This is a genomic window from Ruegeria sp. YKSE079, assembly GCF_059612845.1.
The window spans coordinates 1-57,671 of the sequence record NZ_JBXWRJ010000006.1; the positions used below are offsets into that span (position 1 = coordinate 1).

46 protein-coding genes and 4 pseudogenes (1 of these 50 running past the window's edge) are annotated in these 57,671 nt (G+C 55.0%); 31 read left to right on the forward strand and 19 right to left on the reverse strand.

Translation table 11 applies throughout. The annotated features are described in order from the left end of the window. Nucleotides 1-1,048: pseudogene (locus AC2FMY_RS06875) on the reverse strand (IS3 family transposase); the annotation flags it as partial. Nucleotides 1,049-1,451: 403 nt separating this feature from the next. Between AC2FMY_RS06875 and AC2FMY_RS06880 the strand changes: the two are divergent. The 9 genes from AC2FMY_RS06880 (at nucleotide 1,452) to AC2FMY_RS06920 (ending at nucleotide 10,886) form a co-directional block, all read left to right on the forward strand. Further along, entirely contained in the window at nucleotides 1,452-3,899 is a 2,448-nt protein-coding gene (locus AC2FMY_RS06880; protein WP_496745223.1) for a GcvT family protein, read from the forward strand. 511 nt (nucleotides 3,900-4,410) lie between these two features. Next, entirely contained in the window at nucleotides 4,411-4,824 is a 414-nt protein-coding gene (gene napF / locus AC2FMY_RS06885) for a ferredoxin-type protein NapF (protein ID WP_496745279.1), read from the forward strand. Beyond that, entirely contained in the window at nucleotides 4,821-5,084 is a 264-nt protein-coding gene (locus AC2FMY_RS06890) for a chaperone NapD (protein ID WP_480750833.1), read from the forward strand. The genes napF and AC2FMY_RS06890 overlap by 4 nt, the downstream gene beginning before the upstream one ends. 19 nt (nucleotides 5,085-5,103) lie before the next feature. After that, entirely contained in the window at nucleotides 5,104-7,605 is a 2,502-nt protein-coding gene (napA, locus tag AC2FMY_RS06895) for a nitrate reductase catalytic subunit NapA (protein WP_496745224.1), read from the forward strand. A gap of 37 nt (nucleotides 7,606-7,642) precedes the next feature. Then, the gene (gene napG, locus AC2FMY_RS06900) at nucleotides 7,643-8,509 is read left to right on the forward strand and encodes a ferredoxin-type protein NapG (protein WP_496745225.1); all 867 of its coding nucleotides are present in this window, start codon (nucleotides 7,643-7,645) and stop codon (nucleotides 8,507-8,509) included. Beyond that, complete coding sequence (gene napH / locus AC2FMY_RS06905; protein ID WP_496745226.1) at nucleotides 8,506-9,432, forward strand: quinol dehydrogenase ferredoxin subunit NapH; 927 nt, start codon at nucleotides 8,506-8,508, stop codon at nucleotides 9,430-9,432. Before napG ends, napH begins: the two co-directional genes overlap by 4 nt. Before the next feature lie 20 nt (nucleotides 9,433-9,452). Beyond that, complete coding sequence (locus AC2FMY_RS06910) at nucleotides 9,453-9,884, forward strand: nitrate reductase cytochrome c-type subunit (RefSeq protein ID WP_480750829.1); 432 nt, start codon at nucleotides 9,453-9,455, stop codon at nucleotides 9,882-9,884. Nucleotides 9,885-9,913: 29 nt separating this feature from the next. After that, nucleotides 9,914-10,615 (forward strand): NapC/NirT family cytochrome c, encoded by a 702-nt coding sequence (locus tag AC2FMY_RS06915; RefSeq protein WP_480750828.1) that lies wholly within the window; start codon nucleotides 9,914-9,916, stop codon nucleotides 10,613-10,615. A gap of 13 nt (nucleotides 10,616-10,628) precedes the next feature. Next, on the forward strand, nucleotides 10,629-10,886 hold the full coding sequence (locus AC2FMY_RS06920) for a hypothetical protein (protein WP_480750827.1): 258 nt from the start codon (nucleotides 10,629-10,631) through the stop codon (nucleotides 10,884-10,886). 57 nt (nucleotides 10,887-10,943) lie between these two features. Here AC2FMY_RS06920 and AC2FMY_RS06925 read toward each other — a convergent pair. The 10 genes and pseudogenes from AC2FMY_RS06925 to AC2FMY_RS06970 form a co-directional block, all read right to left on the reverse strand. After that, a pseudogene (locus AC2FMY_RS06925) lies at nucleotides 10,944-11,695 on the reverse strand (IS6 family transposase). Between the two features lie 74 nt (nucleotides 11,696-11,769). Continuing rightward, on the reverse strand, nucleotides 11,770-12,810 hold the full coding sequence (locus tag AC2FMY_RS06930) for an ABC transporter ATP-binding protein (RefSeq protein ID WP_496745229.1): 1,041 nt from the start codon (nucleotides 12,808-12,810) through the stop codon (nucleotides 11,770-11,772). Continuing rightward, nucleotides 12,810-13,595 (reverse strand): ABC transporter permease, encoded by a 786-nt coding sequence (locus tag AC2FMY_RS06935; RefSeq protein ID WP_480750825.1) that lies wholly within the window; start codon nucleotides 13,593-13,595, stop codon nucleotides 12,810-12,812. The genes AC2FMY_RS06930 and AC2FMY_RS06935 overlap by 1 nt, the downstream gene beginning before the upstream one ends. Next, the gene (locus AC2FMY_RS06940; RefSeq protein ID WP_496807167.1) at nucleotides 13,592-14,455 is read right to left on the reverse strand and encodes an ABC transporter permease; all 864 of its coding nucleotides are present in this window, start codon (nucleotides 14,453-14,455) and stop codon (nucleotides 13,592-13,594) included. The genes AC2FMY_RS06935 and AC2FMY_RS06940 overlap by 4 nt, the downstream gene beginning before the upstream one ends. Before the next feature lie 29 nt (nucleotides 14,456-14,484). Further along, on the reverse strand, nucleotides 14,485-15,519 hold the full coding sequence (locus AC2FMY_RS06945) for an ABC transporter substrate-binding protein (protein ID WP_496807168.1): 1,035 nt from the start codon (nucleotides 15,517-15,519) through the stop codon (nucleotides 14,485-14,487). Between the two features lie 39 nt (nucleotides 15,520-15,558). Then, a complete protein-coding gene (locus AC2FMY_RS06950) occupies nucleotides 15,559-16,491 on the reverse strand; it encodes a PfkB family carbohydrate kinase (RefSeq protein ID WP_496807169.1) in 933 nt (310 codons plus the stop codon). Next, nucleotides 16,488-17,528: an ADP-ribosylglycohydrolase family protein gene (locus AC2FMY_RS06955; protein WP_496745280.1), complete on the reverse strand. Its 1,041-nt coding sequence runs from the start codon at nucleotides 17,526-17,528 to the stop codon at nucleotides 16,488-16,490. The genes AC2FMY_RS06950 and AC2FMY_RS06955 overlap by 4 nt, the downstream gene beginning before the upstream one ends. 9 nt (nucleotides 17,529-17,537) lie before the next feature. Continuing rightward, on the reverse strand, nucleotides 17,538-18,275 hold the full coding sequence (locus tag AC2FMY_RS06960; protein ID WP_480750821.1) for a GntR family transcriptional regulator: 738 nt from the start codon (nucleotides 18,273-18,275) through the stop codon (nucleotides 17,538-17,540). Between the two features lie 114 nt (nucleotides 18,276-18,389). Further along, nucleotides 18,390-18,822 (reverse strand): annotated as a pseudogene (locus AC2FMY_RS06965) (transposase); the annotation flags it as partial. A gap of 77 nt (nucleotides 18,823-18,899) precedes the next feature. Then, nucleotides 18,900-19,712: a glycosyltransferase family 32 protein gene (locus AC2FMY_RS06970; protein ID WP_496745237.1), complete on the reverse strand. Its 813-nt coding sequence runs from the start codon at nucleotides 19,710-19,712 to the stop codon at nucleotides 18,900-18,902. Between the two features lie 253 nt (nucleotides 19,713-19,965). On the opposite strand from AC2FMY_RS06970, the gene AC2FMY_RS06975 reads away from it, so the two are divergent. Continuing rightward, nucleotides 19,966-21,717: a glycosyltransferase family 2 protein gene (locus tag AC2FMY_RS06975; RefSeq protein ID WP_496807170.1), complete on the forward strand. Its 1,752-nt coding sequence runs from the start codon at nucleotides 19,966-19,968 to the stop codon at nucleotides 21,715-21,717. Here the strand turns inward: AC2FMY_RS06975 and AC2FMY_RS06980 are convergent. Beyond that, nucleotides 21,708-23,243: an alkaline phosphatase family protein gene (locus AC2FMY_RS06980; RefSeq protein ID WP_496745241.1), complete on the reverse strand. Its 1,536-nt coding sequence runs from the start codon at nucleotides 23,241-23,243 to the stop codon at nucleotides 21,708-21,710. The two genes, AC2FMY_RS06975 and AC2FMY_RS06980, sit on opposite strands and share 10 nt — an antisense overlap. A gap of 194 nt (nucleotides 23,244-23,437) precedes the next feature. After that, nucleotides 23,438-25,609 (reverse strand): catalase/peroxidase HPI, encoded by a 2,172-nt coding sequence (katG, locus tag AC2FMY_RS06985; RefSeq protein ID WP_496745243.1) that lies wholly within the window; start codon nucleotides 25,607-25,609, stop codon nucleotides 23,438-23,440. A gap of 192 nt (nucleotides 25,610-25,801) precedes the next feature. On the opposite strand from katG, the gene AC2FMY_RS06990 reads away from it, so the two are divergent. Beyond that, nucleotides 25,802-26,764, forward strand: a complete 963-nt coding sequence (locus AC2FMY_RS06990) for a beta-keto acid cleavage family enzyme (protein WP_496745245.1) — start codon at nucleotides 25,802-25,804, stop codon at nucleotides 26,762-26,764. Here AC2FMY_RS06990 and AC2FMY_RS06995 read toward each other — a convergent pair whose 3' ends face one another. Genes AC2FMY_RS06995 through AC2FMY_RS07020 form a run of 6 tightly spaced genes read right to left on the reverse strand, consistent with a single transcriptional unit; the run spans nucleotide 26,765 to nucleotide 31,148 of the window. After that, the gene (locus tag AC2FMY_RS06995; protein ID WP_496745247.1) at nucleotides 26,765-28,147 is read right to left on the reverse strand and encodes a DUF4384 domain-containing protein; all 1,383 of its coding nucleotides are present in this window, start codon (nucleotides 28,145-28,147) and stop codon (nucleotides 26,765-26,767) included. Beyond that, nucleotides 28,144-28,554 (reverse strand): ExbD/TolR family protein, encoded by a 411-nt coding sequence (locus tag AC2FMY_RS07000; RefSeq protein ID WP_480750815.1) that lies wholly within the window; start codon nucleotides 28,552-28,554, stop codon nucleotides 28,144-28,146. The genes AC2FMY_RS06995 and AC2FMY_RS07000 overlap by 4 nt, the downstream gene beginning before the upstream one ends. Beyond that, complete coding sequence (locus AC2FMY_RS07005; RefSeq protein ID WP_480750814.1) at nucleotides 28,551-28,982, reverse strand: ExbD/TolR family protein; 432 nt, start codon at nucleotides 28,980-28,982, stop codon at nucleotides 28,551-28,553. Before AC2FMY_RS07005 ends, AC2FMY_RS07000 begins: the two co-directional genes overlap by 4 nt. 12 nt (nucleotides 28,983-28,994) lie before the next feature. Beyond that, a complete protein-coding gene (locus tag AC2FMY_RS07010) occupies nucleotides 28,995-29,615 on the reverse strand; it encodes a MotA/TolQ/ExbB proton channel family protein (protein ID WP_496745249.1) in 621 nt (206 codons plus the stop codon). 2 nt (nucleotides 29,616-29,617) lie between these two features. Further along, nucleotides 29,618-30,043, reverse strand: coding sequence for a hypothetical protein (locus AC2FMY_RS07015; protein WP_480750812.1), 426 nt, complete (start codon nucleotides 30,041-30,043; stop codon nucleotides 29,618-29,620). A gap of 22 nt (nucleotides 30,044-30,065) precedes the next feature. Next, nucleotides 30,066-31,148 carry a hypothetical protein gene (locus AC2FMY_RS07020; RefSeq protein WP_496745251.1) on the reverse strand — a complete coding sequence of 361 codons (1,083 nt, stop codon included), beginning with the start codon at nucleotides 31,146-31,148 and terminating at the stop codon, nucleotides 30,066-30,068. Between the two features lie 202 nt (nucleotides 31,149-31,350). On the opposite strand from AC2FMY_RS07020, the gene tssA reads away from it, so the two are divergent. From tssA to tssM, 20 genes and pseudogenes are all read left to right on the forward strand, one after another. Continuing rightward, nucleotides 31,351-32,394 (forward strand): type VI secretion system protein TssA, encoded by a 1,044-nt coding sequence (gene tssA, locus AC2FMY_RS07025; protein ID WP_496745253.1) that lies wholly within the window; start codon nucleotides 31,351-31,353, stop codon nucleotides 32,392-32,394. 61 nt (nucleotides 32,395-32,455) lie between these two features. Next, nucleotides 32,456-32,971 (forward strand): type VI secretion system contractile sheath small subunit, encoded by a 516-nt coding sequence (gene tssB, locus AC2FMY_RS07030; protein ID WP_480607686.1) that lies wholly within the window; start codon nucleotides 32,456-32,458, stop codon nucleotides 32,969-32,971. 2 nt (nucleotides 32,972-32,973) lie between these two features. Further along, nucleotides 32,974-34,470: a type VI secretion system contractile sheath large subunit gene (tssC, locus tag AC2FMY_RS07035; RefSeq protein ID WP_480750809.1), complete on the forward strand. Its 1,497-nt coding sequence runs from the start codon at nucleotides 32,974-32,976 to the stop codon at nucleotides 34,468-34,470. 73 nt (nucleotides 34,471-34,543) lie between these two features. Then, nucleotides 34,544-35,053, forward strand: a complete 510-nt coding sequence (locus AC2FMY_RS07040) for an Hcp family type VI secretion system effector (protein WP_480750808.1) — start codon at nucleotides 34,544-34,546, stop codon at nucleotides 35,051-35,053. A gap of 80 nt (nucleotides 35,054-35,133) precedes the next feature. Then, nucleotides 35,134-35,949, forward strand: coding sequence for a type VI secretion system accessory protein TagJ (locus tag AC2FMY_RS07045; RefSeq protein ID WP_496745255.1), 816 nt, complete (start codon nucleotides 35,134-35,136; stop codon nucleotides 35,947-35,949). Then, the gene (gene tssE / locus AC2FMY_RS07050; RefSeq protein ID WP_480750806.1) at nucleotides 35,942-36,436 is read left to right on the forward strand and encodes a type VI secretion system baseplate subunit TssE; all 495 of its coding nucleotides are present in this window, start codon (nucleotides 35,942-35,944) and stop codon (nucleotides 36,434-36,436) included. Before AC2FMY_RS07045 ends, tssE begins: the two co-directional genes overlap by 8 nt. A 3-nt stretch (nucleotides 36,437-36,439) precedes the next feature. Beyond that, nucleotides 36,440-38,314 carry a type VI secretion system baseplate subunit TssF gene (gene tssF / locus AC2FMY_RS07055; RefSeq protein WP_496745257.1) on the forward strand — a complete coding sequence of 625 codons (1,875 nt, stop codon included), beginning with the start codon at nucleotides 36,440-36,442 and terminating at the stop codon, nucleotides 38,312-38,314. Continuing rightward, complete coding sequence (gene tssG, locus AC2FMY_RS07060; protein WP_496745258.1) at nucleotides 38,278-39,300, forward strand: type VI secretion system baseplate subunit TssG; 1,023 nt, start codon at nucleotides 38,278-38,280, stop codon at nucleotides 39,298-39,300. The genes tssF and tssG overlap by 37 nt, the downstream gene beginning before the upstream one ends. Nucleotides 39,301-39,330: 30 nt before the next feature. Then, a complete protein-coding gene (tssH, locus tag AC2FMY_RS07065; RefSeq protein WP_480750803.1) occupies nucleotides 39,331-42,036 on the forward strand; it encodes a type VI secretion system ATPase TssH in 2,706 nt (901 codons plus the stop codon). A gap of 78 nt (nucleotides 42,037-42,114) precedes the next feature. Beyond that, complete coding sequence (locus tag AC2FMY_RS07070; RefSeq protein WP_480750802.1) at nucleotides 42,115-43,350, forward strand: hypothetical protein; 1,236 nt, start codon at nucleotides 42,115-42,117, stop codon at nucleotides 43,348-43,350. A 59-nt stretch (nucleotides 43,351-43,409) separates the two neighbouring features. After that, the gene (locus AC2FMY_RS07075) at nucleotides 43,410-44,264 is read left to right on the forward strand and encodes an ion transporter (protein ID WP_496745260.1); all 855 of its coding nucleotides are present in this window, start codon (nucleotides 43,410-43,412) and stop codon (nucleotides 44,262-44,264) included. Further along, nucleotides 44,257-44,733 (forward strand): annotated as a pseudogene (gene tssB / locus AC2FMY_RS07080) (type VI secretion system contractile sheath small subunit); the annotation flags it as partial. The gene AC2FMY_RS07075 and the pseudogene tssB (AC2FMY_RS07080), both read left to right, overlap by 8 nt. A gap of 846 nt (nucleotides 44,734-45,579) precedes the next feature. Further along, nucleotides 45,580-48,723: a type VI secretion system contractile sheath domain-containing protein gene (locus AC2FMY_RS07085; protein WP_496745282.1), complete on the forward strand. Its 3,144-nt coding sequence runs from the start codon at nucleotides 45,580-45,582 to the stop codon at nucleotides 48,721-48,723. Nucleotides 48,724-48,773: 50 nt separating this feature from the next. Then, a complete protein-coding gene (locus AC2FMY_RS07090; RefSeq protein WP_496807171.1) occupies nucleotides 48,774-50,876 on the forward strand; it encodes a type VI secretion system Vgr family protein in 2,103 nt (700 codons plus the stop codon). Nucleotides 50,877-50,908: 32 nt separating this feature from the next. Continuing rightward, nucleotides 50,909-51,481 (forward strand): DUF6931 family protein, encoded by a 573-nt coding sequence (locus tag AC2FMY_RS07095; RefSeq protein WP_496807172.1) that lies wholly within the window; start codon nucleotides 50,909-50,911, stop codon nucleotides 51,479-51,481. 92 nt (nucleotides 51,482-51,573) lie between these two features. Further along, the gene (locus AC2FMY_RS07100; protein WP_496807202.1) at nucleotides 51,574-51,789 is read left to right on the forward strand and encodes a PAAR domain-containing protein; all 216 of its coding nucleotides are present in this window, start codon (nucleotides 51,574-51,576) and stop codon (nucleotides 51,787-51,789) included. A gap of 9 nt (nucleotides 51,790-51,798) precedes the next feature. Further along, nucleotides 51,799-53,223: a type VI secretion system-associated FHA domain protein TagH gene (gene tagH, locus AC2FMY_RS07105; protein WP_496745265.1), complete on the forward strand. Its 1,425-nt coding sequence runs from the start codon at nucleotides 51,799-51,801 to the stop codon at nucleotides 53,221-53,223. Nucleotides 53,224-53,271: 48 nt separating this feature from the next. Beyond that, nucleotides 53,272-54,612 carry a type VI secretion system baseplate subunit TssK gene (gene tssK, locus AC2FMY_RS07110; RefSeq protein WP_496745267.1) on the forward strand — a complete coding sequence of 447 codons (1,341 nt, stop codon included), beginning with the start codon at nucleotides 53,272-53,274 and terminating at the stop codon, nucleotides 54,610-54,612. Between the two features lie 94 nt (nucleotides 54,613-54,706). Beyond that, nucleotides 54,707-56,146: a type VI secretion system protein TssL, long form gene (gene tssL / locus AC2FMY_RS07115; protein WP_496745269.1), complete on the forward strand. Its 1,440-nt coding sequence runs from the start codon at nucleotides 54,707-54,709 to the stop codon at nucleotides 56,144-56,146. Then, nucleotides 56,146-57,671, forward strand: partial view of a type VI secretion system membrane subunit TssM gene (tssM, locus tag AC2FMY_RS07120; RefSeq protein ID WP_496745270.1) — the start only. 2,044 nt of this gene lie beyond the right edge of the window; the window shows 1,526 of its 3,570 coding nt (coding positions 1-1,526); the start codon lies at nucleotides 56,146-56,148; the stop codon falls past the right edge of the window. Before tssL ends, tssM begins: the two co-directional genes overlap by 1 nt.

Genomic DNA, 57,671 nt, shown 5'->3' on the forward strand with positions numbered 1-57,671 from the left:
CGGTGCTCCAACCAGTCGGCCAGTTCGCCCGAGATGTAACTGGCGCCATTGTCCGATAGCAGCCGTGGCTTGTGCAGGACCGTTGCCCTATCGCAGCCGGAGGCTTGCAGCGCCATGTCCAGCGTGTCGGTCACGTCGCCGGCTTTCATCGTCGTGCAGAGTTTCCACGCGATGATGTAGCGGCTGTGGTCATCGAGGATCGTCGAGAGATAGAACCAGCCCCAGCCGATGACCTTCAGGTAGGTGAAGTCGGTTTGCCAAAGCTGGTTCGGTCTCGTGGTCTTGTCCTTGAACTCGTCGGCCGCCGACAGAACCACGTAAGCCGGACTGGTGATCAGGTCGTAGGACTTGAGGATGCGATACACGGAAGCTTCTGATACAAAATACTTTTCCGTGTCGGTGAACTGCACGGCCAACTCGCGCGGCGACAGATCGCTTTCCAGCAGGGCTAGGTTCTTGATCTTCTCGCGAACAGGCTCGGGAATGCGGTTCCAGACTCGTGACGGCCTGGGGCTGCGATCCTCAAGCGCCTCGGGGCCGCCAGCGAGATATCGATCATACCAGCGATAGAAGGTCGTTCTGGGGATGCCGAGCTTGTCCAGCGTGCGCTTGGTCGGCAGATGCGATCCTTCGACCAGGCGGATGATCTCCAGTTTCTCGGATGCGGGATACCTCATTCGTCGTCGCCCCCATCCGCGATCATGCTTTTTTTGAGCAGCCGCAATTCCAGCGCCTGTTCGGCCACGACTTCTTTCAGATCGCGGGCCTCACGGCGCAGATCCTTGACCTCGCTCGACGTTGCCGCACGCGCCGTGTCGCCCGCCAGGCGCTTCTTCCCAGCCTCGAGGAACTCCTTGGACCAGCTGTAATACAGGCTCTGGGCAATACCCTCTCGGCGACACAGTTCGGCAATGCTGTCCTCGCCCTTGAGGCCGTCCAGCACGATCCTGATCTTCTCTTCGGCCGAATACTGTTTGCGGGCCGCTCGACGGATGTCCTTGACGACCTTCTCGCCGTGGCTCTGCTTGGTTCCGGGTTTCTGTCTCATCTCCACTCCTTGATGGTTACGATGAGCCAGAAACCCTCCCTTATCAAATCAACCTAAACTGTCCCATTGGCGCTGACGTCAAACACACTGCTGAGATGGCAGCCTGATGGCTGCGAGACAACATTTTGCGCATCGCATCAAATAACTTGGCAATACCCCATCGACGATATCACGAGAGCCCACAAAACCTAACCCCGACCGATGTCTACTTCGGGCGCGACCAGACCCTCGCTTAGCTCAGGCCGCCATCTGTCCCAAAATCCCTGGCGACGGACAGTTTTGTCCAATCCATGCCGGCTCGTTACTCACTATTTTCGGCATACTTATTCCATAAATCCTGTTTTGTAGTCGAGAGTATTTGGCGGATATTTGTTAGTAAACTTAGAAGTACTGGAGATAACTTGTGCAAAGCCATGCTCGTGTGGTTGTTATTGGAGGAGGTGTCGGTGGACTGTCGGCGCTTTACCACCTTTGTCTGGAAGGTTGGACCGATACTGTCTTGCTGGAACGAAACGAGTTGACCAGCGGCACAACGTGGCATTCGGCGGCGCAATGTCCCAGCGTGGCGTTCAACCAGCTGCTGCTGCTCCTGCGAGACTACACAATCAAGCTTTATAAGGAACTGGCTGACGATCCGGCATATCCAATCAACTATCACCATGGAACAGGTGGTATGCGCCTCCTGACCAACCCAACTCATGTGGATGAAGTGCTTCACATCATGTCGGTGGCCAAGGGGCTGGGTATTGAATTTGATCTGCTGGATGCGGCTGAAGCAAAGCGGCGCAATCCTTTGCTGAACACTGATGGTGTCCTTGCTGCGATGTGGGATGAACGCGACGGCGACATCGACCCGGCGCAGCTGTGTCAAGCCATGGCGGCCCGGTCGCGAAAGGCGGGCGCAATGATTCACCGCAACGCCCCCGTAACTGCCTTGAAACAAAAGCCTAACGGTGAATGGTTAGTGACAACAGGCAAGGGCACGATCACCGCCGAGCATATCGTGGTTGCTGCGGGTTATCGCGCCAATGAGGTCGGTGCATTGATGGGGATCGCGTATCCAGTCATTGCGATGGAGCACATGTACTTCGTCACCGAAGACATCCCTGAACTGGTTGAGCGCGAGACGCGCGTCCCTATGGTGCGCTGTCCGCGTGACACTTTTTATATGCGACAAGAAAAGAATGGCCTTCTTGTCGGAATCTATGAACATGACTGTAAGACATTCGGGATGGACGGAATTGATCCTGATTTCGTCAATGCGCTTTGCCCGGATGATCTGGATCGTCTCTTGCCGAAGATGGAGCCGATTTTTGACCGCCTTCCGTGTTTGAAAGATGTTGGCATAAAGTCGGTGGTGAACGGGCCAATCACCTATGCCTCGGATGCAGGGCCACTGGTCGGAAAGCAACCAGGCCTCCGAAATTGCTGGTCGATGAACGGACTGCGCGTGGGCATTGGCGAAGGCGGTGGCTATGGCAAAATGCTCGCACAGATGATGGTGCACGGGGAAACGGAATGGGATACTTGGCAACTCGACCCGCGCCGTCTCACTAGTTTTGCCAACACTGAGTTTACTGCGCTGAAATCCATCGAGGATTACCAGCACGAATTCCGCTGGCATCTGCCGCACGAGCATCGCCCGGCCGGTCGCCCGGCCAAGGCGTCACCACTTTATCCGGTGCTGAAGGCCAAAGGTGCGGAATTTGGTGTCGTAAATGGCTGGGAGCGGGCAGAGTTCTATAAACAGGACCCAGCTTTCAAAACTTCATACGGTTATTCTTTTCAGAACTGGCACGATATTGTGGGGCGTGAAATCGAGGCGCTATGTACCAACGTCGGACTGGCAGAGCTTTCAGGTTTCAACCACTACCGCATCACTGGAGCCGGCGCGCTGGATTGGTTGAGTAGTCTGACCTGCTCCAGGGTTTCAGAAAAGATCGGAAAGGCCAGTTTGTGTTACTTCCTGACATCAAAGGGCAATATCGCAGGCGAGGCCACGATTGTACCTTTGTCAGATGGGAGCGTGTTTTATGGTTCTGCTGCCGCGGCTGAGTATCACGATATGGATTGGTTGACCGAACGTTTGCCCAAAGCATCAGATATTTGTATCGAGAGTCGCACCAACACGCACACAATGATTGTGATTGCTGGCCCAAAAGCCCGTGATTTGTTGGCTGTAGCGTCGCCGCGCACAAAATGGGGTCAAGCCGATTTTCCGTGGTTAAGCGCGCAGCGTGTCTTTATCGGATATATCGAGGCTTTGGCCATCGCGATCAGCTACTCGGGAGAGCAAGCGTTCGAATTGCATATCCCCAACACGCAACTCTACCCCGCGTATGATATTCTGACCAGAGTCGGTGCAGCATTCGGCCTGTCGCATTTCGGTATGTTTGCAATTGACTCGATGCGACTGGAAAAAGGTCATGGCCATTGGAAGGGTGACTTTATCACCGAATTCAATCCGATTGAGGCGGCGCTGCATCGTTTTGTCGACTTGTCCAAGGATTTCCCCGGAAAGTCCGGGCTTCTTGAGCAGATGAGTATCGGAAATCGCAAAGTACGGGTCATGCTTGAAATCCACGATGACAACGGACCAGCACAACCGGGTGAAGGCGTATTTGTGAATGGCGCGCCAATCGGGTCGATTACTTCATCCGCGTGGGGCTACCGCACTGGCAGAAACCTCGCCATGGCCTACGTTGACCCGGCATATGCAGGCGTGCTTACGGAAGTGGAAGTGTTGCTTTCGGGTGAAGTCACCAAGGCAATCGTAGGTCCGCTTTGCCAGTTTGATCCCGAAAACGCGCGGCCAAAAGGGAACAGTCAAATTGTCAATTTGCACTATTGACGGGGTACCGTAGACTAAATGCCCATTCCGAATTTGTGTGCCAACACGCGGCATCACCACATGTCGGACTGCGTCCCTCTGCAAGCGCAATCGATTCTTACCTGCCGCGCCGGGGAACGCTCCTCCTGATCGGCAGCGCTGAAAAGATAACTGTTCGCCGCGTCCATACCGCGCGTCATCATCGCCACTGTAACCGTGTCGAAAGGGAATTATGTTCTCAACACAACGTCGACACGGGACTATTTCAGTGGCCATTCACTTGCTGACTTGCCGGACGTTGATCGCCAAAGCCCCGTAGTAAATCCTCGTCGGCCTTCGTACAAAGATTGCGACACACCCCAATCAGTTGATCTCGGTCAAAGTTTGGCACATGCTGGCAGAGTAAGAGACGATTGCAGAGCCAATCTGGCGCGAGCCGAAGACAATGACCAGCCACGCGACGAGACGCAATTTTCTGCGCGGAAGTATGAACTCCGCGCCTGTTCCGCGCCCTTTTGGCGCTGGGGCCGATATGGCGTTTTTGGAGGCGTGCACGCGCTGCGGCAATTGCGCGGCGGTTTGTCCACAAGCGATTATCACAGCAGGTGAAAACGGGTTTCCCGTTGTTGACGTCAGCCGCAGGTCCTGCACGTTTTGCGGCGAGTGCGTCGATGCCTGCAAACCGGGTGCACTTAAACCGGATATGGAGTGGCCATGGCGGGTCGCGATATCCGACACCTGCTTGTCGCTTAACCGCGTGAATTGCCGTATATGCCAGGATCATTGCGAACTATCCGCGATCCGGTTCCAGCTACGTGTCGGCGGCAGCGCCGAGCCGTTGATCGACGATGCGTCCTGTACAGGATGCGGCGCTTGCGTCTCGGCGTGCCCGGCTGACGCAATTTCGCTTGTCCATTCTCAAACCGGCCAGGAGAACCGCCAATGACAAACATCTGCGGCTGCCTTGTGCATACCATGCCAGCCATGACCCGAAGCGTCATTGAAGCAATCGATGCGACTGAAGGGGGCGAGGTGCATGCGCATGAAGACGGACGTGTGGTGGTCACCATCGAGGATACCGAAACCCAACGGGCCTCGGATCAGATCATGGCCCTGCACCAAATTCCCGGCGTGTTGAATGTCACGCTGACTTATCACCATTTTGAAGAGCTTGAATCTGACAGCGCTTCACAGACCCAACACTGAACACTGGGAGACCATATCGATGACCGCTTCCGCATCCCGCCGTGCGTTTTTGAAAACAAGTGCTGCCCTTGCCACCGCTTCGGCGGCTGGCATTACCCTGCCGGAAAAGGCAGCGGCGCAACTTCCGAGCCCGGATATCCGCTGGGACAAGGCCGCTTGCCGTTTTTGTGGGACAGGTTGTTCCGTTCTGGTTGGCGTCAAAGATGGCCGCGTGGTCGCAACTCAAGGAGATCCCGAAGCACCGGTGAACCGCGGCCTCAACTGTATCAAGGGTTATTTCCTGTCCAAGATCATGTATGGGCAGGACCGCTTGACCACGCCGCTTTTGCGCAAATCTAACGGTGTGTTCGACAAGGAAGGCGAGTTTGAGCCTGTGAGCTGGGACGAAGCTTTCGACATTATGGCCGAGAAGTGGAAAGAGGCACTAGCCAAGAAAGGGCCGACCAGTGTCGGCATGTTCGGTTCCGGACAGTGGACGGTTTGGGAAGGATATGCCGCCGCCAAGTTCATGAAAGCCGGCCTGCGTTCGAACAACATTGACCCGAACGCGCGTCACTGCATGGCATCCGCAGTGGCAGGTTTCATGCGTACATTTGGCATTGACGAGCCGATGGGCTGTTATGACGATCTTGAGCACGCCGATACCTTCGTGCTTTGGGGATCGAACATGGCCGAGATGCACCCGATCCTGTGGTCGCGTTTGACCGACACCCGCCTTACCAAACCGGGCTGTCAGGTTCACGTCTTGTCGACATTCGAACACCGGTCGTTCGAGCTGGCCGACAACGGCATGATTTTTGCACCGCAAACCGACCTGGCGATCCTGAACTATATCGCCAACTACATCATCCAGAACGGCGCGGTGAACGAAGAATTCGTCAAGAACCACGTCAACATTACCAAAACAGCAACCGATATCGGTTATGGCCTGCGCCCAACACATGAACTGGAACAGGCCGCGGCGAACCCGTCACATGAAGGCAAGCACGGTGCGCTTACGCCAATCAGTTTCGAGGAATATGCCGAAGCCGTCAGCGAATACACCGTGGAAAGAGTTTCGGAATTGTCGGGAGTCCCAGCAGGAAAGCTGGAGCAATTGGCGCAACAATACGCTGATCCGAACCGCAAGGTGATGAGCTTGTGGACCATGGGCTTCAACCAGCACACTCGCGGGTCGTGGGTGAACTCCCTGATGTACAACGTGCACCTTCTGGTCGGAAAAATCTCCGAGCCAGGCAACTCCCCCTTCTCGTTGACCGGTCAACCTTCGGCTTGTGGCACAGCGCGTGAAGTCGGAACCTTTGCCCACCGCCTGCCCGCGGACATGGTGGTCATGAACGAAAAGCACCGCGACATCGCTGAGGCCAAGTGGGGCCTGCCCAAAGGCACTATTCCGGAAAAGCCGGGCTATCACGCCGTGTTGCAGCATCGCATGCTCAAGGACGGGGAACTGAACGCCTATTGGGTACAATGCACAAACAACATGCAGGCCGCCCCCAACATGCTGGAAGAAGGGCTGCCGGGCTACCGTAACCCGGACAACTTCATAGTCGTTTCCGATCCTTATCCGACCGTCACAGCGCTTGCCGCCGACCTGATCCTGCCGACTGCGATGTGGGTGGAAAAGGAAGGCGCCTATGGCAACGCTGAGCGCCGGACCCAGTTCTGGCGCCAGCAGGTGGATGCACCGGGTGAGGCACGTTCGGACGTCTGGCAGGTCATGGAATTCTCAAAACGCTTCAAGGTCGAAGAAGTGTGGCCGGAAGAGTTGGTGACGGCGAAGCCCGAGTATCGCGGCAAGACCTTGTATGAAATCCTGTACGAGAATGGCAAGGTCAACAAATATCCGCTGACAGAAACCGCCGAAGGTTTCAACAACGACGAGTCCAAGCATTTTGGTTTCTACGTGCAGAAAGGTCTGTTCGAAGAATACGCCGATTTCGGCCGCGGCAAGGCGCATGACCTCGCTGATTTTGACACATACCACCAGGCTCGCGGTCTGCGCTGGCCTGTGGTGGATGGAAAGGAAACACTCTATCGCTTCCGCGAGGGGTATGACCCCTATGTCGAAAAGGGCAAGGGCGTTCAATTCTACGGCAAGCCGGACGGCAAGGCGAACATCATCTTCGCGCCTTACGAGCCTGCAGCGGAAATGCCGGATGAAGAATTCGACCTATGGCTCGTGACCGGTCGCGTGCTGGAGCATTGGCACTCCGGTTCGATGACCCGCCGGGTGCCGGAACTGCACCGGTCGTTCCCATCGGCGGTGGTGTATATGCACCCTGACGATGCCAAGGATCGCGGCTTGCGGCGTGGGCAGGAGATCACCATCTCGTCCCGCCGTGGCGATATGCAAAGCCGGGTCGAAACCCGTGGTCGCAACAAGCCGCCGCGCGGGGTCGTGTTCGTTCCGTGGTTCGACGAAGGCCAGTTGATCAACAAGTTGACGCTGGACGCCACTTGCCCGATCTCGAAGGAGACCGATTTCAAAAAATGTGCCTGCAAGGTGGAGCGCGCATAAGCGCTCCGTCTAACGACCGAAAGCAAGGGACAGGGTCATGCCCGCCAATTCCAACCGTCAACTCAGGTCTGTGGACCGGCGCCGCTTTTTGCAGGATGCTGCCCGTGCGACTGCGGGTTGCGCGGTGTGTGGGCTTGGCCTGACCTATCTGGCTACGGACGCCGGCGCGCTTCCGGCACAGGCGCTGCGCCCGCCCGGCGCTTTGGCAGAGAAAGACTTCCTGGCCGCGTGTATCCGTTGTGGTTTATGTGTCCGGGACTGTCCCTATGACACGCTGAAACTAGCCGAACTTGGCGTCGACGGGGCCGCGACAGGTACTCCATTTTTTATTGCCCGCGATGTGCCCTGCGAGATGTGTGAAGACATTCCCTGTGTTGCCGCCTGCCCGACAGGTGCGCTCGACAAGGAACTCGCCGATATTGACGACGCGGATATGGGCCTTGCTGTTCTGATCGACACAGAACGGTGCCTGAATGCGTTGGGTCTGCGCTGTGATGTTTGCTATCGCGTCTGTCCCGTGATCGATAAGGCGATCACGCTGGAGGTTCGACACAACGAGCGATCCGGGCATCACGCCATTTTCATGCCGGTTGTCCACTCGGACGCGTGCACGGGCTGCGGAAAATGCGAAAAAGCCTGTGTGCTACCGGAAGAAGCGGCGATCAAGGTATTGCCGCGTCGGTTGGCAACCGCTGAATCTGCCGAACACTACAGACTGGGTTGGGAAGAACAAAATCCGCTGGTTGATGACCTGATCGACCTACCGGACCGCCTGCCGGGGCCAGGCACCGACAACCTTGTGGCGCCGGGCGGCTATCTGTCCGAACCGATCCCAGACCCCAGCATGGAAGGCGGGTTCAAACCCAGTTTTTCAATTCCGGGCGCCGAGGGGGCAGGGCAATGAGCGAAAGAACTCAAAGCCCCGTTGGCCACGAGGCCATAGCCGAAAAAGGCTGGTTGAACGCGCACAAATACCTTCTATTGCGGCGAACGGCACAGTTTTTCTTCCTGTATATCTTTTTGATGGGGCCATGGTTCGGCATCTGGTGGGTAAAGGGAAACCTCGCAAGTTCGCTGACCTTTGATGTGTTGCCGCTAACCGACCCGTTCGTGACCGTCCAGTCGATGCTCGCATTTCACTGGCCCGAGGCAACTGCACTGGTCGGCGCGCTAGTTGTCGGCACCGTTTATGCACTGATCGGTGGCCGCGTCTATTGCAGTTGGGTGTGCCCGATCAATCCTGTGACCGACGCCGCGCATTGGTTGCATGATCGCCTTGGGCTTCAAAAGGGCTGGCAGCCCAAGCGAAGCACGAAATACTATGTGCTCGCCATGGTGCTTGCGGTGTCGCTCGCCACCGGCACGATTGCATGGGAATTGGTAAATCCAGTCTCGATGCTGCATCGCGGTCTTATCTTTGGCATAGGATTTGCCTGGGCATTCGTCATTGCGGTTTTTGTCTTTGACCTGATCGTGTCCCGCCGCGGATGGTGTGGTCACCTTTGTCCCGTCGGTGCATTTTATGGGCTGCTGGGAGCGCAATCATTGTTGCGGGTATCAGCACTAAACCGTGCCGCATGCGACGATTGCATGGACTGTTTTGCCGTGTGTCCTGAAATGCAGGTTATCACGCCCGCTCTGAGAGGAGATGAAGATTCGACCCCTCTGATCCTCAGCCCGGATTGCACGAATTGCGGTCGCTGCATCGATGTCTGCGCGCCCGACGTCTTTCAATTCACCCATCGCTTCGACCCCAGGCCAAGCCCGGCCCGTCCAAAGCGGCGCAACCAGAAACACAACCCATCCGAGGCCGGTCGCGCGGCCTAAGCAAGAAACGGAGAAACTCAATGAAAACCTTAGCACTTACAAGCGCCCTCGCGGTCGCAGCCCTCGTTGGAAGTCTCGGATATGCTCTGGCACAGTCGGTCGACACATTGCGCGGCGCCGATGTCAACGAACCGGTTCCACTTGATCAGGTCCATCGCAATGTCGAAGGGCGCATTCAGCGCAACTATCGCCAGCAACCGCCGTTGATCCCGCACTCGGTTGAGCAATACCAGATCGACCTACGCACCAACCAATGTCTAGCCTGTCATGACTGGACCAAGGCTGGCGAACGAAACGCCCCAACCTTGTCGATGACCCATTATCTGGACCGCGAGGGCAACGAGTTGGATCGGATTGCAGGCACACGCTACTTCTGCAACCAGTGTCATGTGCCGCAAGCAGATGCTCCGGCGTTGGTTGACAATGTCTTTCAGCCGTCCTCAGACAACTAATCCAACGCAAGATTGAAAGGAGCACTGAAATGGCAGACTCCCCTGAAAAACGCGGTTGGATCCGCCGTCTATGGAACGGGTTCTGGACACCGGCCGTCATGTTCAGCTCGGGCTTTCTGATCCTTGCCGGCTTTTTGGCAGGTATCTTGTTCTGGGGCGGCTTTCACTGGACGCTGGAACTGACCAATACCGAGGAATTCTGTACGTCGTGTCACACGATGGAAACCAACCTGGGCGAATATCGCGAGACGGTCCACTACAACAACCACTCCGGTGTGCGCGCAATTTGCTCGGACTGCCATGTGCCGGACGAGTGGAGCCACAAGATCAAGGCTAAAGTCATGGCGGTCAAAGACGTCTATCACGAATTGGCCGGAACGATAAGCACGCCCGAAAAATACGAAGATCACCGTTTGAGCATGGCGTCTGCCGTGTGGAAGAAGATGAAGGCGTCGGACAGCCGGGAATGCCGGAACTGCCATGACTTCGACTATATGGATTTCACCATCCAGGAAACCCGCGCCGCCTCGGAACACCAACGCGCAATCGACAACAGCATGACTTGCATCGACTGCCACCAAGGCATCGCTCACAATCTTCCGCCCGGCTATCTTGAGGAGTACCAGAAGGTTACTGAAGTTTTGAACTCGGAAACTGGCGGATTGATCCATCAACAAGCTTCGGCGGAAAGCGACCAGATCAAGTCATATCTGGACACGCGGACAGACTGAGAAGGGGCGAGACATGTTAGAAATTTTGGGAGACATCGGTAGCAATATCCTCAGCTTGCCGGGCGTTCTGGGCCTGGCGCTGGGGATGATGACCCGACAACTTTGGTTAGGTGCTGTCATGGGTGGCGTTGTTGGTATTGCCGAGACGCTGGTTTTTGCAGGTTTCCAGTTTTCTCGTGTTGATACCGTCGATCTGGGGATCGCAATTGTCGTCGGTATTTGCGCCGGGAGCCTGGGCACAGTCATTCGCTTGAAAGGAGCTACCGCCTGATCGGATGGTATTGCCAAGTTATTGACCTAAGCATGTAAGGTATTGGCGAAGGCAGGTTCAGGCTGTCATTTCCGCAGTGCAATCGTTCCAGAGGTTGAAGGCGTCGGAACGAGCGTGGCGGTATGAGTTTGCGTTGAGTTGATATCGGCGGGGACGGAAGATCAGGTTGATTTGGTCATGCGCGGACAGAAATCTCTGAGCCTGCAGGTGAGACTTGAACTTGCCGAATAGCTTCTCTCTTTTGCGGGTTGGTCAGTGCGAGACTTCGATCGCGTTGTTGAGACCTTTGTGGGTACGATGGTCAGCGTCCGGCGCCAGTGTTTTCATCGGTTTGATATAGCTGCATAGTTTATCCATTGTCCGGCAGTGCATTGCGAATGCAATGTCACGAGAGGGGGGATGACGACTCTGGGTTCGCCGAATTTGGCAACCAGCCCTCTGAAGAAGCGCTTTGCAGCTTTGGCATTTCGGCGAGTTTGCACGAGAATGTCGAGCACGTCGCCATTGGCGGCGATCGCATGCCACAACCAGTGCTTCTTGCCACGGATCATGATCACGACTTCGTCCATGTGCCACTTGTCATTCGGCTGTGGACGATCCCGCTTGATGCAATCTGCAAAGTGTAGACCAAAGCGATTGACCCACAGCCGAACTGCTTCCCGGCTGACGATAACGCCCCGCGCAGCCAACAGACCCTCGACGTCAGCTGTGCTCAACGCAAAGCGATGGTAAGCCCAAGCCGCATAAGCAATGATCTCACGATGAAAACGAAAGCCTCTAAGGCATGGCATGATCGGTGGGATGTTCATTAGCGCGACATAGCTGGATCACTCAGCCTGTACAACTTGGCAATACCCTTAGTTTACATCAGTTCACTGAACCCCTAACCGGGAACGACAATTGTCTTCTCGGGGTCCCAGCTCAGCCAGACCTGAGCCTCCTCCTTGAGTTCGGGAATATCCTGATCGCGGGCGATTATTTTGAATACCTGCCCTCCGCATCGCGCAATGCAGGTTGCCATCGCCCCGGCAAAGATCCGACGTTCCAGAATTGCCGGTATCTTTGACAGGTTGTCCCCTTGTGGTTCGTCCACCAGAATGCTCATGTTTTCGGGACGAACGGCCAAAGTGGCATTTGCTGCAGTTCCGGGCGGCAATTTGATGTCCGCTCCTTCCACTCTAAAAATCCCCTTACCATCTTTCGAAAGAAAATTCGCCTCTCCCAAGAACTCAGCGGTGAACACATCCGTTGGATTGCTGTAAACCTCGCGCGGAGCGCCGGCCTGGATCATCTCTCCCTGCCGAAGGATGCCGATCTTGTCGGATAGGGTCAGCGCCTCTTCCTGATCATGGGTCACGAATATGGTGGTGATGCCGATTTCGCGCTGAATACGCTTCAGTTCGATCTGCATGTCGATGCGCAGCGACTTGTCCAGCGCCGATAAGGGTTCGTCGAGCAGTAGAACCTTGGGGTTTGTCACTATGGCACGGGCCAGTGCGACCCGCTGGCGCTGGCCACCGGACAGCTGATGCGGTTTGCGGTCTCCGTGCTGGCCCAGCTGAACCAAATCCAGCGCTTCGCCAACGCGCCGGCGTTCCTCGATCGCACCGACTTTGCGCACACGCAGCCCGAACCCGACATTGTCTGCGACGGTCATATTGGGAAACAGGGCATAATTCTGGAACATCATGCCGATATCGCGTTTTTCAACCGGAATATGTTCGACCGATGTATCGCCGATACGGATCGATCCGGCGTCAGTGAAGATGAAACCGGCAATGGCGCGCAGCAGCGTGGTCTTGCCGCTGCCCGATGGCCCGAGCAGTGCAAAAAAGCCGCCATTAGGGAAATCCATCGTTACATCGTTCAGCGCTTTGAGCGGTCCGAATGACTTGGTGACATTCTGGACAGAAACCTCGGCCATCAGCGTTCTCCTCCGAAGTTTGAGAACCGCGCGGCAAACAGCATCACGGCCATGGAAACAACAATAATGATTGTGGAAATCGCGTTGATCTCTGGTGTGAATCCCTTGCGGATCGACGTGTAGATCAGCACCGGTAGCGTGCTGTCACCCGGTTCTGACAGGAAATACGAGACGACAAACTGGTCAAAACTGACGGCAAAAGCGAACAACGCGCCTGCGATCACGCCGGAAGAAATCCATGGTAAAGTCACGCGGCGCGTCACCGTCCAGGCGTCGGCGCCCATCGACCGCGCAGCTTCCTCCAGCGTGGCATCAAATGTGGCCAATCGAGCACTGACGACAACAATGACGTAGGGCAGGGCAAGCGCTACATGGCCGATAATGACGGAAGGGGTGCCGCGTCCGAGACCAACGCCAAAAAAGAAGATCAGCATCGCCGTTCCGGTGATCAGCCACGGAATGGCGATGGGTGGAAACAGCATGACCTGCAAGAACCGCTTGCCCCGGAAGTCGAACCGGAACAGGGCAACAGATGCAGCGGTGCCCAGAATTGTCGCGACAACCGTGGTCACAAGCGCGATCAGCACTGACCGAGCTGCGGCATCGATAATCTGACCATTGCCAGACAAATCCTCGTACCACCTGAGCGAGAACTCGAACGGTAGTTGATAATAAGGTGAGGCATTGAAGGACATGATCGCCATAACGATGATTGGAGCATAGAGGAAAAACAGGATCAGCCCCAGCCAGACCTTCCCCAAAACTGTCAGAAATCGGCCACTCATGTTTGTGCCCTTTTCAGAACCGGGCTTGCCAAGGCAAGGATCAACAGCACCACGGCAAGCAGGATGAAGGAAAGAGCGGCCCCAAGCGGCCAGTTGAACACAGCCACGAATTGATCTTCAATCACCGTACCGAAATAGGTGCCAACCCGACCGCCCAGAATGCGGGGTTCCATGAACGAGCCAACCACCGGAACAAAGATCAGCACCGCTCCGGCCATCAACCCGGGAAGAGACAGTGGCAGAATGATGCGCCAAAGGATGGTCAGTTTGCCCGCGCCCATGGATCGGGCAGCGTCAATCAGAGTGTCGTCAATGGCCTGAAGCGCCAGATACGAAGTCAGAATAACATAGGGCAGATAGGAATGTACCAGCCCGATCACGATGGCCGGGGTCGAAAACATCAAGTTTACATCCACTTCGAAGGGAAAAACAGCATTCAGGCCCAGATCCAGCACACCGTTGCCGCGTAACACAATGGCCCAGGAAAAGATGCGCACGAGCGAGTTGGACCAGAACGGCAGAATGACCAGCAGAAACAGCGCCTCGCGCGACCGGCCCTTGATCGCCTTGGCTAAGACATAGGCGCAGGGAAACCCGACCAGCACAGAAATCGCGGTCACCGTCAGACCAAGCCTAAGCGACTTCCATAACAGCGTGGCATAAGTCGAAGTTTGAAAAAAGGCCTGGTAGTTTTCCGTCGTATGGAACCACTCTCCATCACCAAACGGTACATCGGATAGGAAACTGAAATAGAGCATGGCTGACAGTGGCAAGAAGATAGCCACCGTCAGCCAAAGATATGCAGGGGAGAGCAGGCTGAAGATCTTCAGTCGTTCCTGTTTGGCAAGAACATCGGACATCCAGAAACACTCCCCTGAGAGTTGGCAGTTTATTGGGCGGCCTTTAGACCTTGCCACAGTTCAAGGTATTTCTCGCGAGTCTCATCCGAGACCGGGCGCTGGAACTGAACGCGGGCAACAACTTCGGGGTCTCCGAGAACCTGTTTGTTGAAGGCGTCATCGGGCAGAGCCGCAGCCGCTTTGGCATTGGCCGATGCAGGAGCACCATCAGCGGCCCATTTCACGTAGAATTCTGGGTCGATCATCCAGTTGATAAAGGCATGCGCTGCCTCTTTCTTGTTGGACGAGTTGGGAACAGACAGTCCGTCCAGCCAGCCGATTGCCCCTTCTTTTGGCACGATGAACTGCACCGGCAGACCGGCAGCCATCGATCGGCTGGCCGATCCGGACCAGAAAGTCGCCACATCCAAATCACCGGCGGCCATGAACTGGTTCCAGTCGTTCTCGGATCCCCAATAGGTTTTTATCTGTGGCATCAACTCGGCAAGCTTGGCCTCGACGGCATCCAAATCGGCAATGTTGTTGATGTCCTGACCAGTGGCAATAGCGGCGAATTGCACCGCCTCCAGCGCATCGTCGCGGATCGAGACTTTGCCCTCATGCGCCTTGTCCCAGAATACTTCGATCGAGTCCGGCAACTCATCAAACTCGCCGGTATTGACAGCAAAGGATGTCAGACCCCAGGTCCATGGAACTCCATGCAGTGCCCCACCGGCATTCAGGTCCTGGTTGCCGCTCAGGTTTTCAGGTACGTCCGCAAGATTTTCGACCAGTGCAACATCGACAGGCCCGATCAGACCTTCTTCTTGCGCCTGCGGTGTAAATGCCGCGTTGATCAGCACGACATCATAAGCGCCGGGGTTGGTGCGCAGCTTGGTCAGCATTTCCTGTTCCGAGTTGAAGTACTCGTGCACAACTGTGTGACCGCTGGCATCGGTGAATGCCTCGACCGCCCAATCCAGATCGGTGCCATAGCCCTGCCAGTTCAGAACCCGAATTTCATCGGCGATGGCGGCAGTACCAACAAAGACGGCGGTTGTAGCCAATAAGATATGTTTGTTCATTTTGACCTCCCAGTCATTCGCAATTGAGAATTCTCTCGATCAACAGGCCTCTTTTTTATTAAGCGCCTCGGCAACCACCACACTGCTGGGTGTTGTTGCCGGGCCTTTTTGTGTCGCTGAAATAGCCGCCGCCACATTCGCATATCTGGCGGCTTGTGAGGGCGTGTCGCCAAGAGACAAGCGGGCGATGAAGCTGCCTATATGGGCGTCTCCAGCACCATTTGTGTCGACAACCCGGACGCGGTAGGGCGGGACATGTTCCACGGTGTCACCGGTGGCGATAAGGCACCCTTCGGATCCGTTTCGCACCACGCAACCGCCGTCTGCCGGGCGTGATTTCGCAATGGAAAGGGCGGCTTCGGTCGGATCACCCAAGCCGGTCAGAATCGCGGCCTCGCGGGCATTTGTGCTGACCCAATACGCCCGGTCCAAAGCCACGTCGCGAATTTCGCGTGGGATCGACGCCACGACCGGGGACGGATCAAACACCAGGTTTGGAATAATGGCTTCCGTCAGAAGCCAATGATGCAGGGCCGCACGCGAACCCGCATAATGAAGGGCGTAGCCCGATAGCAACGTCCACCCGTACTCGGCAAATCCAATCTGTTCCAGGTCCTCGGTGGTCACGTGCCCCTCGGCCCCATCGCTTGCGACAAAGGTGCGTTCGCCCTCACTGTCGATCAGGACGCTGCAACAGCCTTGATCCCTCGTCAGATCCTGGCTGCGCAAGAACGGAATGCCTTCGGCGTTCAGCCCTTCGCGGACTAACTGCGCAAAAGGTCCCGACCCGATGGTTCCGCCATAACACACCATCATACCCGTGCGCTTTGCGGCAACCATGGCATTGAAGCCACCGCCGGGTTTGATCGAAAAGCCGCGTACGATCGCCTCTTCGCCCGCGGCAGGGACATGATCGATCTCGTAGAGAAGATCGGCGACAACACCTGACATTTGCAATAGCCGGTTTGTCATTGGACCATCTCCGCATTTTCGAACGCCGAGCCATCGCAATTGGCACGCAGCGACAACAAATCTCGCGCAATTTGTTCCAGCGGCAACTCGTTTGCCGCAAATACCGTTTCGATGGCGAATTGCGTGATCCTGCTTTGCCCGACACAGGCACCTGCCATTGCCCCGGCAATCGCACCGATCGTATCGGTGTCATCTCCGATATTCGCGGCAATTTTCGCAGTTTCCCATGGGTCACAATTTGCCAGCAAAACCACACCGAATGCTGCCGCCACAGATTCGTGTGAGGCAACGGACGTTCCAATACGCTCGGCGAAGGCCTCGGACGAAAGTCCATCCTTTGCTGCTTCCAGTGCCAAAGCGATCTTTTCGGCCATGGCGTTTTCACCAACTGCATATCCGCGCCTTTGACCCGCTTCGGCGGCGCGTAACGCCGGCGCTATGGCCCGGTCAAATGACATCCCGTCGATGCCGCAACTGATGACTGTTGCAACGGCCGCAGCGGCGGCAATTGCTTCGCCAGTGTTATGGGTCATTCGGCAGGCAAGTTCGACACGATCCAGAAAGGTGGCTTCAGGTGCAATACGTGTTGCAATACCGACTGGTGCAATGCGCATCGACGCGCCATTGGTGGTCCCATTGCGCCCGGTCTCGTCAGCAGAGGCGCCTGAAATGATTGCGTCGAGTGCAGCCTTGGACGACGGCCCCAGCAAATCGCGCAACCCTCGTTTGCGAACATCGGCTTCCCATGCGAGGAGGTCGTTGGCCCAACGGTGTTCGTCTAGTTGACCACCATCCTCAATCAGTCTGAGTGCCAGCAACAACGCCTGTTCGGTGTCGTCTGTAACCTGCGCTGCTTTGAGCCCGTGCGAGACCGGGTGATCCGGGAACGGAGCAATAAAAGTTGAGATCACACCGTAGTGACGAAGAATATCCGCACGGCTCAGTGTCTGAGACGGCATGCCCATCGCGTCACCAATCGCCATCCCGGCCAAAGCCCCACAAGCGCGATCGTACTGAATGTCAGAGCTTACCGGCATTGTTGTCAACTAGAACTCCATGTGCAGACCGAACATCACTGGGTCCAATATGCTTTCGACAAATTCAATGATCGACCCGTCTGCGGCTCGTGTCAGTCGGCGTAAGTGCAGCATTGGCTCACCTGGATTACGCCCCATGACTCGGGCATCCATATCGGAAAGTGCGGGCAATACTCCGGCCCATTCGTCCCCGCCCGCAACCACTAGTCCTTTGGATCTAAGCAATTCAGTCAACGACCCCTTCTTAAGCCCGGTATCCAAAACATGCGAGAAACTGTCCCGCCATGGAATCCGGCTGCGCTCCAGCGACACGCCCTGTCTTGTATGGACCTGGTACCTCAATCGGTCGACGACCAGAAAATCCGAACCCGCTTCGACGGGCGCATCGGGGATGTCCATGGATCCACGGTCCAGTACCAGAACGCGAGTTTCCAGGTGAATATCTCCCGACGCAAGAGCAACGCTCCACCCGGAACGATCATCAATTGTCTTGCCGCCGAAGGTAACGAAGGACCCGATACCGCTCTTGGTGGTGATCAGGCCTTTATTGCTGAGAATTTCCAGGCTCTTGCGAATCGTATTCCGACTGACCGAAAATCTCTTCACAAGTGCGCTTTCGCTGGCCAGCGGATCACCCCGACTGAGCGCACCAGATCTGATATCCGTTTCCAGACGATGGGCAATCTTGACCGACTTGGATGCGCCGATCAGAGATATCCCTGTGTCATCATGTTCAAACCTGTTCATACCTGTACTCTAGCGTGGCTCTTTTGTGCTAGTCAACAAAAAGTCGTGCAGTCCTCTGACTGGCGTTGTTGCGTAACTCGCGTTTGAGGTGTGAAGACCCGTACCCCGCCGACGTCATGCCACGCGTTTGATCTCGGCGATTCTGAGGGCGTTGAAGCGGTTCATGAGGGCGATGAGGATGCGGATTTCTGCGGTCTGGCGGTTTGGGTCTCTTGCCGCGATGCGCTCGCCGAAGGCCTTCAGGCGGCGCATCCTCGCCTCGATCCTGCTGCGGACATGGTATCCGGTCCAGCGCTTCCAGAATGCCCGCCCGTAATGTAGCGTTGCGCGCAGGTTTTTTGTTTCTGGCAATTGCCGCAGGACAGTCTTCCTTAAGCAAGCGCCCGTTCTTGCGGATCGGAAAGATTCGAACAGCGTCGCGCTCGATGATGGCGTTGTGGCATCGGCGTGTGTCGCAGGCGCCATCAGCAGTCACTGTGCCGATCGGCTCATTCGGAGGGATCAGGCTGAGCAGATCAGGTAGTACTGGGTTGTCGCCGTCGCGGCTAGAGTTCACATGCTGAAACGGCGATGTCTGAGTTACTCCTAGATGATTGGACAATTTCTGGGGCTGACGTGACCTCCTCACCCACCTAGAGTTTGTTTCGGATCGATCCCGACCTCGCGGCACATGCGCCAAGCGTAAGAGTTCTTGAGTGGCGCGTGTTTGCGCCACCAGGGTTTGGTGCCATTTGTGTAAAGATGAACGGAAACGGTATCTTCCGTGAACCACCCTTCGACTCTACCATGCGGATCGTAGAAGATATCGTTCAGTTGAAACGGCACAGGATACAACACATCTGGCGTCATTGCCCGATCAAAGTCGCCGGTTTGTTTTGCGTAATGCGTAAATGCCTGTGGACCAAATGCCGTGCGTTCGGTTTTGTAAATGCGAACAGCCAAGGGATCTTGACCCTTTTGCCGGTCCATCTTCTTGCGCTGGCTCTGTCCCCACCAAGCAGGATAATCTGGCAAGTTCTCGTAATAGTCCAAAAGTTGGTCGATCAACTCGCACTCTTGCGGCAATCCGACAACCCCGCAGTTCAGCGCACCGCGCATCCCATGACCGGCAAAGATCCACTCCCATTCGTCCGGAAAAGGTTTGTGGCAGTAAGCGTCGCAGTCGATCCAGATGGCGCCTGTCTTTTTGATCATCTTGTAGCGGAAGACGTTCGAAAGAAATGACGCGGACGTCGCTTCGACCACCGACATATCGATATCCATAATCTCGGAAGCGGACCTGATCTCGACACCTTCGGGTGCATTGACTACGTCTTCGGTGCAATACAGAGTCACCGGATGGCCGTGACGCAAGTGTGATTTCAGGCATAACTGATTGAGATAGTGAAGGCTCTCTCCGATCCACAGAGAGGCAACGGGGCGGCGAGTTTCGGACAAGTCTGCTTCCTCGATAGAATTTGCCGGTATTTTATGTGTGTTGTCCTTTATTTGGCTTGAGGATGCAAAGGCGAATTGCATCTCAGCAGTCAAATCGTGTCCAACAATGGTAGTCTGTTCTTTCTGCACGTATATCGGGACCTGACGACCGACCACAGGCAACACAGGACGAAACATGCCCGCCCAACACGGCATTCTTGAAAAGCTGCGAAAACGCAAAAGCCCCAACGGCACCATCATGGCAGTATCTATGATGAAAGACGAAGCGCCGTATTTGTTGGAGTGGTATGCGCATCACCTGGCAGTCGGGTTCACTGATATTCTCGTCTATACCAATGATTGCTCTGACGGAACGGTGGAAATGCTTCAGCGTCTGGAGGAGCTTGGTCTGGGCTATCACCGGCACAACGTCATTCCTGATGGTGTCAAGCCGCAGCCATCTGCGCTGAAACATGCGCAGGCCGAGCCCTTGGTTCAGGCCGCAGATTGGTTGCTGGTTTTCGATGCTGATGAGTTCTTGTGCATCAACCATCCATCCGGAAATCTTGACGGATTGATTTCCGACGCCGTGGAAAAAGGAGCGAATGGCATTGTGATCACCTGGCGAATATTCGGCTCAGGTGGTGTGGTTGATTGGTCGCGCAAGCCGGTGACAGAACAATACCTGCGTGCGGCACCGCCCCTTTGGAATAAGGGTTGGGGGGTCAAAACCTTGTTCAAGTTCGATCCAGAGTATTGGAAACTTGGTATTCATCGACCTTCGATCAAGAACAAGCATCTTGAAACTGGTTTCCCAGAGTCGGTGAAGTGGCTGAACGGTTCTGGTCTTCCGATGGAAGACTATTTCAAATTTCGAGGTTGGCGCTCCATCCGACGCACGCTCGGCTATGAATGGGCACAAATGAACCACTACGCGGTCAAGTCTGTGGATGCATATGCCGTTCGAAAATTTCGAGGCAACGTCAACAACAAAAAAGACAAGTACAATTCCGACTATTGGGCCTTACAGGATCGCAATGAAGTCGAGGATCGCTCCATTCTGCGCCATGCACCTCTCGGGCGGGAGATCATGCAGGCTCTCCTCATGGATCCCGTGCTTCGAGCGTTGCACGAGGCGGCGTTGGATCGAATTGAGACGCGGCTCGATGCGTATAAACAGACGCCCGAATACCAAGGCCTGAAAAACGAATTGATTGAGGCGGGTAAGACACCGATTGCCAAGGTGGTGGCCAAACCGCCGCAGCCTCGCGACCCGGCCAAGATAGCGGCGATGATGAGCCGCGTGGAAAGAACGGCGACTGAAAAATTTGAAAAACCCAGAGAAGCAAATACAGATTTCCAAACGGTCGCATCGCCCTACGTGGGACAAGATGCGCGTCTTTCCACAGCTGCATCAACTCAGTGGTTTTTGAACCATGACATCGAATTGCCAGCCGATCCGGGGCTATTCTCATCCGAGGCTCTCAACTCCATTGTTGCGGGCAGGTTCGATCGGCGGAACGCCAGAAATATCGGGGGTTACCTCGATGGTTGCGCGCGGCTCCTCGAAATCGGGAGCGGTGTGGGTTTTGTTCCCCTAAAAGCCAGTCGTGATCTTCCGAAACTGGTTATAATGGCGCAGGACTGCCGGTCAGGCCTTGTCAGGGCGGCCAGAGAAATCGCGCGGCGCAACGGGTTGGAGAATTCGTCGCGCCTCAAATTCAGCGATGGGTTTTTGTCCTTTGAGGCTGACCGGCAAGGGCAGGCTTCGGGCCTTGCCGCATATCTTACAGATTTCAGGCCTGATGTTCTTCGCCTCGCGGCACCCGACCAGTTGCCGTCCGAACTTTTGCGTACGGCATCGCTAAGCTGTGTGGGCCGCGTGATCATTCCATATGCAGGTGAGCAAGCACGTGACCTATCACGACAAGAATACGGCCCTGTCTTGGCCGATCTTGGGCTAACGGAATCGATGGACAGGGCCGAAAGCGGTTCGCTACAATTCGACAGGGAACCTCAGATATAGCGGCGTCTCGATTGCGGTCCCATGGCCGAAATTGTGTTCAGTGATAATGTGTGATCCATGTTCTGCATCCTGTGCCGCAACATTTGCCGGGTCAGGCGGGAAAGGTCGTTCGCGTACTCGGGTTTGCCGGCCACATTCTCAAATTCGCCTTTTCCGCAGTGGTCAAACAAAATTGGCGGCAGGTCGGCGGCGAATTCCACAAGCGTGAATCTATTGTCTCGCAAGATACCAAGGCAGGAATTCGATGGATTGGTCCCCAGCGCTTTTTCCCATTCTGTCGGCTTTGAAGGTTGGGAAAAATCCAGTTCGCTGAACGTGTAGGTACGCCAGTCATCTGGCACATCGCCGTTCATCAGCGGAATTAGAGAGCGCCCATCCATCGAATTGGGAATGTCGCAACCGATCCAATCGAGAATGGTCGGCGTTATGTCGATGGTCTCGGTTGGTGCGGAAACAACCTTGCCAGCTCGGGCTTTGTTTCCCGGCATTCGGATGATGAGTGGTGTCTGATACGCAGCGTCATAAACAGTCATCTTTCCCCATGAATGGTGATCACCCAACATTTCGCCGTGGTCCGCCGTTACGACCAGAAGTGTGTTATCATACTGACCGCTATCCTTGAGATGCTGAATTGCCCGGCCGATATGGTGATCGACCTCGGTTGCCAGACCAAGATAGATCGACCTCAGCGTCTGGATATTTTCGTCCGTTGCTTCCAGCCCGGGGAACCCTTCGACAAATGTCTCGATAGAACTGGTTTTTATGAGCGGAGCAAAGAACGGGTGAACCGCGCATTCCTGTTCGACAGATGTCAACCTTTTAGGCAAAGGCAAAGACTGCGGATTGTACATACGGTTGTAGGGGCAGGGAGCGACTAGTGGTGGGTGAGGACGGATATAAGTTAGATGGGCGAACCAGCTTTTGCCGTGATGCGCTGTGATTTTGCCAAGGAAAGAATTCGTCAGGAACGCAGTATCACTATCTTCAGCTGAGTAGAGAGCGGGGTCATTCAGGCGTGGTTTGCCGCCATCTGGCGCAATCGGCTTGTATACATCCCAGTATTTTTCGAATTCGTACCCCTGCTGGATCAAATGCGATTGCCATGGATACGACATTTCAAGCCGCATCTCGGTCATCTCGTGAAAACCAGTCATTGGGTATTCATAGGTCTTCATCGCCGGGTCGTTGGGGTGGTGGACACGTGGATCTGAAGAGGTGTCGGTATACCCGAAAAGCATTGGCAGCAGTCCTGCCTTGCGCATCTCAGTTGCCAGATTGGGTATGTCATGGCGCAATGGCGTGCCGTTTCGCACTGATCGGTGGTTCATCGCGTATTGACCGGTCAGGATGGATGCGCGCGATGGCCCACAGGGGTTGGTGACCGAGAAATGTCGATCGAAACTCACCGCGTCCTGCATGAGCGCGCGAAGGTTCGGGAGATCGACGTGCTGGGCCAACTCTCCGCTCAAACAATCCGCTCGCAGTTGGTCAATGATGATGAACAGAACGTTACGCGTGGCGGACATCAGGCTTCTCCGAGGAAATAGCGAAATCAAGTGATAGGTAGGTCAGCGAAATGCGTCCAGATCAAAACGGACTAACAACGTCCGAACCTGGGGGCTCGAACCATTCGTTTATGCCGCATCCGCGGCGTCAGTAGTAATGGAAAAAGGGCGCGACGGTTGACCGCCGCGCCTTTTGGATCACGGGCTTGGAACTGTCATTTCATATCGAAGCGGTCCGCATCCATCACTTTGGTCCAGGCTGAGATGAAATCGGTCACAAGCCGGGCCTGACCATCGTCCTGCCCATAGATTTCGGCAATTGCCCGAAGTTGCGAGTTGGAACCGAAAACCAGATCGACCCGAGTCCCGGTCCACCTGACGGTCCCGGTTGCCCGGTCGCGACCCTCGAAAATGTTCGATGAACCCGACGCCGGTGTCCATTCGGTTCCCATGTCCAACAAATTGACGAAAAAGTCGTTGGTCAACTTGCCGGGACGCTCGGTCAGCATACCATGGGTCGCCCCGCCCTGGTTCGCGCCAAGCACCCGCAAGCCACCGATCAAAGCTGTCATCTCGGGCGCGGAGAGACCCAGCAACTGAGCCTTGTCGATCAACAACTCTTCGGGCGAGATCGAGTATTCGGCTTTCTGGTAGTTGCGGAAGCCATCGGCAATTGGCTCCAGAACAGCCATGCCTTCGGGGTCAGTCTGATCTTGCGTTGCATCGCCCCGGCCCAGTGTGACCGTAACGGTTGCATCGTGCCCCGCGTCTTTTGCTGCCTTTTCGATTGCAGCAGAACCGCCCAGTACAATCAGGTCCGCCATCGAGACGGGCCGCGGAAATTCATTGCGGATGCCCTCCAACACTTGCAACACACGCCCAAGCTGTTCCGGATCGTTGGCTTCCCAGCGGTTCATCGGTTCCAGCCGTATGCGTGCACCGTTGGCGCCGCCGCGGTGGTCTGAACCGCGATACGTCGAAGCCGAAGCCCAGGCGGTTTTGACCAGGTCGGACACGGACAGGCTGGATTCGAGGATTTTTGCCTTGAGCGAAACAACATCGGCATCAGACAGTTTGGTTTCCGATGGCGGGATCGGATCTTGCCAGATCAGATCTTCAGCAGGAACTTCTTCGCCCAAATAGCGCGATTTTGGCCCCATGTCGCGGTGAGTAAGCTTGAACCACGCGCGTGCGAACGCTTCGGCAAACTCTTCCGGGTTGGCGTGGAAGCGGCGCGAGATTGGGCCGTAGATCGGATCCATACGCATCGCCATGTCGGCCGTAGTCATCATGGTTTTGACTTTTTTCGACGGATCATGTGCCTGCGGGGCCATATCTTCGTCGGTCACGCCAACCGGTTCCCAAATCCATGCTCCTGCCGGTGATTTGGTCAGGTTCCAGTCATAGCCAAACAACAGATCGAAATAGCCGTTGTCCCACTTCGTCGGATTTGCCGTCCAGGCACCTTCGATGCCACTGGTAGTGGTGTCATCCCCTTTGCCGGTCCCATATGCATTGATCCAGCCCAGACCCATGGTTTCGATCGGCGCGCCTTCAGGCTCGGGGCCAACGAGCGCCGGATCTCCTGCACCATGGGCTTTCCCGAATGTATGGCCACCAGCCACCAGAGCCACGGTTTCTTCGTCATCCATCCCCATTCGACCGAATGTTTCGCGGATGTCGCGGCCGGAGGCCAGAATATTGGGCTCGCCATCGGGTCCTTCCGGATTCACATAGATCAGGCCCATCTGCACGGCAGCCAGCGGATTTTCCAGCTCCCGATCTCCGGAATAGCGCTTTTCACCCAGCCATTCGGATTCAGTGCCCCAATAGACGTCTTCTTCGGGTTCCCAGACATCCGGCCTGCCGCCGCCAAAGCCGAATGTTTTGCCGCCCATCGATTCAATGGCGCAGTTTCCGGCCAAGATCATCAGGTCTGCCCAAGAGATTTTGTTGCCGTACTTCCGCTTGATCGGCCACAGCAGCCGTCGCGCCTTATCGAGGTTTCCGTTGTCAGGCCAACTGTTCAGAGGAGCAAACCGTTGTTGACCTGTGCCGCCGCCGCCGCGTCCGTCGCCAGTGCGATAGGTCCCGGCACTGTGCCAGGCCATCCGAATGAAAAGCCCGCCATAGTGACCATAGTCCGCTGGCCACCAATCCTGACTGTCAGTCATGAGGTCGTAAAGGTCTTGTTTGAGTGCTTTGAAATCCAACGAGTTGAACTCTTCAGCATAGCTGAATGCCTCTCCCATCGGATCGGAACGGGAGGAATTCTGGTGCAGGATTTTCAGGTTCAGCTGGTTTGGCCACCAGTCACGGTTCGAGCGCGTGCCAAGCGCGGTACTGCCATGTATGACTGGACATTTGCCTATGTCATTTCCGTCCATAATTCTCTCCATCGAATATGTGTTGGTTTTTCGGCCCATGTTGGGCCGCGCGTTTCATAGAAAAGGCTAGCAGACGAATACCATCAACATAAGTTGCATTTATCAATCGTTGCGATAATAAAAAGTTATGATGGATCATTGGAGAGTAATGAACGTCCAGAATTGGGTATTGGGTGGATATCTGCTCGCGACATGGCGACCTTGACGGTTCGCATTCAGGATACCAAAAAAGTTGGTGTTTCGGGTTCGTCATGCGGCCAATTCAAAAGACTAGCGGTAAGTGTGAATATGGGAAAAGCAATAATCTGCTGTGCTCTGAACGGTGTGCTGACTGATCCTCTGCAGCACAACGTACCGGTCACTCCGCAAGAAATGGCAGAAGAAGCTCGCAGAGCCTACGAGGCCGGAGCCGCCATTGTTCACATCCACTTACGGCAACAGGGTGAAGGCAAAGGTCATCTTCCAAGCTGGGACATTGATCTTTCGCGAGAGATTCAGGCAGCTATCAGAGATTCCTGCCCAAGCATCATCATCAATCATACCACTGGAGTTGTGGGTTGCGACTATCGGGGGGTCTTGGACGTCATCAAGGCGACCAAACCGGAAATTGCCGCCTGCAATGCAGGGTCGCTGAACTATCTGAAGGCCCGAAAAGATGGGTCTTGGGCTTGGCCACCAATGCTGTTCGACAATCCGGTCCAGAAAGTTCAGGATTTTCTGACTGCGATCCAAGCTGCCGAAGCGATCCCGGAGTTCGAGTGCTTTGATACCGGAATTGTTCGTAGCGTGGGAATGTACCGCCAGGCCGGAATGTTTTCGGGCACTGCTCACCTGAACTTTGTTATGGGTGTCGCGTCGGGACAACCTGCACGGGTAGATCTTCTGCCGATCCTTGCAGATTTGGCTCCTAACAATTCCAGATGGCAAGTAACCGCGATCGGTCGCTCCGAAATCTGGCCTTTGCACCGTAAAGCCGCAGAGCTTGGCGGGCATTTACGCACCGGTCTCGAAGACACGTTTTATTTGCCTTCCGGAGACAAGGCCGCATCAAACGGAGCACTAATCGAAGAACTCGCACGTTTGGCCCGAGAGGCCGGTCGCGAAATAGCGTCGACGCAAGAGGCGCGAAAACTTATTGGTATCAAGGCAGTTTAATCAATTTGGCGACGTGGCAATAAAGAAGTACACCCACTCTCCCTTGAAGTCCGAATTCTCCGCCCGAAGAGCGGAAACTCGCTCCTTCAGCCATTCCAGATAGTCTTCGGCGGGTTCGCCTAAAGGTCGAATGCCATCATAAAGTGGTTCGGACGTGGCGAAGGCCGCCGCGATCTCCTGTCCGAACGGTGGTCCTATGGTGATAAACAATCCTGGATCCCCGAGTTTTTCCGCCCCGATCTTCAGGTCCGATTTCGCCGGAGATTTGACCAAATCAACGTTTTCGTTTGGGCTGAGATGAATGACCATTCCATCAGCATCAAAATAATCGACATAAACATAGGCGTCGTAATCCGGCGCAGTTAGATCCAGAACCAGTTGCTGGCCTTCGGAATAGTTGAATTCTCGGGCGTGGGCATCTGGGCCAACAATCAGCGGATTGGTTATCTGATCCGTTGACTGAGGCAGGCCGACATCACCTATGCCTGACAAGGCCCCGCATTGCGGACGTGGCAGGATCAACAAGTTGTCGGTTACAGAAATGCTTTGACCCATCTGGGCTTGCAAGGCAGCTATTATCGGTGCTTGCATATTGTATTCCGGCACATGGCCGACAACTTCCAATGTGTTGTTTTCAGGGTGAAATTGCACCTGTATCCGCGAACAGGGCACTTGGGACAGAACGCCCGAGATTCCGTCACGCAACTCGGTCGAGGCGCTTCCGGCGTTGCTTGGGTCGACAAAACTTTGGAACGCCGCGATTGATACAGGGTCAACGGTTGCGTCTCCACTACCTGAAAATGCCAGTGCGGCAACCATAACCGTTTCCGGAAGCGGTGCGGTAGAAAGCGTGGTTGTTTGTGGTTTTTCGATTTTCGCCGATACCGGCAGAGGCTGATCGAGTGAAATCGCGTTGCTGGACGGTGGCCGGGTTTGAACCATATCGCCGATGTCGGAAGCATCCCCAGCAACAAGCGTCGTTGCTTTGGGAACAGCCGCCGATATTTGTGTTGCGTCGATGATCTCCGACTGCCCTACAGTAGGCCGGACACTGGCTTGAGTGGCCTTTTGGCCACGTTTCGGCACAGGCTGTAATGCCTCAAAATCGGGGGCAAGGCTTTTTCCCCGGGTTTGCGGAATGGTGCCTTGGCCGATGCGCCGACCGGTAGTATTCGATGTTGCTGCTGTTTGCCTTTCAGGGACGGCCTCGGCTGCGTCAGACCGCTCAACCTGGTAGGTTGACAGATGCATCTTGGTCTCCGGCATCGATTGTTCGTAAACCACTTTCGGTTCAAACGACCATAACAGAATTCCCCCGCATACGGCGTGCAGGGCGACTGACCCCACCAATCCGAGACCCCAGATAGCAGGCTCGCCGATCATGGAGTGACCGGCGGTGGCGTGACCACCAAAACCTGATCACGCACTCCAAGCTGTTCCAGTCTGGTGATCAGGGGCAGAACATTTCGTAGTTCGACGTCCTTATGTGCATTGATGCGCACGAGAGTATCCGGTGTTTCTCGAATTTCCTTTTTCAAAAAAGCAAAGATTTGTTCGGCATCAGAGGCCACCCCGTCCAGAGCCAACGATCCCGTTGTGCTTACAGATATCGTCGTCCCGCCCGCTGGCATGTCCGCGCCGGTTCGGGCTTCGGGAGGTGATACGTCGAATGGCGCGGTTGCATCCATCCGCCCGATGAGCATGAAAAACACCAACAAAAAGAACACCACGTCTATCAATGCGATGATCGTTTCCGGCTGAGGGCGCGGGGCAGGGCGGGTGATCCTCATGATCGGGTCTCCAGCCGGATTATCCTTACCTTGGTAGCGCCTGCGCTTGTTAGGGTGTCCATCAGCGAAACCAGAGCTTGCATATTGGCGCCTCCGGTCGGAAGAACAATGACGCTCAAACGGGGATTTTGCGCCGTCCGCGTTCGTATTATTCCGCCCAATTCTGTAAACTCAAGTTCACGACCACGGATCACTGGAACCCCGTCCGCGCCTAGTCGGATCAACAAGGTGCCCCCCTGTTCTGCGGTGGGTGGCGATGCCTCTTCACTCTGGTCCGTCCGCGAAAGCGCGGGGATCATGTCGAGGTTCAGATATGTCGACGTAACCATGAAGAAGACCAACAAGATCAACATCACATCGATCATCGGAACCAGAGAAATCAGCGCCTTCTGGTGCAGTGGACGTTTCAGGATCACCTCGGCTGCCATCGTTGCCTATCCTCAGTCATCGCCGCGTTCTTCGATAACCATCAATCGACCAACCGAGTTCTCGATAGCCTGCGCACCACGTTCTGCGCGCGCGTTTAACAGCGTCGCGCCTACAGCAGCGGGAATGGCGACCAATAGGCCTGCGGCAGTCGTCAGCAACGCTTGCCAGATACCACCGGCCAAGACCGCTGCGTTTGCCGATCCCTGCGCCAGTTCGAGTTCCTGGAAAGACTGGATCATGCCGGTGACCGTCCCCAATAGCCCCAACAAGGGACTGATCATCGCGATGAGTTCAAGCGCACGAATCATGCTGTTCATGGAAGCGAACTCCTCGTTCCCCCGCCGGGTCAGTTCTGCCAACAATGCGGGTCCTTTGAATCCTTCGGCCAAGGCTTGCATGGCATAAGCGCAGACGCGATCAGCGGGTGCCTTGCCAGCAGAGACCTGGAGTTGCGCCTGAGACTTATCGCCTTTCGCCCAATGTGCCAAAGCAGCATCACGCATCGGGCCGCCAGAGGTAACGGGCCACAAGCGGATCGCCTTAACGACAATCAGGGCCAGCGAGAAAACCGACAGAACCGCCAAAAGCGCGATGATTGGCCCTCCGGGACCAAGATTTTCAAACCCATCCATGATCACTTCGCCAAGATTGCAGAGGTTTTGCTGTTCAGTTCCAGAATTGGGAAACAGTCTGTCGGTTCTGAATTTTGCGGTTTGCAAGCTGACAGATCGTGCAGCAAAACTTCGGAAATATTGCCGCAATCAATCTCGGGAATTTCGAAAAGTTTGAGGACTGTCCGTTGGATTGGTAGTGGGGCAGCGTCGACAGAAAGTAAGCGGTCGATGACCCCGCTGCCGTCGAGAATAGCCAAAGACATTTCAAATTGCTCATAGCTGTTGCCTGTGTGATTTCGAAACAGGAAAAAGGCGCGGCAACCACCAGTTTCGATGGCTTCGAATTTGTTCAATTCAACAGTTAGCTTCTCCTCCGCGGTGCTGACGCCAGGTATAGTGGCAAGAAAAACACCGAGTGCGGCCAGCGCCAGTTTTGAAATCTTCATGTTCACCTCCGCTTTACCTTGCTCACGTTATGTGTTTCAGGGCGTCGTTCACTTTCCGCAGTGTAGTTGTAACCGTCGATCTGATGCTGGTTTCGACAAACCCGTTGGAATCTATTGTCTTGAAAAACTCAGAGTTGACGACTTTCAGATGTTTTTGCGCGTGTGCTCTTGCGGTGACAGCCAGCCGACGGCGTTTGGCAGCTGAATCGGCCGTAGCTAACTCGCCCAAAACCGTTTCCAGGGTTGTATCCATCTGCGTTAGCGGCTGCAGCTTTCGTACGATTTGAGAAGCAGCATTTCGAAATCGGTATTCGTCCTTGGTCGCAGCATTGATTGCGACGATCAAGGCGTGCACGTCCTTTGCCGTTGCCTTGCGGGCAGCTATCCAGTCTTGTCGTGCCCTGTTCAGCGCATTCGGGCCTGGTTGTGCGACATCCGGAGAAGGGGCATCTATATCACGCGACATATCGGCGATACGCTGAGCCAGATTTACAATCGACTGGGAAACAAAGGTCATGTCGCCAGCTTTGATTTTTTCCGAAATTGTTTTGGCTTCGGTCGCGGCGAGTTGCTGTGCTTCGGGTCCAATGCGGGCGGCGCGCAAGACCAAGTCGCGCAAGTGCTTTGATGCTTTTTGTCTGGCTGGTCTGTCAGATGCTTGATCTGACTGTTCAGACGTCGAACGGGTGTCAGGCGTTGGCGCGGTCTCCTCGTGGTTTGGGGCAAGATGCTTTGCGCCGGCCTGGATTTCACCGACGTCGCTCTCTTCTTCGAGGATGGTTCCACTCGCGTCCGTCGCGGTGACTTTTGCGGAAACGCTGTTGTTTTTCAGGTATTTGCGAACTCTTTTGGCTAAATTGGGAAGCGGCATGTCGCACGCGAGTGTGATCATGTTTGCGTCAGCAGTCAGAACACCGAACGCAACTTTGGTAAAGCCGCCTTGCTTTTTAGCCTCTTTTCCCAGTGTCGATGGTGGCTTGCGCCGATCAATGAAAAGGCAATCATCGTTTTTGGAGTCGATGCAGAATGCGAACGCCAATGGTTGCTTTCGGGCAATACCCACCATCTGCCGCAATTCAGCTCCGGTAACCGGTTCTACTCCCATTGGAAACCGCCTCACGCGCAATATGAATTTGACTTTGAAGAGACAATAAGGCTGACTGTGGGTCAAGACAGGAGCTGGGAATATCGATCTTGAAACGTATTTGTTGATTTCGTATTGGCGTTTTCTTCGGCTGGTTGGGCCTTAGGGGGTGCCGCTATGTATGAGACAACATTGAAAAAATGAAAAAAGCCCTGAGGAATGAATGGATCTGGCAGCCTACCTAGAACCGCGCGATGCAAACCCGCCGAGTGGCGAAAATCTTGAATACGAGGCCATCTTCACGGATTTGGAACTGGCGGCCCAGCCAGGCGAAGAACGCCAGATGGGTACCGAGGTTGTAGCTGCGGAAGAACAGGATTGGACCGACGTCCGGACTAAAGCCCTTGAGGTTATGGAGCAAAGCCACGAGATCCGTGCGGCGGTCTTTCTGGTTGAAGCCGTACTGAACTCATCCGGTTTGCCCGACTTTGCGTCGTCTCTGGGATATATCCGCAGCCTACTTGAAGACTATTGGGATTCTTGTCATCCCGAATTGGACGAAGACGATGGTGACGCAACCATGCGGATCAATGCGGTGCAAGGTCTTGCGTCTTCAGATCGAGTAATCCGCGCCTTGCGGCGGTGCCCACTGACCGACAGCCGTATGTTCGGTCGCCTAACGCTGCGCCATGTTGATGTTGCTGATGGTACAATTAACGCACCCGCCGACATGGACAATGTACCGGACATGAATGCGGTGTTGGCCGCGTTCAAGGACACAGATGAAATTGTTCTGAATGCCAACTCCGAAGCGGTCAAAACGGCGCTGGAACATTTGCAAGCCATTGATGCGGTTTTCAACGAGCAAACACCGGGCGAAGGCCCTGATCTCGAACCGCTAATTAATTCCGTAAAGCAGGTACAGCGAGCGTTGTCACAGCATGGTGGTTCCGGGTCTGCTACGGCGTCGGAAACTGCGGATGAAGGACAGCCTGTGGAAATGCCTTCTGCGCCGACGGGTGGAGCACCGGCTGTTGGCGGCGGCGCAATTAATTCGGCCCGTGATGTTACCATGATGCTGGATCGGATCATGGATTACTATGCCCGGTGTGAGCCTTCGAGCCCGATCCCAGTTTTGCTGGAACGGGCCAAACGTCTCGTCAATGCCGATTTTTTGACAATAATCGAAGATATGGCGAAAGAAGGTTTGGATGAAGTTCGTCGGATCGGTGGGATCAAACCCAAAGACGATTACGACTCTTATTAACTGCCTGCACCGATCACCGCACGCGGTACAACAGAACTGAAAAAGGATTGAGGAGCAACAGATGGCCGACAGTTCGCAAAAATTCATAGCGCGAAACAGGGCGCCGAGAGTTCAAATTGAATACGATGTGGAACTTTACGGAGCCCAGAAGAAGGTTCAGTTGCCCTTTGTGATGGGCGTAATGAGCGACCTGGCAGGCAAGTCCGAAGTTGAGCAGCCTCCGGTTGCAGATCGGAAGTTTTTGGAAATCGATGTCGACAACTTTGATGACAGGATGAAGTCGATGGCGCCGCGCGCCGCGTTCACGGTTCCAAATACGTTGACCGGCGAAGGCAACATGGCTGTCGATATCACGTTCGAATCCATGGACGATTTCAGTCCGGCGGCTATTGCCCGCAAGGTAGAGCCACTGCGCGAGTTGCTTGAAGCCCGAACCCAGCTATCGAACCTGATGACGTATATGGACGGCAAGACGGGGGCTGAAGACTTGATCTCAAAAATCATTCAAGACCCGGCATTGCTGAAAACACTGGCAGCACAACCAAAGCCGGGCGGTGAAGCGAGCGAGGAGGAATAAAAATGGCCGAAGAAGAAGCCCAAGTCCAACAAGCTGAAGGTCAAACCGCATTCGGATCGTCCGAATTTGAAGCGTTGCTGCAAAAGGAATTCCGGCCCAAGTCCGATCAAGCGAAAACCGCCGTCGAGTCTGCTGTCAAGACACTGGCGGAACAGGCCTTGGCGAACACAGCGCTGATTTCGGATGACGCGTTGCGCTCTATCGAAAGCATTGTCGCGGAGATCGACAAAAAATTGACCGAACAGGTCAACCTGATCCTGCACCACGAAGACTTCCAGCAAATGGAAAGCGCGTGGCGCGGGCTGCATTATCTCGTCAACAACACCGAGACTGATGAGCAGTTGAAAATTCGGGTCATGAACATCTCCAAGAAGGACATGCACAAGACTCTGCGCAAGTTCAAAGGGACTGCGTGGGATCAATCTCCGATCTTCAAGAAGCTCTACGAAGAGGAATTCGGCCAATTTGGTGGCGAGCCATATGGCACGTTGGTGGCTGACTATCACTTTGACCACAGTCCGCAGGATATTGAATTGCTGGGCGAGATGGCCAAGGTCGCAGCGGCAGCACACGCGCCGTTGATCACCGGCGCCAAACCAACTCTGTTCCAGATGGACAGTTGGTCCGAACTTGCCAACCCGCGCGATCTGACCAAGATTTTTCAGACGCCGGAGTATGCTGCCTGGCGGTCTCTGCGCGAAAGCGAGGATTCCAAATACATCGGCCTTGCAATGCCACGATTCCTTGGTCGTTTGCCCTATGGGTCCAAGACTGAACCGGTCGAGGAGTTCGCCTTTGAGGAAGACACCGAAGGCGCAGACAGCAACAAGTACAGCTGGGTGAATGCGGCTTACGGTATGGCCGTGAACATCAACCGTTCATTCAAGCAATATGGCTGGTGTTCGCGTATTCGCGGCATCGAAAGTGGCGGGGCATTGGAAAATCTCCCGTCACACACCTTTGCGACCGACGACGGCGGCGTGGATCAGAAATGCCCCACCGAAATAGCCATCGGGGACCGGCGCGAGGCAGAACTTGCTAAAAACGGTATGATGCCACTTATTCATCGCAAGAACTCGGATCTGGCGGCCTTTATCGGTGCGCAATCCTTGCACAAGCCGGCGGAATACAACGATCCGGACGCGACCGCGAACGCGAATTTGGCGGCGCGTTTGCCTTACCTGTTCGCGACTTGCCGTTTTGCACACTACCTCAAATGCATGGTTCGGGACAAAGTCGGATCGTTCAAAAGCCGCAATGATATGCAGGACTGGCTGCAGGAATGGATCAACGAATATGTTGATACCAACTCTGAGATATCGTCCGAAGCCGAGAAAGCGCGTAAACCCTTGTCGGCGGCTGAAGTTGTTGTTGAAGAGGTCGAAGGAAACCCCGGTTACTATACGTCCAAGTTTTTCCTGAGACCGCACTATCAACTCGAAGGCCTGTCAGTTTCGTTGCGGCTGGTCTCGAAACTCCCGTCTGAAAAGGGCGCGTAGTAGACGCTGAACATGCCTTTCCGCAGCACGGCTCGGCCGTGCTGCTGTTAACTCTCCTCAGGAAGGATAAAAAATGGAAAACGTATTTATCAAAATTGACGGCATTCCCGGCGAAGCTCGTGAATTGAAACACAAGGATGGCAAATGGATTCCGGTAAAATCCATTGAATGGAGCGCTGAACGTACCCTCGACATGACCGATCTCGGCACCACCCAACGTGGTTATGCCAATGCCAATTTCGGCAAAGTCACTTTGACCACCGAACTAAGCGTCGCCTCAGCCAAGATCGCACAGTACACTGCAAGCGGCAAAGTGACATCCGAAGTTGTCATTCATATGTGTCGTGCGGGTGACGATGTTGCAAAAGGTATGGAACCCTATCTTATTTGGACTTTGCGTCACGCCATTATCGACAGCTATTCCGTGAGCGGCGGCGAAGAGCAGATTCCAGAGGAAAACTGGACATTGGCATATCGCGGAATCGCCTTTGACTACTACCCGTCTGATTTCGAGTCTGGCAAGATTTTGAAAGACAAGAAAGAAACCTTCAAATGGAACCTCGAAACCGGCGATTACAGCTGATCAGGCACGCAGAAGGGTTCGGGTGTCTTTGGGCAACCGAACCCGGATCGCGGTGAAATTTGGTTGTTGGAGTTGGTTTGATGACGCCGGAAGAATATCTGAAATCAGGTGATCTTGCTGGGACGCTGGCTGCGTTGCAGGACAAGGTTCGCGCCAATCCGGCGGATGCCAAACTGCGCGTATTTCTGTTTCAGCTGCTGTGCGTTCTGGGGGATTGGAAACGCGCGATCACCCAGTTGAAACTTAGCGCTGAAATGGACGAAGGCGCCACGATGATGGCAAAAACCTATCGTGAAGCGATAATCTGTGAGGTCTATCGCGAGAAGGTTTTCGCCGGTGAAAAAGACCCTCTGATATTTGGCGAACCCCAGGAATGGCTGGCCTTGCTGATAGAGGCACAGAAACTTTTGGCGCAAGGCGAGACCGATAAGGCTGCATCGCTGCGCGCGCTCGCCTTTGATGCTGCCCCGACAACCAAGGGTATGGTCGACGGAGACCATTTTGATTGGATTGCAGACGCGGACATGCGATTGGGGCCAGTCCTCGAAGCTATTGTTAACGGACGGTATTTCTGGCTACCTTTTGCGCAGATAAGACAAATAGACATCGAAGCACCGACTGATCTTCGTGATGCAGTCTGGACAGCAGCCGTTGTGACATTGGCAAATGGCGGCGAAGTAGCCGCACTGATTCCAACGCGCTATCCAGGGACACATCAGCGCGGCAACGATGCGTTGAAACTGGGTCGAGCCACGAAGTGGGAAGATGCCGGGGCAGATACGTTTGTCGGACTTGGCCAGAGACAGCTAACGACAAATAATTCCGACATCGCGCTTTTGGATATGCGCGCGCTCACGCTGGAGGCTGATGGCGAAGAAACGGTCGCCGATGGCTGACAAGACCCTTGCCGAGCGACTTCAACCATCGCTGTTGGATCGGCTGACCGACGATGAGCCGGGAAACCTGAAGGAAAGCCGTGACGCACGTGTGATTGACATCATTCGGCTCCGTGAAATTATCCAGCGCGATCTGTCTGTATTGCTGAACACTAGCGATCATTCGGATCTGATAGATCCCAAAACCTATCCCAACGCGTCAAAATCCGTGTTGAACTTTGGTGTCCGCGAAGCCACCGGCCGATTTTCGACGCTGGAGCAAGCCCGTGAAATAAAAAAGCACATCCAGTCGGCGATAGAGGTCTTTGAACCCAGGATTGCCAAGGGCACAGTTTCAGTGGAGTTGCGATCCGAAGCCCGGGCAGGAGAAATGTTCGTCGAATTCGACATCCGGGCAGTGATGTGGGCCCAACCAATGCCCTTGGAATTGTATCTACGCAGCAAGGTCGACGTGACCACAGGCGAGGTCGCCATCGAGCGGAGCTAGGAAATGGACACACGGCTTCTCAAACACTACGAGAACGAGTTGGCTTTCCTGCGCGAGATGGGCGCGGAATTTGCCGAGGCCTATCCAAAGATTGCAGCCAGACTGGGCATGGAAGGATTGGAGGTTCTCGATCCTTATGTCGAGCGGCTTTTGGAGGGCAGTGCGTTTCTTGCCGCTCGGGTTCAGTTGGCGCTGGACCTGCAGTTCCCGGTTTTCACCAGTAATCTTCTGGAAATTGTATATCCCCACTATTTGGCCCCGACTCCATCCATGATGGTGGCAGAGTTCGTACCAGATGTGGACAACGCGGCGCTGATGGAAGGTTTCACTTTGCCGCGCGGTTCGGCTATCCGCAGCCGATTGATGGAGGGCGAGCAGACGCCCTGCGAGTTTCGAACCGCATCCAAGTTGACCTTGTGGCCAATTGAAATCACAGAAGCGGAATATATAGACGGTCGTGGCGAACTCGTTGCAGCCGGTGTTACGCAAAACGCAAACGCCCGTGCAGCGATCCGATTAAGGTTCAAGCGGACGGATAACAAACCGATTTCCGAGTTGACGATGGATTCCCTGGTGCTGCACCTGAACAAGCAAAGCGGTCAGGCTTGGCGCCTTCATGAACTGTTGTGCACTCAGTGCGAGGGATTGACAGGCAGATCCACCAACCGCCGCGCCGACTGGACGTTGCGGTTGTCGGGCGGAGAGGTGGAACCCCGCGGATTTGAGCGGGACGAAGCGTTGCTCCCCACTCCTCGCCGCTCTTTCGACGGCTATCGTTTGTTGCAGGAATATTTTGCAATGCCTGAACGGTTTTTGTTTGTCGAACTCAAAGGACTGCAGCCCGCGCTGAAACAGTCGGAAAGCAGTGATGTCGACGTTTATGTCCTTCTTGGGGAAGGAATGAGTGACGTCGCGCCGGCCGTCAAACCCTCGGCGTTTACGTTGAATGCAGTACCCGCAATAAACTTGTTCCGCCGACGTTGCGACCGAATCCAAGTGACATCGAAGGACACCGAATTCCATGTTGTTCCTAGTCGAACTGCCGGTTTGGACTATGAAGTCATATCGATCGAAGCTGTACGAGGCATTCGCAGTGACGACCAGGGCGACCTTGATTTTCGGCCTTTCTATTCCGCTACTGATCTGACGGCGGCCGGTGACAGCCATAGCGCTTATTACACCATTACGCGCAGGATGCGCCAGAGGAACGAAAAAGAACGATTGCGTGGAGTAAGGACGACATATCTAGGGTCCGAAGTTTATCTGAGCCTCGTGGATCGCATGCAGGCGCCTTATTCCCCGGATCTCAATCAGTTGGCTATCGAAGCCATCTGTTCGAACCGGGATTTGCCTATGCTGCTGAGCAACGGTGACGGAGGCGTCTTTCAACTTCCTGAAGGAGGACCCATCAAGGCCATTCGAACACCGGTCACACCGACACGACCACATGCAACTTTGGCTCAGGGGGATGCCGCCTGGAAACTGATCAGTCACCTGAGCCTGAACTATCTGTCAATTGCTGGAGAGGGCGAAAGCGGCGTAGGCGCATTGCGTGAGTTGCTTGGAATTTATGCACCGCTTGGTGACCGCGTTATCGAAAAGCAACTGGAGGGCATCCTTTCCGTGGCCAGCCGACCGATTGTGCGCAGAATGAGCGACGAGGTTTTGTCGACGGCGGTTCGTGGGTTGGAGATCACCATCACGTTCGATGACGACTTCTTTGAAGGCACAAGCGTCTATGTTCTTGGCGCTGTGCTCGAGAGGTTTTTCCGAAAATACACAACGATAAACAGCTTCACCGAAACGGTGCTAAAGACGGAACGACGGGGAGAGATTGCCAGATGGAGACCGGCGACCGGCCTAGGCCGGATCATCTGAGCCGACTGGCTGCTGACCCTGAAAAACATCACGTTTTTCAGGCATTGCGGATCATAGAAGCTCACTACATGGAGGCGCCGCGCCTTGGTGAATCCCGCCGCCCAAGCGAGGACAAAGTACGTTTAGGGCAGGATGCAAGCCTGGCTTTTGCCCCAACCACTGTGACCCGCTTTACTCCAGGAAAGGACGAAACGCCTGCCCAGTTGGGCAACCTTTGGTTCGGGTTCTTTGGGCCCCATGGTCCTCTGCCTCTGCATCTGACCGAATTTGCTCGGGATCGGCTGCGAAATCATCGTGATCCGACTCTGACTGCATTTGCGGATATGCTGACACATCGGCTTATGAGTCTGGTGTACCGAGCTTGGACCAGTGGGCAGCCAGCCCCTAATTTTGACCGGGCCAAAGACCCGTTCGAGCAACGAGTTGCGGCACTTGCCGGCTTCAAGGGTGCCAGGATGCAAGATCGGGATGCAATGCCTGACCATGCGCGGCGGTACTTTGCGGGGCACCTTGCGTCAGGTACGAAAACGGTAGAGGGTCTGGTTTCTATCCTATCGGCCTTCTTTCATGTTCCCGTTTCCGTGCAGCAATTCGTTGGGTCGTGGCTTGAGTTGGAGCCGGATGACACGTGGCGCTTGGGTGCGGCTGCCGGGTTGGGGCAATCGACCAGTATCGGAAACCGCGTCTGGTCGAGAGCGTCCAAGTTTCGCATTAAATTGGGCCCTTTGTCCTACGAAGACTATCAGCGCTTGCTGCCTGGCGGGATCTCGCAAAAACGTCTTCAGGCCATTGTAAGGACCTATGTCGGAGACACGCTGGATTGGGATGTCAATCTGGTGTTGGCAGGGGATGAAATTCCACGTGCGTCACTACGCGGTTCGACCCGGCTTGGGCACACCAGCTGGTTGCGCACGCGCGACGAGACAGAAGAAGCAAAACCGGATGCCGAGGATCTGGTCCTCTATCCGAATTTCAAAGATGCATAATCATGCAGAACGGCATGGAGGGAACTCGAAATGACAGAAATTAGCCGAGTAGCGCTTTTCGGGAAACTGAACAAGCTGGGGTATCAGGCGATCGAGGGGGCTACCGTATTCTGCAAGATGCGGGGCAATCCTTATGTCGAAGTTCAGCATTGGTTGCATCAGATTTTGAATACTCAGGATAGTGATATCCATCGGATCATTCAGCACTACAATCTTGATCCGGGTAAAATTGCCTCTGAATTGACCAGGTCACTGGATACGTTGCCGCGTGGGGCATCATCGATTTCGGATCTCTCGGACCACTTGATGGACGCAATGGAACGCGGCTGGGTATGGGGATCACTACTCTATTCCGACAGCAAGGTTCGTACGGGCTATCTGTTTTTGGGGATGCTTAAGACGCCCGCTCTGCGCAATATTCTGAAGTCGATGTCGCCGGAAATGGGTAAGATTGGTCCAGACGATTTGGCTGACAACTTCAAGTCGGCGACGGATGGCTCCCCCGAGGTGGGATTGGGCGCGCAGGACGGCAGTCACGTCGGTGGCGGGGCGGAGCCCGGCGAGGCCAGTGGCGCGATGACACCCGGTGCGTTGGGTAAGGGCGAGGCGCTGGAACAGTTTTGCACCGACCTTACCGAGCAGGCCCGCAATGGAGAGATCGATCCGATCGTCGGCCGCGACGAGGAAATCCGACAGATTGTCGATGTGCTAATGCGGCGGCGTCAGAACAACCCGATCCTGACCGGTGAGGCCGGTGTGGGCAAAACCGCTGTGGTCGAGGGTTTTGCGCTGAGGATCGCGCGCGGCGATGTCCCGCCCGCACTCAAGGATGTGCGGTTGCTTGTTCTTGATGTCGGCTTGTTGCAGGCCGGGGCCAGCATGAAAGGCGAATTCGAAAACCGTTTGCGGCAAGTGATCGATGAAGTACAGGCCAGCCCCACACCCATCGTAATGTTCGTGGATGAAACGCACACACTGGTAGGAGCGGGAGGGGCCGCGGGAACGGGTGACGCTGCGAACCTGCTGAAACCGGCGCTGGCGCGGGGCACTTTGCGCACAATCGGCGCGACCACCTGGGCCGAGTACAAGAAATATATCGAAAAAGACCCGGCACTGACCCGTCGGTTTCAGGTTATTCATGTGGAAGAACCCGACATACCAAAGGCGGTGCTAATGATGCGAGGCATCACCTCGATGCTCGAAAAGCACCATCGCGTTCAGGTTCTGGACGAAGGGATAGAAGCGGCAGTGACCTTGTCCGCCCGCTACATCCCTGCGCGGCAATTGCCGGACAAGTCGGTGAGCTTGCTGGACACCGCCTGCGCACGGGTTGCCGTGTCTCAGCACGCTGTCCCGGCCGAGGTCGACGATAGCCAACGCCGGATCGAAGCGCTGACAACAGAATTGGAGATCATCGAACGGGACGAGACAGCCGGGTACGAGGTGGCTGACCGTCGTGCTGCTGTAAAGGTTGCCAAAGAAGCCGAACAGTCGCGCCTGGCAGAACTCACGAAACGCTGGGAGAGTGAAAAAAAGGTTGTCGAGGAAATCCTTGATCTGCGAGCCAAGTTGCGTGAGGGTGGTGCGCCCGTTGACGCTCCGATTGCTGAAGGGGAGGGCGTGGAAAGTCCCTTGAGCGAAGAAGACCGCACCAGGTTGCTGGCGGAACTGAAGGCGAAGAACAAGGAACTGGAAGAAGTACAAGGCGGCATTCCATTGATCCTGCCGATTGTGGATCATCAGGCTGTTGCAAGCGTCGTGGGTGATTGGACAGGTATTCCCGTCGGCCGGATGGTCAAGGACGAGATTGACACGATCCTGAACCTGGAAGAGCGGTTGGCGCAGCGGGTGATCGGCCAGGATCATGCGATGAAGATGATAGCCAAGCGTATCCAGACCAGTCGTGCCGGACTCGACAATCCCAACAAACCGATTGGTGTTTTTATGCTGGCCGGAACCAGTGGCGTTGGCAAAACCGAAACCGCGCTTGCGTTGGCCGAAGTTTTGTATGGTGGTGAACAGAATGTTATCACCATAAACATGAGCGAGTATCAGGAAGCGCATACCGTCAGTTCCCTGAAAGGCGCGCCTCCCGGTTATGTCGGTTATGGCGAAGGAGGAGTGCTCACCGAGGCCGTTCGGCGCAAACCCTATTCGGTTGTGCTGCTTGATGAGGTCGAAAAGGCGCATCCAGATGTGCATGAGATCTTTTTTCAGGTTTTCGACAAGGGTGTGATGGAGGATGGCGAAGGCCGCCTGATCGATTTCAAGAACACACTCATTCTCCTGACATCGAACGTCGGAACCGAAATGATCATGGATATGTGCGCCGATCCCGATCTGATGCCCGACCCGGAAGGCATGGCAAAGGCGCTGCGCGATCCAATGTTGAAAGTGTTCCCACCGGCGCTTCTGGGTCGTCTGGTGACGATCCCATACTATCCGCTGAGTCCGGACATGTTGGGCGAGATAACCAAGTTGCAACTGGGTCGGATCAAGAAACGGGTGCAGGAGGCACATGGTGTGCCCTTTGAATACACCGCTGCGGTCGTCGAAGAGATCGTCAACCGATGTCAGGAACTCGACAGCGGCGGACGAATGATTGATGCGATCGTGACCAACACCATGCTGCCCGACATTTCCATCGAATTCTTGCGACGGATGATGGAAGGAAAGGAAGTCGCCAGTGTTGTGATCGATCTCACTGACGGCGAGTTCACCTATCGGTTTGACTAAGTTGGAATGGCGCGCTCCGACGGAAAACGCGGGCGCAAGATTCCATTCGGATAAGATGGCTACAGGGAGATGAAATGAATGTCCAAATCAACTGTCACGACTGCGAAACTGCCGATAGTTGATCTGGTTCGGAACAAACCGAAGCTGAATCATATCGAAATCCCGGTGTACCGCGCCGATGTCGTGATTGAAATTACCCGAACCAACAAGATCAAAAAGCCCTCCGAAGTGCCCAGCACGTCGATGAACCGGTACAAGGACGTCGCCGAAGAGGTGATGCTGGAATACGAAAAGGTTATCAAGGAGGAAGCAGTCCGGCTGGACAAGAAAATCGACGGGTTGATGCAACAACCGTCGAAAACGAACCTTAAGCTAGCCGAAGAAATGATCCGCGAGACCAACTTAAGCATCAGGAATGCTTTGGCGGGCGCGGAACCCGCGGCGCAAAAGGCCGTCGCAGCGGAGGTCAAGAAGGACAAACATCTCAAGGGGCTGCTCAAGGAAACCCGGATCAAGACCACGGTGAAAACCACCTTGGGCGTGATCAAAATTTCGGGAGCGGTTGCCAAGCTGGTGGCGACGGCTGGGGCGGATGTGACTTCGTACAAGACCCTAATTGTCGAAGTGGCCAAACTGGGAGTGGAAATAAATCAGCAGCTCAAGAACGAGGCAAAACTTCGTAGAGATCTGCAACAGGGGCTGGCGACATTTCTCAAGCTGCGGGAATCTTCGGTTCAGCAGGCGCTGGAACGACAGGGCCTGCACGACGTCATGGCCAAGGACTTTTCGAATCCAATGAACGCTATCAAGGAAACCTTGTCGGGCGCACAAAAGGCAGGCGAGGAAATCACCAAGGGCAGGGACATTCAATCCATCGGAAGAAGTATTTTGGACTTTGCGGTAAAGAAGGTCAAAAGCCTGATCAGCGATGTTGAAAAGGCACGGGTCGCATATCGCAATCACACGGCCAAGACACTGGAGAAGTCAGAAAAGCTTGGTTCTGCTGCCGACAAGCTGATGAAAAAGATGAAAGAGCAGAAGACGCTCAAGGAAGGCGTTAAGATCGGTGCCAAATGCATGGAATTGAAGCGACAGGGTACTGCGATGAACAAGAAGCTGGCCGAGCGACAGGCGTTCCTTGACGAAATTCAGCAGATGATGATGGGCAATGGCCTGGAAATCGATGATCGTACTACGATTCAGAAAATCAAGGATCTGGAAAAACTGACGATCATGGAAGAAGGAAAAGGCATCTTTGACGCGATCAGGGATGTAAAAGATCTCGTCGACAATGTTGCTTCGGCAGTAGCCTGATGCGCTGGTGACCGGTAGCGCCTGAAACTTTGTCGCGATCACCGGAAGGAGACAGACATATGGAAAATCAGCTCCAATCCGAACTGACTCTTCGGGACCGCGCGCGCGAATTCATCGAGCGGCCGTCGGTCACCAACGCCATTCTGGCCGTGATTATTTTCAATGCGGTTACTTTGGGATTGAGTACGTCGCATGCAGTGATGAGCCAAATCGGTGACCTGCTGAAGGTCATCGACAGGATTGTCCTGACTATTTTTGTGATTGAGCTTCTGACTAAGTTCTATGCCTACGGCTTCCGGTTCTTCAACAACGCCTGGAACGTGTTTGATCTGGTCGTAGTCAGTCTGGGCCTGCTGCCCGATAGATCCGGCCTCTCCGCGCTGCGGGGGCTTCGGGTGATCCGGTCCCTTCGTTTGCTATCAGTAATTCCACAAATGCGCGCCGTGGTGCAGGCATTGCTGGATGCTTTGCCCGGTATGGGCGCTGTCATCGTCATGATTTCCATCGTTTTCTATGTCTTCGGGGTAATGGCAACGTTGATGTATGGTGGAGTTTTCGAAGAATGGTTCGGGACACTGGGCCGGTCTCTTTACTCGCTTTTCCAAATCATGACCCTGGAAAGCTGGTCCATGGGCATTGTCCGCCCGGTCATGGAGGAGTTCCCGTTTGCCTGGGCCTTTTTCGTCCCGTTCATCGTCATTACGGCTTTTTCCGTCTTAAATCTGTTCATCGGTCTTCTGGTAAACACAATGCAGTCTGCGGTGGAGGCGGAAGCCGAGGCCGAGTTTGAACAGATACGCGAACTCGTGCGCAGCGAAACAGACCTTGTGGATGAGCACGTCCTGGCAATGCACGAAGAGCTTCGTGCATTAAGGCGAGAAGTCGCAGAACTTAAAGGTCGCTCGGATGGCTGACAGTTCTCAGAAGTTCATTGCCCGTAATAGGGCGCCCAGGGTTCAGATCGAATATGACGTCGAACTGTATGGGTCCTCCAAGAAGGTCCAATTGCCGTTCGTCATGGGGGTTATGAGCGACCTGAGCGGGAAATCACGGATCGAGCCGCCATCGGTATCAGATCGGAATTTCCTGGAGATTGATGTCGACAATTTCGATGAACGGATGAAAGCGATGGCCCCCCGCGTCGCGTTTACGGTTCCCAATAGCGTGACCGGAGAAGGTGATCTTTCGGTTGACCTGACTTTCGAGAAGATGGCTGATTTCTCGCCAGCGGAAATTGCGGCCAGAATTGAACCTTTGAAAGGGTTGCTTGAGGCTCGAACGCAACTCTCGAACCTGATGGCCTATATGGATGGCAAGACCGGGGCCGAAACCCTGATCGAGAAAATCCTTGCCAACCCGACATTGCTGGCCTCACTGGCATCCAGTGATACGTCTTCCGCGTTGCAAGAATCCGCATTGGAGTCCTTGCGCTCGTCCGAGCCCTCGGAAGCGCCCGAGGAAGATCAGCAAACGCAGGCCCTTGAGGGTCTCAAAACAATCGGCAGGCCGGATGTCCCCGAAGACACTTCTGTTGCCGACGCTCTTTCGTCCTTGCCAAACACGGAAGACATACCTGAGGAAGACAGCTCTTCCGATGTACTTGCCAATCTGGCCGACGCCGCACCCGAAAAAGAGGAGGTGGACACATCGGCCTCTGATGCCTTGTCATCTCTGGCCGCGGTTGAAGAGAAGGTAGAGGAAGACGATACCGTCGAGGTATTGGGAAACCTCGTGGCATCTGCCCCGATCGAAGGAAAACAAGATACATCCGTAGCCGATGTGCTGTCCTCGCTGCCCGAAATTAATGAACCTGAAGCCCAAAATGAATCTGCCGCGGTTCTGGCAGGATTGGCGACCGAACCTTCTGACGTCGAAGACAATGATACTTCCGTCGCTGAAACCCTTGCCTCCCTGTCGAATGCGGATGAGTTTTCCGAAGCCGATGATACTGCCGATGTACTTACCGGCTTGGCCGGTATGAGACCCGCGGTAGAAGAACACGATACCACGGTCGCCGATGTTCTATCGTCAATTCCCGAAATAGAAGACATTCCCGACGATGCTGGATTTGATTCCGTTTTGTCCGGTCTGGCGACGGAACCGTCCGAAACTGATCCCGAAGACTCGACTGTAGAAAATGCCCTGTACTCCTTGCCTGAGGTTGCCAGTTCTGGCGATGGCAATGATGCAGGTGACATTCTGAGCGGGTTGGCGATAGGCGAAGCGGAAATGGATGTCGAGGATACGTCGGCGGCCAAAGCCCTGTCTTCCTTGCCGGCGCTTGAAGAGGCGCCCGATACAGAAACGTTTGATGATATTCTCGATGACTTGGCGAGCGACACACCAGAGTTGGCAGACGAGAACACGGCTGTAGCGGATGTCCTGTCGTCGGTGCCTGAATTTGATTCTCGAATAGATGACAATGATCTTACTGACATACTGGGGGATCTGTCCAAGTCTACACCAGAGGATGAAATCGGGGATACGTCAGCCGCGGAAGCCTTGGCGGCCCTTTCCACAGCCGGAGACGAGCAAGAAGAAGACAGCTACGAGGGCATTCTTGAAGACCTCTTGAGCGATGATCCCGAACAGGAAGACCCAGAAACATCCGTTGCAGATGTCTTGTCTTCAATATCTGAAATTGAAGAGATCCCAAATGATGGAAGCGACGATATTTTCACGTCACTATCGGAGCTGGAACCAAACTCAGTAGACGAAGAAAAATCTGACGACACGCTGTCTTCCTTATCCGAGTCCAAACACGATCCTGATCCTACTGATGACCTGGAAGGTCTTCTGGCAGATCTGGTTGAATCACCGTCGACGCAAGAATTGATGGAAAACCCAAATTTGGAAGATGTTTTGGATGAGCCTGAAACTCCGGTTGAAGAGACTGCGGAAGAGGCACTTGGCGATAGGTCAGACGACTTGAACCTCATACCCGAACAATCGGATATGAAAGGTGCTTCCGATCGCGAGGACTTGTTGTATGATCCGTTCGATGCCGATCAATCCATTGAAACAGATGCATTGGTGGATGATCTGTTGCGTGATCTGGCGATCGATGAAAACGAAAATACGGCCAGGGAAGCGCAGTCTGAACTTGACGATCTGCTCAATGACCCAGGCGATAACGAACCGAACCACGAAACAGGCCTAGCTGATCCCGAAGACCACGAAAACACTTTGGTAGAATTTGATCAACATGATGGTTCGGAAGTCGACTCTGATCTGGATAGTCTTCTGGACGATTTGACCGATCTGGGCGAAGTGGTCGAAGCAGCAGACACACCACCAGACCCTGCCGATGAAGATGCTTTGCTGAACGAACTGGAGGTCCGTGAAGTTGGCGAGGGCGACGATCTGGACTCGAGCGACCTGTTGTCTGATATAGATATCTCGGATGAAGAAGACACTCTGGGCGAATTCGATGATCCGGGTGAGTTGCCACCGGTATTCGACGAAGAATACGATGCGCTATCAGGTTCCGCAGACGACGATCTTGATGCTTTGTTATCGGCTTTGGAAAACGACGAACCTGTGGATATTGATGACGTGCTTGCCGAGATCGACGAGGGTGATGTTAGGGTTTCGGATCTGGATGACCTGCTTGGCGAGATGGATGTCGAGGCATCGGATGCTCAGCCAGATACCGCCAACCAAGCCGTGCTAATGAGTTCTGATCCAGAGTTCACTTTTGGTGTGTTGAATGCAGAACGTCCGGACACGGGGAAACTGAACCGTAGGCGCTTTCGCATCGCGCTTTTTGGTGATTTTTCGGGCCGCTCGGCACGCGGTACTTTAGAAACCGGGGATACCCTTGCCAATCGCAAACCGATCCTGCTGGATCCGGATACGGTCGAGGATGTGATAGCAGGATTTGCCACCAGCCTCGTATTACCGATCGGCAAGGATGGGGCCGGGATTGAAGTTCGGCTGAACGAACTTGACGACCTGCACCCCGATGAATTGTTCGAAAAGGTTGAGTTGTTCGAGGGTTTGGCGAACCTGAAACGACAGTTGTCATCCGGAGCGACGGCAGAACACGCTTCGCGTCAGTTGATCACTTGGGGTGAGCAGTTCGGTCAGGAGGTTGTGCCGCCCCGAAAAAGTTCGAGCGGCAACACGGTCCGTGCAGACCGGAAGCTGAGCGATTTTCAAGAACTGATTGGCGACATATCTGGCCAATTGGCCCAGGCTTCGCCGTTGGATGAACTGTTGGCCCGGATCGTCGGCCCACATATCAGAAAACTGCCTGACCCAGATGCGGCCGCAATGCAGAAAGCGGTGGATGAAGCTCTGAGTGCGGCTATGCGCTTGGTGCTGCACCATCCTGAATTCCAGTCCCTCGAAGCACAGTGGCGGTCGTTGGACCTGATTGCCCGCAGCGTTGAAACCGATGATACGCTCGAAGTCATGCTGTACGACGTTTCTGCCGATGAAATCGCGGCAGACCTCGCCGCCGAAGATGATCTGTCAAAAACCGGTTTTGTGCGTCTTCTGACCGAGGACCCATTGGACGAAGAAAATGGCCGTGGCGGATTTTCGGCCCTGATTGGCCTATACACTTTCGAAGAAACTCCGCCTCACGCAGAAATCCTGGCCCGCATAGCGCGCGTGGCAGCCCATGTGGATGCCCCGTTCTTTGGTGCCATGACGCCGGGATATCTTGATGTGGATGCCAAGGATCGCCATCCACTGGTGGCGCAAGCCTGGGACACTTTGCGTGCAATGCCAGAGGCAGGTCATCTGGGTCTCGCATCGCCGCGCTTTTTGCTGCGGCGGCCATATGGTGCGAAGTCCGAACCTATCTACGAGTTCGATTTCGAAGAATTCACCATGTCCGAGGGGCTTAAAGGAATGCTCTGGGCAAACCCGGCGGTGTTGGTTTTGATCCTTCTGGCGCGTTCGTTCAAACAAAACGGTCCGTCTATGGGTCTGGGGCAGGTCATGACTCTCGGCGGAATGCCATATCATTTCGTCAATGACCGGTACGGAGATCAGGTTGCACTTCCATGCACTGAACGCAATCTGACGTTGCCGAAACATGAACATACCATCGCGCGTGGATACATGCCGATTGTGTCGATCAAGGGCCGTGACGAAATCCGGCTTGGTTCATTTAACTCGGTGGCCGGGCGGGAAATCCTGGGGCCGTGGTCAGGTATGCCGCTTTCGGACCCGTCGCCGCCAAAACCGGCGGCGCCCGCGCCGCAGGAGATAGTTCCTCAGGATCAGGATGAAGTACCGCCAGATGACGATCCTCTAGGCGATCTCGATGACCTCCTGGCAGGGTTCTCGGACGATGCGGCAGATGATGGTGATAGTGATGATATTGACGCCGAACTGGCGGCACTTTTGGAAGACCTGTAGAACCGTGATGACCCGGAGACCCTTGCCGGCTTTCCGGGAAAGGAGATGAGATGGCCAATACCCGCGATGAAAAACTGCTGTGGGTCACCGGGGATTTCGCCCAGGAGGATTGCGAAATTCGCCGTGCCGTTGTCACGGATGGCATGAGCCAGCTGACCGAAACCCGAATAGAGGTTGTCTGGGCCAAATTCGACGTCAAACTCGAAGAGTTTCTCGGCAAGTTTATGACTATTCACCTCGAGACTAGTGTAGGCAATGAAAGATTGTTCAGCGGCATGGTCGTTGGTGCCAAGGTCGTAGACATCTCAAGCGGAGGCGTTTTGATCGATCTGGAGCTCAGGCCGAAGCTTTGGCTTCTTACGCGCCGCAGGAACTCCAAGATCTTCCAGAACATGACCGCGCCTGCCATCATCGACGAAATTCTAAATGATCACGGAATATCGCGCACCCGCAATTCGACGTCGGAAACCTATGGCGAGCGGGAATACTGTGTTCAATACCGGGAAACGGATTACGATTTCATCTGCCGTTTGATGGAAGAGGAGGGGATCTATTACTTCTTCGACCATGCTGATTCCGATGGAGTCGGCGAGACGCTGGTTTTTGCCGATGGCTCGGGTGCGCATTCCGCCCTTCCCGAAACACCAAGCCCGGAATTCTTCGACCGCGATGCAAGTTCCGCGCGCCGGGGTGATCATGTATTCGAGATGACCAGCAATCAGCACATCACGAGTGGGGCTGTGACGTTGAGGGATTTCGATATGGAAACGCCCACCGCAGACCTGACAGTTGCGAGCAACATTGCCAAAGGCATACATAGCTTCAAAACTAAGGAGAACTACGACTATCCCGGTCATTATCGGCGCGACACAAGCCTGGGCACATCGCGCGCGCGCATTCGCATGGAGGCCGAAGCCGCAAGATTTGCTAAATGGAAGGGGGCTTCAACCGTGCGGACTATGGCGGTGGGTGGAACATTTCAAATTGAAAATACCGATAACCTCAAGATCAAGGATACAGCCACCGACTATCTTGTCATCAGCGCCGCGCATTACATGCAGGCACCTGGAAACTACACTGCCGACGCCGAGCGCAAGGATATTGAAAAAGACGCTTTTCCTTTCCCAAAGGACGCCAAGGAATTGTATTCCAACGATTTTCATGCGATTCCGAAAGCCGAACCCTTTCGAACCCCGCTGGTGACGCCTTGGCCCCAGATCAGCGGGCTGCATACTGCGATCGTGACCGGACCTTCGGGGGAGGAAATCTACACCGACGAACATGGACGGATCAAAGTTCAGTTTCATTGGGACCGCGATGGGAAAAAAAACGAGAACACCACCTGTTGGGTTCGTGTGGTAACTCCGTGGTCGGGAAAGAACTGGGGAATGGTGCATGTGCCGCGTATCGGGCAGGAAGTCGTGATCCAGTTCGAAGAGGGCGACCCGGACCGGCCAATCTGTACAGGAATGCTTTACAATGCCGAAACGCCGACGCCCTACGACTACCCGGCAAACGCGACACAATCGGGTATCAAGACCAACTCGTCAAAGGGCGGAGACGGTTTCAACGAGTTGATGTTTGAAGACAAGAAAGACGCCGAACTGGTCCGTTTTCAGTCAGAAAAAGACTATGAACAGATCATCAAGAACAACGCAACGATCACCATTGGCATGGAGAAAAAAGACGCGGGCGATCTTACCCAGACAGTTTTCAATCACGTCACAGAGACTATCAAAGAAGGCAACCATACCTTTACGATAGAAAAGGGTGACCAGACCTTTGACATCAGTACCGGTAGCCAGACCGTTACGATCAAGACCGACCAGACAGAGACAATCGAAGGACAGTCGACTCGCACAGTCACCGGCGATCATTCCGAGACGATCAAACAGGGCGACAAGAGCACCACGGTGAGTTTGGGGAATATCACGGTCGATGCCAGTGCTGGCAAGATCACGATGACTGCCGCGCAGTCGATCGAGTTGAAAGTTGGCTCATCGTCGGTGAAACTCGACCAAACCGGTGTTACGGTGAAGGGCATGATGATCACAGTGGAAGGCACGGCAAAAACTGACGTGAAAAGCCCGATGACCACCGTCGACGGCAGCGGGATGCTGACCCTCAAAGGTGGTCTCACGATGATCAACTGAGGACTTTGATCATGACCGCAAAATGGCAAAACATGACTAAGGTGCCACAGCAACCGGCTGCGCGAGCTTTGGCTGGCGCAAATGCAAAGCTGGCCACCAAACTTTCGGCGCCGGCTAGTTCGATGCCGGATGTTGTCTTGGCTGAGTTGGAAGAAAAAAACGCCCCGGTCGATATTCTGAGGCTGATGTCCGTTATTTTGCCACCGCGCGAACGAATTTGGTGGGCCTGTCTGGCGGCACGCGACGTTATCGGCCCGGCGCCCGACCACAATACGCCGTCACTTGCCGCAGCGGAAGAGTGGGTGTTTCGCCCTTCCCCTGAAAACCGCGCAAAAGCTGCGCTTGCGGTGGATACCGCCGAATTGGACGATGAAACGGTCAAATGCGCGCAAGCTGTGGTTTATGCCGATGGAACCTTGGGGCCAGGCGAGTTGGCGGAACATGCGGCCCCTCCGGGTGCGGGTGAGGTTCTGACCTTTGCGATGAACCTCGTGGCGCTGGAACACCACAAAGACGATTTTGAGTCGTATCTGCAGTTGCTTATCGACCGCGCAGTCAATATCGCCAAGGGCGGAAACGGTAAAATAGGGGCAAAGGAGGGCTGATCATGGGTTTCCCGCAAGCCAGAGTGACAGATCTGCATCCTTGTGTGCTTCTGGCACCGCCACCGGCACCGCCGTCACCGGTTCCTGCACCGATGCCGATCCTCCCACCCTGCATGACAACGGTTTTGGTGGGGAAATTGCCGGCAGCACGGCTGACCGATCTGGCAACACCGGCTGCGCCCCATCCGATCATCAAAGGTTCCGCCACTGTGCTTATCGGAAAACTGCCTGCAGCACGCGTCATGGATAATGTCGCGTGTGGCGGCATGATCGTAAAAGGTGAATTTACAGTTTTGGTAGGAGGTTGATCTCAAAGCATGTTTGTCACGCTTAAGTTTCAGTCGACCGGAACCGTACCCGGTGATGGTCGCCCGGTCGCGATGCGAGGCGGGTCTTTGACCGTTGGGCGTGCCGAAACAAACGATTTGGTTTTGCCGGACCCGGACAGGATGCTTTCCAAGAACCATTTCGTGGTCGAAGATCACAACGGTAACGTTGTAGTTGTCGATCTGAGTACGAACGGAACTTTCTTGAACTACTCCAAGCTTCCGCTGGGGCGTACGCCGACGCCGTTGAACAATGGCGATGTGCTGATCGCCGGGAACTATGAAATGGTAGTCGAGATAGGTGCCGAAAAGGGATCGCTCGAAGATGCCATTCCTGCACCGATGGATCAGGGCAATGTGAGCCACGGACAGGCGCAAAATGCGCCCGATCCTTTGGCTCTACTCGATGATGCGGGACCCGAGGGTGATTTTCTGGATGATCTCTTGGGCTCGGGGGATGCGCCAAAAGGCCATTCGCAGCTTGAACGCAATGATCCGATGGATGAACTGCTACCACCGTTGGACGATGATGACCCGTTCTTTGGCAAGCCAGAAGATCCACATGCCGGTCAAGGCGCAAGCGATGCGGCGCACAACCCATCGGCGCAGGATGCGTTTTCCTCTCCGACGGCCAGTGCAAATTTCATCCCGGAGGACTGGGAAGAAGATTTACTGTCGCCTTCGGGTTCGGCGCAGGCACCGTCAAGTGATCCATTCAAGGAACCCCCATCACCTGAAAGGACTTCGGGGCCAACGCCACGACCGACCCCGGCTGTGGAATCTTCGCAAGGAACGGTTGCGCCACCTCCGCCGCAGAGATCTGAACAGCCAGGCGATCATTCCTCGGCACGCGCCTTTTTGGAAGCGTTGGAGATCGAGGACTTACGGATCGATGATGCCGATCTTCCTGCCACAATGGGGCGGATGGGGCGTGTTCTGCGGGCGATGATCACCGGTCTGCGGGAAATTCTGATGACCCGCACTTCGATCAAAAGCGAATTCCGCATTGATCAGACCATGATAAGCGCAGGCGGTAACAATCCGTTGAAATTCTCGATCAGCCCCGAGCAGGCCATCGAAGCGATGATCAAGCCGCGCGCGCGTGGTTATCTGGGCTCGGAAGAGGCGACTGAACAAGCTTTGAACGATATCAAGGCGCACGAAGTCGCGATGGTCACGGGGATGGAGGCCGCCCTCAAGGGTGTCCTGGCCAAACTCAGCCCCGATGAAGTTGCGGGCAAGATCGAAAGCTCTGGTGCGCTTGGCAGTCTCTTTAAGGGAAAGAAAGCGCGCTATTGGGAAGCCTACGAGAACATATTTGAAGAAATTTCGGATCAGGCCGAAAACGAGTTCCACGACCTGTTCAGCCGCGAGTTTGCGCGCGCCTACAAGGAGCAGTTGGAAAAACTGAAGTAACGTCGCAATGTGAAATTGGCGGCGATGAGAATTGAGGGAGGACTGGGTTTGTCCTGGGACAGTAAGGTACTTTGGACCGAGGGGTTGTTTTTGCAACCTCACCATTTCCAGCAGGCGGACCGGTACACCGAGGCGCTGGTCGCGGGGTTGGCCCGACGGATCACGCCTTATGCCTGGGGCGTCAGTTCTCTGGAACTTGATGACGAGGTCCTGAAAGTTGGTCAGATTGCGCTGAAGTCCTGCTCAGGCCTGACGCAGGACGGGACAGTTTTCCGGATGCCGCAATCCGATACCCACCCGCCCGCGCTGGAAGTTCCCGAAACAATAAAGGACTGCGTGGTTTACCTGACCGTTCCGCAACGCCGTCAAGGTGCATCCGAGGTTGACCTGTCAGGTGCGGAACAATCGGCAAGCCGCCTGCGTCCGACCGAGCATGAAATCACCGATGTGATGAGCCAGCAAAAAAAGCCAGTGACGATCGGTGTGGGAACGCTTCGTTTACAGTTCGCGCTGGAAGTCGATGATCTGGCGGATCGTCTGGCCATTCCGATTGCCCGCATTATCGAGGTGCGCCCGGATCGTGAGATCATTCTTGATAGGGGTTTCATACCAAGCTGTCTGGATGTGCGGGCTGCCCCGGCACTCAGCGGTTTTCTGAATGAATTGGAGGGCATGCTTGCCCACAGGATGCAAGCGCTTGCCGGTCGCTTGTCCGAGGGCGGTCCCGCCAAGGGTGCGGCAGAGATCTCAGATTTTCTTTTGCTGATGACGATCAACCGAGCGCTACCGGTAGTTCGCCATTTTTCAAATATCGAAAACGTTCATCCTGAAACGGCCTTTCGCCTTTGTGCGTCGTTGGCGGGTGAATTGGCAACCTTCATGAGCTCTGAAAAGGAGGCACCGCAATTCAGTCCCTATCAGCACGACAAACTGACAGGTACGTTCGCGCCGGTGATCCGCATGTTGCGGCAATATCTCAGTTCCGTTCTTGAACAGACCGCGATTTCGATCCCATTGGAACCCCGGAAGTATGGTATAAGTGTTGGTGTCATCGCCGACCGGAAATTGATCGGCAATGCAGGTTTCGTTCTTGCCGTTAGCGCCGATATTCCTGCAGAAGATGTGCGCCGTCACTTTGCCGGTCAGGCCAAGACAGGTCCGGTCGAAGAAATCCGCCAGCTTGTGAACTCGGCCTTGCCCGGCATTACGCTCAGACCTTTGCCTGTCGCGCCTCGGCAAATCCCGTATCATTCCGGCGTCGTTTATTTCGAACTGGATGCTGCCAGCCCGTATTGGAGCAAGATGACCACATCAGGCGGCATCGCGGTGCATGTTTCAGGCCAGTATCCGGGGCTGACAATGGAGCTTTGGGCCATTCGCAACCACTGAGCCGATGAGCCGGGTTCGCGTTGTTTTAATTTGATAGAGTGTTCCGGCTAGGTCAGACTGGCTAGCAAGGCTCGAAAAGAACAGGTGTAACTTAATGTCAGATGACGATCCGTTCGCAGAACCGAACGACACCGACAAAACAGTGATCCGCCCGAACCCCGGCGGGCGTCGCCCGGTGCATAGCGCTTCGCAACAGCCTGCAGCCCCTCAGGCCAGCGATCCTTCTGGGTATGGAACACCACCGCTTGAACCGGCGTCTGCACCTACGGCGGGCGCGGGTGGCGTCGGCGCATATGGCGTTCCCCAGTCGCGGACTAAGCAGCAGCAATCCGCACCTACGGCGGAGCCTGTCGTCATGACCGGTATGAATCGCTTGAATGCTTGTGCTACACCTTTGTTTTCATTGATCAGTCGCATACGAAACCGGGCACAGCACATGGACCCGGACAAACTTCGACAAAGCGTGGTGTCCGAAGTCCGCACCTTTGAAAATGCGGCGCTTCAGGCCGGAATTGCGGCGCAGACGGTGAAGGTAGCGCGGTATGCGATCTGCGCGACACTGGATGATGTGGTCCTGAACACGCCTTGGGGTGAGCAATCCAGTTGGGCCACGCAATCGCTTGTTGGAACCTTCCACCGCGAAACGGTGGGCGGTGATCGCTTCTACGACCTGCTGGCGCGCCTCGAGAAAGAGCCCGGCTCCAATATCGAACTTCTGGAATTTGTCTATATGTGCCTGTCCCTCGGGTTCGAGGGGCGGCTTCGCGTAGAGCAGGGGGGAAGCGACAGACATCTGCAGATCCGGCAAGGTTTGGCTCGGCTTATCCGCGCCCAGCGAGGACCGCTCGAATACGATTTGTCGCCGCATTGGGAAGGTGCGGACAAACCATATCGCGCGCTCAGCGCATGGAAGCCCGTCTGGATTGCGGTGGGGGTCACCGCGGTCTTGCTGGTGTTAGAATTTGCCGGTCTTTCGTATGCCCTGTCTTCCAAGACTGAAAACCTGATGGGCCAACTTTCGGTGATAGATTCAGGACCGGTGGCCGAGTTGCAACGCCGCGCACCTCCCCCTCCACCGCCACCACCTGAGCAAGCAAAAGTTGAAAAAGTGGCGCAGTTCCTTCAGCCCGAAATTGAAGAGGGCATCGTCAAAGTCTTCGAAGCAGGCAACACACTGGTTATCAGGATCACCGGGTCGGGAATGTTCGGGTCAGGGTCGGATCAGCTGCAGGATTCGTTTGTAGATCCCGTCAATCGGGTCGCTCAAGCGCTAAACGACGAACCGGGGCCGGTCATCGTGGCGGGACATTCAGACAATGTCCCAATCCGATCCTCACGGTTTCCCTCCAACATGCATTTGTCATTGGCAAGGGCCAAGTCCGTTATGGAGCAGATGGCTGACGCCTTGAACGACCCATCAAGACTTAGTGCCGAAGGCCGTGCAGACAATGAGCCGATTGCAGACAACTCGACCCGCGAAGGACGTGCGGCCAACCGCAGAATCGAAGTCTTGCTGGTCCAGGAGCAGAACTGATGCTTATCAACCGACTTATCCTGCCGCTGTTCCGTTCGATCTATACCATCCTGCTGCTTGTCGCGGTCGTGCTGGCAAGTTGCCTGATCTATTTTGGCCCTTTGATTGGTTGGGGCGAATGGCGCCCGTTTGACAGCTTGAGCGGCCGCTTGATCTGGGGTGGCGCGATCTTCGGCTTCTTTTTTGTGATAATGTTGATCATTTTCTTCGTTCGACGCCGTCGCGAAAAAAAGATGACCGAGGAAATCGTCGAAACGGTGGATGAAACCGGCGACATGATCGGCTCCGAAATCGCAGAACTGCGCTCAAAGCTGAAGACGGCGATGTCCCAATTGCGCAAATCCAAGAACGGGCGCAGACATCTGAATGAATTGCCCTGGTATGTGATGATAGGGCCGCCGGGCGCAGGCAAAACCACTGCCATCGTGAATTCCGGCCTGAGTTTTCCTTTGGCCAGGGAAATGGGTAAATCTGCAATCGGAGGCGTGGGCGGAACCCGTAACTGTGACTGGTGGTTCACCGAAGACGCGGTCCTTATCGACACCGCCGGCCGCTATACGACCCAGGAAAGCGATGCCGAAGTCGACAACGCGGCTTGGGTCGGTTTTCTTGGATTGCTCAAGAAGTACCGGAAGCGACAGCCAATCAACGGCGCGATGATCGCTATCAGCCTGAGCGACCTGTCACTACAGGACGAGATGACGCAAAAAGAACATGCCAAGGCGGTTCGACGTCGACTAGAGGAATTGCGCGAGACGTTGGGTGTCCGTTTCCCGGTTTATGTCCTTTTCACCAAGGCTGATCTGATCGCGGGCTTCGCCGAATTCTTCGACAATTTGGGCAAGGAAGAGCGCGAGCAGGTCTGGGGTTTCACACTGCCTCTGGACAAGGTCAAAGGTGAACAATCCCCGGTTGCGGCGTTTGATGAGGAGTTTGCAGGTCTCTTGGGGCAACTAAATGCGCAGTCCTTGGAGAGGATGCAGACCGAGACCGATCCCCAGCGCCGCGCGCTTGTCGCCGGGTTCCCGGTTCAGGTTGCCTCTGTTCGCAAGGTTGCCCGCGATTTTCTGAGCGAAGTCTTCCAGGAAAGCCGATACCAGCATCGCCATATGTTGCGAGGGGTGTACTTCACATCGGGTACACAGGAAGGTACACCGATCGACCGCCTGATGCTCGGCATGGCTCGTACGTTTGGTATCGGACGGCAAGCCATCGGTTCAGGACAGGGGACGGGACGATCCTATTTCCTGACCCGGTTGTTCGAAGCGGTGATCTTTCGCGAGGCGGGTCTGGTATCTGCCGACGACAAGGTTGAACGCCGTTACAGAATCGTCAAATGGGGTTCTATCGCGGCCACGATTTTGGCGGCAATCGGTGTTGGTGCCTTGCTGGTGCGTAGCTATCTGGGCAACGCCGACCTGATAGCAGAGGCACGGGACAGTGTCGGCGCCTATCAGGCCGCCGCGGCAACACTTCCTCCCAGCCCGGTCGGGGATACCGATCTTGTGCCCGTAGTGCAGGCGCT

Bases quoted from the DNA above. Each gene is read 5' to 3' on its own strand.
- tssL (WP_496745269.1), top strand. From the start codon at position 54,707: ATGTCAGATGACGATCCGTTCGCAGAACCGAACGACACCGACAAAACA.
- AC2FMY_RS07085 (WP_496745282.1), top strand. From the start codon at position 45,580: ATGGATGTCGAGGATACGTCGGCGGCCAAAGCCCTGTCTTCCTTGCCG.
- AC2FMY_RS07005 (WP_480750814.1), bottom strand. From the start codon at position 28,982: ATGGCAGCCGAGGTGATCCTGAAACGTCCACTGCACCAGAAGGCGCTG.
- napH (WP_496745226.1), top strand. From the start codon at position 8,506: ATGAGCGAAAGAACTCAAAGCCCCGTTGGCCACGAGGCCATAGCCGAA.
- napG (WP_496745225.1), top strand. From the start codon at position 7,643: ATGCCCGCCAATTCCAACCGTCAACTCAGGTCTGTGGACCGGCGCCGC.
- AC2FMY_RS06950 (WP_496807169.1), bottom strand. From the start codon at position 16,491: ATGACAAACCGGCTATTGCAAATGTCAGGTGTTGTCGCCGATCTTCTC.
- AC2FMY_RS06995 (WP_496745247.1), bottom strand. From the start codon at position 28,147: ATGATCGGCGAGCCTGCTATCTGGGGTCTCGGATTGGTGGGGTCAGTC.
- napF (WP_496745279.1), top strand. From the start codon at position 4,411: ATGGCGTTTTTGGAGGCGTGCACGCGCTGCGGCAATTGCGCGGCGGTT.
- tssA (WP_496745253.1), top strand. From the start codon at position 31,351: ATGGATCTGGCAGCCTACCTAGAACCGCGCGATGCAAACCCGCCGAGT.
- tagH (WP_496745265.1), top strand. From the start codon at position 51,799: ATGTTTGTCACGCTTAAGTTTCAGTCGACCGGAACCGTACCCGGTGAT.
- AC2FMY_RS07100 (WP_496807202.1), top strand. From the start codon at position 51,574: ATGCCGATCCTCCCACCCTGCATGACAACGGTTTTGGTGGGGAAATTG.
- AC2FMY_RS06890 (WP_480750833.1), top strand. From the start codon at position 4,821: ATGACAAACATCTGCGGCTGCCTTGTGCATACCATGCCAGCCATGACC.
- AC2FMY_RS06955 (WP_496745280.1), bottom strand. From the start codon at position 17,528: ATGCCGGTAAGCTCTGACATTCAGTACGATCGCGCTTGTGGGGCTTTG.
- AC2FMY_RS06915 (WP_480750828.1), top strand. From the start codon at position 9,914: ATGGCAGACTCCCCTGAAAAACGCGGTTGGATCCGCCGTCTATGGAAC.
- AC2FMY_RS07010 (WP_496745249.1), bottom strand. From the start codon at position 29,615: ATGGATGGGTTTGAAAATCTTGGTCCCGGAGGGCCAATCATCGCGCTT.
- tssE (WP_480750806.1), top strand. From the start codon at position 35,942: ATGGCTGACAAGACCCTTGCCGAGCGACTTCAACCATCGCTGTTGGAT.
- AC2FMY_RS06920 (WP_480750827.1), top strand. From the start codon at position 10,629: ATGTTAGAAATTTTGGGAGACATCGGTAGCAATATCCTCAGCTTGCCG.
- tssF (WP_496745257.1), top strand. From the start codon at position 36,440: ATGGACACACGGCTTCTCAAACACTACGAGAACGAGTTGGCTTTCCTG.
- AC2FMY_RS07000 (WP_480750815.1), bottom strand. From the start codon at position 28,554: ATGAGGATCACCCGCCCTGCCCCGCGCCCTCAGCCGGAAACGATCATC.
- napA (WP_496745224.1), top strand. From the start codon at position 5,104: ATGACCGCTTCCGCATCCCGCCGTGCGTTTTTGAAAACAAGTGCTGCC.
- AC2FMY_RS06960 (WP_480750821.1), bottom strand. From the start codon at position 18,275: ATGAACAGGTTTGAACATGATGACACAGGGATATCTCTGATCGGCGCA.
- AC2FMY_RS07070 (WP_480750802.1), top strand. From the start codon at position 42,115: ATGTCCAAATCAACTGTCACGACTGCGAAACTGCCGATAGTTGATCTG.
- AC2FMY_RS06935 (WP_480750825.1), bottom strand. From the start codon at position 13,595: ATGAGTGGCCGATTTCTGACAGTTTTGGGGAAGGTCTGGCTGGGGCTG.
- AC2FMY_RS06980 (WP_496745241.1), bottom strand. From the start codon at position 23,243: ATGTCCGCCACGCGTAACGTTCTGTTCATCATCATTGACCAACTGCGA.
- AC2FMY_RS07095 (WP_496807172.1), top strand. From the start codon at position 50,909: ATGACTAAGGTGCCACAGCAACCGGCTGCGCGAGCTTTGGCTGGCGCA.
- tssH (WP_480750803.1), top strand. From the start codon at position 39,331: ATGACAGAAATTAGCCGAGTAGCGCTTTTCGGGAAACTGAACAAGCTG.
- AC2FMY_RS06990 (WP_496745245.1), top strand. From the start codon at position 25,802: ATGGCGACCTTGACGGTTCGCATTCAGGATACCAAAAAAGTTGGTGTT.
- tssC (WP_480750809.1), top strand. From the start codon at position 32,974: ATGGCCGAAGAAGAAGCCCAAGTCCAACAAGCTGAAGGTCAAACCGCA.
- AC2FMY_RS07075 (WP_496745260.1), top strand. From the start codon at position 43,410: ATGGAAAATCAGCTCCAATCCGAACTGACTCTTCGGGACCGCGCGCGC.
- AC2FMY_RS06945 (WP_496807168.1), bottom strand. From the start codon at position 15,519: ATGAACAAACATATCTTATTGGCTACAACCGCCGTCTTTGTTGGTACT.
- tssG (WP_496745258.1), top strand. From the start codon at position 38,278: ATGGAGACCGGCGACCGGCCTAGGCCGGATCATCTGAGCCGACTGGCT.
- AC2FMY_RS06930 (WP_496745229.1), bottom strand. From the start codon at position 12,810: ATGGCCGAGGTTTCTGTCCAGAATGTCACCAAGTCATTCGGACCGCTC.
- AC2FMY_RS07090 (WP_496807171.1), top strand. From the start codon at position 48,774: ATGGCCAATACCCGCGATGAAAAACTGCTGTGGGTCACCGGGGATTTC.
- katG (WP_496745243.1), bottom strand. From the start codon at position 25,609: ATGGACGGAAATGACATAGGCAAATGTCCAGTCATACATGGCAGTACC.
- AC2FMY_RS06910 (WP_480750829.1), top strand. From the start codon at position 9,453: ATGAAAACCTTAGCACTTACAAGCGCCCTCGCGGTCGCAGCCCTCGTT.
- AC2FMY_RS06940 (WP_496807167.1), bottom strand. From the start codon at position 14,455: ATGTCCGATGTTCTTGCCAAACAGGAACGACTGAAGATCTTCAGCCTG.
- AC2FMY_RS06975 (WP_496807170.1), top strand. From the start codon at position 19,966: ATGAAAGACGAAGCGCCGTATTTGTTGGAGTGGTATGCGCATCACCTG.
- tssB (WP_480607686.1), top strand. From the start codon at position 32,456: ATGGCCGACAGTTCGCAAAAATTCATAGCGCGAAACAGGGCGCCGAGA.
- AC2FMY_RS07045 (WP_496745255.1), top strand. From the start codon at position 35,134: ATGACGCCGGAAGAATATCTGAAATCAGGTGATCTTGCTGGGACGCTG.
- AC2FMY_RS07020 (WP_496745251.1), bottom strand. From the start codon at position 31,148: ATGGGAGTAGAACCGGTTACCGGAGCTGAATTGCGGCAGATGGTGGGT.
- AC2FMY_RS07015 (WP_480750812.1), bottom strand. From the start codon at position 30,043: ATGAAGATTTCAAAACTGGCGCTGGCCGCACTCGGTGTTTTTCTTGCC.
- AC2FMY_RS07040 (WP_480750808.1), top strand. From the start codon at position 34,544: ATGGAAAACGTATTTATCAAAATTGACGGCATTCCCGGCGAAGCTCGT.